Source organism: Pyxidicoccus caerfyrddinensis (assembly GCF_010894405.1).
GTDB lineage: Bacteria > Myxococcota > Myxococcia > Myxococcales > Myxococcaceae > Myxococcus > Myxococcus caerfyrddinensis.
Genome location: NZ_JAAIYA010000006.1, coordinates 171,251 through 228,921 on the forward strand (window position 1 = coordinate 171,251; position 57,671 = coordinate 228,921).

Here is a 57,671-nt window from a genome sequence, read left to right on the forward strand (position 1 = left end):
CACCGCCGTCATCAGGTCGTTCGGCAGGCCCGCCACATCCAGCACCGGCGCTGGGGCCATCTCCACGCCCGGGTCCACCTGCTTCATCGTCATCGCCTTGCTCCTCCGTCGCGCTGCGATCCTAACCGCTCCCCCGGCACCCGTGCACGCGGTGATTCCGCGCACATTGTCCTCTCACGTGAGGAGACTGCCTTCCCCAAGTGTGAGGAGCCGGACCTCGCCAAACCTTCCATGCGCCCGGCCCATTCCTCGAATGAGCCCCGCTTCCACGCCCGGAACCCGACCGGCCTTCCGCGCCGGGCCGCTTCCCACTATAAAAACGGGCGTCGTGTGCCAGAGGTCTACCTCCTCACACGAAACGGTCAGCCCGAGCTCCCCCCTTGCAACTCAATCACGCCCAGCGAGAGCTGACGCTCAAGATCGTCTACTACGGGCCCGGGCTGAGCGGGAAGACGACGAACCTGCGCCATCTGCATGCCCGGGCGTCCGCGGAAGTGCGAGGTCGCCTGCTCACCGTGGAGACCCACGACGACCGCACGCTCTTCTTCGACCTGCTGCCCGTCTTCTTCTCCACCTCCTCCGGCTTCAAGGTGAAGGTGAAGCTCTTCACGGTGCCCGGCCAGGTCATCCACAACGCGACGCGCCGCATCGTGCTCCAGGGCGCCGACGCGGTCGCCTTCATCGCCGACAGCCGGCGCAGCGCCACCGCGGACAACAATGCCTACTGGCGCAACCTGCAGGAAAACATGAAGGAGAACGGCCTGGACGTGGACCAGGTGCCGGTGGTCATCCAGTTCAACAAGAGGGACCTGCCGGACGCCCGGTCGGAAGCGGAGATGGACGTGGCGCGCAAGCGGGGCCGCGAGGCGGTGGTGGGGGCCGTGGCGCTCAAGGGCGAAGGCGTGCTGGAGACCTTCCACGCGGTGGCCCAGGCGGCCTACCGGCGGCTGGACGCGCGCGCCCACCTGGCGCGCAACCTGGCGCTGACGGAGGAGGAATTCCTGGGGCAGATCTTCCGGAGGATGGACGTCACGGGCACGGAGCTGGAGGCCCGCTATGGGCAGCCGACCGGCGGTGAGCGCAGCGGCAGCGGGGGCGCGCGATGAGCGCCACGAGCGGGCCGCCCGAGGGCTCCCAGCGCCGCGAGTCGGTGCTCCAGCGGCGGCTGTCGCTGGCGGACATGCTGGATTTGCCCTCCTTCACCGAGGTGGTGAAGAGCTTCAGCGAGCTGTACCGCGTGGGCATCAAGGTGCTGGACACGCGGGGCACCAAGCTGGCGGACGTGAAGGTGGGGCACGGGGACTTCTGCTCCTACGTCTTCACCTTCCCGGACGGGCGCGCGCGCTGCACGGCCACGGTGGCCCGGGTGAAGGACGGCCCGGTGGCGCCGGTGCACGGGGCCCGGCCCGCGGTGGGCGAGGGCGTGGAGGAGGCGGGCATCGTCGCGCTGCCGTGCTTCACCGGCCTGCGCTACCTGGTGATGCCGGTGCGCTGGGAGGGAGACCCGCTGGGCCGGGTCATCCTGGGGCCCTTCTCGCCGGAGGAGCTGCGCGACTTCCCGCCCACGCTCACGGACATCGCCGGGGTGGACCTGGCGCGGGCGCACGAGCTGGTGGGCAAGGTGCGCCGGGCGCCCGAGCGCACGGCGGCGCAGGTGCTGACGCACTTCGGACAGGTGCTGGGCGCCCTGGTGGCCAGCGGGCAGCGGGCCTACCTGACGACGCAGCTGCACATCGAAGCGATGCTGGACACGCACCGCGAGCTGGAGGCGCACAACGCGCGGCTCGCGCAGGCCAACACGCGGCTGAAGGAGCTGGACCGGCTGAAGTCCACCTTCCTGGGCACGGTGAGCCACGAGCTGCGCACGCCGCTGGCGTCCATCATCGGCTACTCGGAGATGCTGGCCGAGGGGCTGGCCGGGGTGCTCAACCCGGAGCAGCTCTTGTACGTGCGGACGATTGTGGAGAAGGGCGAGTCGCTGCTCAACCTCATCTCGTCCATCCTGGACCTGAGCCAGATCGAGGCGGGCAAGCTGCGGCTGGCGATTGCTCCGGTGGACCTGACCGGCGTCATCCAGACGGCGGTGTCGAGCGTGGCGCCGCAGGCGCAGCGCAAGGGCGTGGAGCTGGAGGTGCGGCTGCCGCACTCGGCGCAGCCCCGGCTGGCGGCGGACGCGGACAAGCTGCGGCAGGTGGTGGTGAACCTGTTGGCCAACGCGGTGAAGTTCACCTCGTCCGGGGGCCGGGTGTCGGTGGTGCTGTCCGAGGCGGGCGCGCAGGCGGAGCTGGGCGCGCAGGGCTACCGCATCTGCGTGGAGGACACGGGCGTGGGCATCCGTCCGGACCAGTTCGAGAACATCTTCCAGAGCTTCTACCAGGTGGACGGCAGCTCCACGCGCGAGCACGGCGGCGCGGGGCTGGGGCTGGCCATCGTGAAGAGCCTGGTGGAGGGACACGGCGGGCGCGTGTCCGTGGAGAGCGAGTTCGGCCGGGGCTCGCGCTTCACGGTGGTGCTGCCCCTGCACCCGCCGATGCCCGAGCACGGCGTGCTGTCCGCCGTGGCGCCGCTTCCCGAAGTGCCGTCCGGGCAGGACCGGTTCTGACGGTGCGGGTGCCGGAAGGAACGTTCCTTCCGGCCCGCTCCACTGGCCTCAGGCCCGGCGACGGCGCCCCATCCACGCGCTGAACACCAGCATCAGCCACGGTGGGCCCACGCTCGTCGCACCGCAGCCGCAGCCACTCTCCGATGCGTCGGGGTCCGGGGGCGGCGTGCCCGCGTCGGTGGCTCCGGCGTCGGCCGTGCCCGCGTCGTCGGTCGTGCCCGCGTCAGCCATCGAACCCGCATCATCGGCGACTCCGGCGTCGTCGGTCGTGCCCGCATCAACCGCCGTACCCGCATCGGCCTCGGTGCCGTCAGGCCCCGGGGCCATCAGCGCGGAGACCGGCACCTTCCACAGCTCGAAGCCGAGGGTCCCGTTGTCGGCCCCGAAATACACGTGGTCTCCCAGTCGCGAGAAGCCGTGGGGCGTGGAGCCCGGCGTGCCCGGGTACAGGTCCTGAATGGGCCGGGTGCCTTCGGGCGTGCCGTCGGACACCCAGGGCTCCACGCCGGACGCGTCCGCCGCCGCGAAGATGAGCCGTCCCTCGGGCTCCACGGCCAGCATCTCCGACAGGGACGAGCCCTCGAGCCACCAGATGCGCGGCAGCTCCTTCACCCGCCACGTCCCCGCCTCCGTGCCATCCGTGCGCCACAGGGCCTGGGTGTCCAGGGGCTCTTCCTCGAAGAAGTACAGCACGCCCCCCATCGCCGTGGGTTGCTCCACCCGCAGCGTGGAGTGCACCTGCAACGTGCCCTCGGGCGTGCCATCCGTCTTCCAGAGGTAGCCCGACGCAGGGACTCCGTACGTCACGGAGCCCCCCACGAGGAAGTAGAGCGTGGAGCCCACCACCACCGGCTTCATCGCCGTGCCCCGGCCGACGTCCTTCACGACGAGGGTGCCCGCGGGTGTGCCGTCCGACTTCCACAGCCGGCTCCCGTCGAAGAGGTAGAGCGTGTCCCCCACGGTGGCCAGGGGCCACGCGCCGCTCGACGCGGTCCCCGGTGCCAGGTCGCCCAGCATGCGCGTCCCCTCGGGCGTTCCATCCGTGAGCCACGGCTCCTGGCCCGCGTCCGCGGTGGTGGCCTGGAAGTACACCGTGTTCCCCACCGCCAGCGCGGGAGGCCACGCCGCGCCCAAGCCCCCGGGCAGGAGCGTCCGCACCGGCCACGTGTTCTCGGGGGTGCCGTCCGTGCGCCACAGCTCGCCCACGTTGGCCCCCTTCTCCTTGGCCCCGAAGTAGAGCGCGCCCCCCGTGAAGGCGAGCGGCTCCGGCCATGAGCTCCCCACGCCCGGCACGATGTCCTTCACCAGCCGCGTCCCCCCGGCCGTCCCGTCGGTGACCCATAGCTCCTGGCCCACGGTGGCATCCAGTGGCCGGAAGAACACCCGTCCCTGCGTGCCACCGAAGACGGGCAGCGGGACGAAGCGGGAGACCTCGGGATGCAGCGCCACGGTTCCCTCGGCCGTGCCGTCCGTGGTCCACACCCCGTACTTCGTCCCCGGCCCGAGCCCGAGAAAGTAGAGGCGCGAGCCGATGACGGCGAGGTTCCTCGGCGCCGAGCTGTTCGTTCCGTGCGCATCCACGAGCGGCAGGGTGCCTTCCTCCGTGCCGTCACTCCGCCAGGGTCCGAAGCGGTCCTCGGCGTCCCTGCCCCGGAAGACGAGCGTCCCATTCACCTCTGTGACGCTCGGCAGGTAGGGGCCCGTCTCGAAGTCGTCGCCGAAATCCAGGCGTCGCACCAACCGGGTGCCCTCGACCGTGCCATCCGTCCGCCAGAGCTCCTGCTCGAGGCTGGACGTCAGGTGCTGGAAGAAGAACACGCCGCCGACCACCTGGCCGCCCTGGGGCGTTGGCGTCGCCTTCACGAACACGGTGCCGGTGGCGGTGCCGTCCGTGCGCCAGACGCCGAAGCCCTCGGGCGAGCCCGCCCAGAAGAGCGTGCTCTCTCCGAGCCGCACGAAGCCGGAGGGACTCGAGCTGGCCGTGCCGGGGACGAGGTCCTTCACGAACACGGTGCCCTCGGCCGTGCCGTCCGACTTCCACAGCTCCACGCCCGTCTCCGGGGTGTGGTGCGGCATCCAGAGCGTGCCGCCCACGGGGAACAGCCCGCAGGCACAGGTGGCCTGCCCGGCGAGCTGTTTCACCCGGACGGTGCCGCCGGGTGTGCCATCCGTGCGCCAGAGGCTGGCGCGGTCCTCGGCCGCATCGCCGCCCCGGAAGTACTGCGTCCCCTGGAAGGACGTCAGCGAGTGGGCTCCGCTCGACAGCCCCGGCAGCAGCTCCACGAAGAAGCGGGACGTGCCCTCGGGAGTGCCGTCCGTCCGCCAGCCCTCGTGCGACAGGCCCACGTCGAAGTATGCCACCCCGTCCAACACGCTGAACGGGGAGCTGAAGCTGTCGGTCAGCTGTTCCCAGGCGCCCGGGATGCGCACCAGCTCCTGGGGCGTCTGTCTCGCGCAGAGAAGCGCGTCCGCGCCTCCGAAGCCATGTGACACCAGCGACAGGCACGGCCCGTTGTGCGTGGGGAAGACGGAGTCCACGAACCTCGTCACCCCCTGGCCTTCGGGAATGATGACCGCGTGCGGGAGCGTGCCAGCGGCCGTGCCGTCACTGACGTAGAGCGTGATGCCACCCCACGGTAGGGAGACCACGAAGTACAGCCTGTCCCTCCACACCGTGAGCAGGGACGGGTTGGAGCTCCAGGGCCCCGGGAGGATGTCGCGCACGAGGGTGGTGCCCTCGGGGGTGCCATCCGTGCGCCACAGCTCCTGGCCCACGCCCACCCCCGTCGCAGAGAAATAGACGGCGTCCCCCATGCGGACGAACGGGGCCGCGAGGGAGAGCTGGCGTCCCAGCGGCGCCGGGTTCAGGTCTGTCACGAGGGTCACCGGGCCGGTGGCGGGCGCCATACCCGCCGCCCGCGAGTGGGTGGGGCCAGCGGCTGACGGAGCGGATCCGCAGCCGTGGAGCGCGAGCAGGGTGAGTGCGGCCAGGGTGACGAGGAATGACAATCGAACGGACAAGAGCGGACTTCCTCCGGACTTCCGGCGTCAGGGAATGACGGAGATGAAGGCCCGGCTGTCCGGCCGGAGCATCATGGTTGGGTCATGATTGGAGCATCATTTCCTTGCGGCCGAGGCCGCGGGTGACGAGCCCCTTGCGCCAGGTGCGGCCCGAGTGACCAGCGCGCGCTGGTATTGCCACGAGGTGCTCCCCGGCCTCGCCCACGCCGCCCGCCTGGTCGAGCAGGGCAACCTGGACCTGAGTCTGCCCCAGTTCCGTGGACACCCGAGATGTGATGAAGGGGGCCCTTTCGAGCGCAGGAACAGACCAGGGAGCGCAGGTCCGTACCGTGTTTTCGAACTGCCAGGGTTGGGCGAACGCCTGGGTCAGGCGGTGAGCCCGGACGCCCTGACCGCGCCGAGACTGCGCTTCGCCGACGACCGCCTCTGGACGCTGATGCGCCTGCTCGCCGGAGCGGGTCTGGCTATCGTTGGCGCATGAACCGTGCGTCCTGGGACGCGGAGCTTCCAGGTCGCGCGCCAGAGCGGTCGTCTTGCTCGTCCGACATCCCGCCGGTCCCGGGGCGCAGCAAGCAGGAGATTGAGCGTGACGAAGAGAGCACTCGTTCACCAGCGAAGGCCGCCGCGACCAGGTGCGCAACACCACGACGAGCGTGAGCACGCAACGGGTGGGCGGCCGCAACCGCACCACGGTCACGAAGACGACCACGACCTCCACGGTGGACGCCGATCGCAATCAGCTGCGCAGCGACCTCGATGGCGAGATCGAGGCCGCGGTCGTGAAGCTCGCTCCGACGGGAAAGTGGCTCGACTGACCCAAGGTGGCCCGTGGACTGGTAGCGGGCCTGGAGCGTGATGGTGAAGCCGGCGCGGTGGGGGAGTTGAAGCCTCGTGCCGTCGGCGCAGGTTGGGTGGATTCAAGGGGTCATCGGCAACGTCCTCGGTGCCGCTCAGGACGCGCGGGCGCCGGTGCGCTGGCGCCGGCGAAGGGGCAACCCGGCTACGAGGACCTGGGCGTGGCCACGGTATTTCCCGCGACCACGCCCTCCCAGCCGCGTGTCTGCCTTCGCACGGAGCTCCTGGGCCCTACCCCAGGTCGTCCCTCACTCGAAAGTGATGATGAACTGCTCCCAGGCATCCACGGAGGTGCGGTTGGCGTTCACCGGGCCGCCGCCGCCGTCCTCGGCCACCACGTAGCGGGGGTTGCCGAAATCGAGCGTCGCCAGGGCCACGGTGTCTCCGGTGCCGATGGTGAGGAGGCCCGTGCCGGCCATCTTCCAGATGCGGAAGGTTTCATGGTCGCCAGGCGCCGTAGGGGAGGCTGTCACCCCCGAGCCGCCACTGGAGATGATTTTATTTCTCATATCTTGCTCGGCCAAGCCCGACTGCACGACCCACACGGTCGCGCTCGTACTGCAGTGAGGAGTTGAGCCACGCTCCATTTCCGGAACACGGTTGGGTCCTCCGCCGTGTTGCACGCACAGCGACGCCGGCTCGCTTGGCAGGCGGAACGATGGAGTGCACACTCCGGATCGACACGCACGGAGTGCGCTCTCAGGCAGACCCACGTCGGCATCGACAATGACCAAGCCAGACAAGCTCACCGAGGTTTTCGAGAAGCTGCACGAGCCCTCTGGGCTGGAGTCGCGGCTCCAAGAACGCGACGAGACGCCTCTGATCTGGGCCGTGAGCGAGGGGTATCACGACATCGCGCTGACCTTGATCGAGGCCGGTGCCGACCTGAACGCGCGGAACACCGATGGCAACACGGCGTTGCTCCGGGCCGCCTGCGAGAATCGCGCGGAGCTCGCCAGCGTCTTGATCAAGGTGGGCGCGAAGCTCGACGTCCAGAACAACGACGGGTACTCCGCGCTCATCCTCGCGCGGCGCCGGGGCAACAGGGAGATCGTCGACAGCTTGCAGGCGGCAGGAGCGGATCCGAGCCTGGTCACGCGACTCGGGACGACCTTCGGCAACCCGGGCGACTCGCGGAAGACTTCGCTCGAGGGCCGCCGCGATGCGGTTCTGGAGAAGAAGATCATCGACGCCATCTCGAAGTGCCGCGACGGCAGGATGGCGGGCAGGGAACTCGAAAAGTACGTCAACCTGAATCCCGAGGACCGGTTCATACCGACCTCCGTCCTTCGCCGCGCCTACGTCCGCTACGACGGGTCCCACAATCCCTCGGCGCCCAATCATGTGCTCCTCGACGATGACATGGAGCTCGGCATCGTCTCGAGCGCCGTTCCCGAAATCGCGCGCGCAGTCTCCTCGCTGCTCAGCCGCTCACTCGAGGACGCGCGCAACGACCGCGAAGGCCAATTGCCCGCGGCGGTCGTCAGGCGCGTGCAACTCGAGATCATCTCGCCATACGGCGTCGCGCATATCTGGGGCGTCACGGGCCATCGGTTCGTGCTGTCGCGGCGCGTGAGTCACGATCGAAGCGAGCTCCTCGCGACCATCCTCGTCGGACGGAGCAAGGACACGGTGTTCTTCTTCACCGGCCGTTACAACAATCTGAGGCACTCGACGATCCGCGAAACCGTCGACTTCGACCAGCCCGATGGCGACGATCCCGCGCACAGGTGGTTCGAAAGGTTCGCCTTCCCCGAGATCCGTCGCTTCAAACCGAAGGGCTACCACCACATCGCGAACTTCGTCGTCTGCAAGGAGGAGCGCGGGCGCAAGCTCGCCCAGTTCCTGCTCGACAAGATCGTGGAGAAGTACGCTCGCGACCACCTCGACAAGCACCAGCGTGCCGTCGAGCACTCGCAGCACCTGCTGTGCGGTAGGGGCTTCTGGCAGATCGGCGACCCGCCCTGGCTCCCGCGCATGGAGAAGCTCGGCTTCCGCCTGCGGTGGGGCGCTGAGAGCTTCTTCATCGAGCACGACTGGACCCGCTTGCCCGCGATCTTCGACCGGAAGACCGGCGAGCCGATCTCCAACGTGGCCTACAACACGTTCTACGGGCTCCCGCAGCGATATCTGAGCTCGAAGCCGACGGGAGACACCTCCGAGTATCTTCTCGAGCGGGTGCCCGAGGTGATCCGGCTGTCGCAGGACCCCAAGGCCAAACTGCAATACTTCCAAGCCATGTTCGACTTCGTATGAACCTCAAACACCTTCGACAAGAACACACTCTCGACTCGCAGCAGATCGCCCCGTTCACCGGCGAAGGCGCCTACCACGGGTCGACCCGCAAACGAGCGGCCCGAGCCGCGAGCGCACCGCAGCCGGTCGTCGTCGAGGAGATGCGACCCACCACGCTCGACGCGTATCCGCTCGACGGGTCGCGCCCGATCGCAGAGTTCGAAGCCACCTTCCCGAACCTCTACACCGTCGAGCGCGTCCTGCCGGTCCCGACGCAGGACGAGGTCCGCGGCGATGGTGTCACGCTCTGCTGGTGTCCCCTCGAGGAGGCCCTCGAGGTGGCGGGACCGCTGACCCGGCGCGTGCTCGAAGCGATGAAGGAACTGCTCATCGGCGACAAGCGCTTCGTCTACGTCGACTCGAAGATCCAATATTTCGAGCCGGGTGACGTGCCTGTCGACAGCCAGCACTGGCACGTGGATGGGAGCATCGTGGCCCGAGGTCCCGCGGTCGAAGCGCTCGGCCACAACCTTCTGCACGACATGAAGGCGAGGCTCGCGAGCGGCGTGGTCCCGCCTCGGTATCTCGCCTATCAATCCTCCGAGCACTGCGCGACCCTCTTCGCGACCTCGCCCGTCACGATGACGCTGCCCGAGCTCATTCCCAACTTCGACGGCCTGGACGCTCACATTCGCGCGCTCTCGCCGCCCATCGTGGCGCAACCGGCGTCCTCGATCGTGCGCACCGACGGGCTCTCTCTGCATCGCGCGCAGGCCGCCTCGGGCGCAGGCTGGAGACTCTGGGTTCGTTGCGTCGAGACGGACCGCGAGGTCCTGCTCGATTCGTCGATCATCGGGTGTTACGGCACGGTGTTCAGGCCGAGTGCCGTCACGAGATGACCCTTGTGAGCCGACCCGGTGCGCTCGCTCGGCAAGATACCCAGACTCGTTTCATGACAGCGCTCCAGGCTGTGGACGGCCCCGCGAAGCCACCGACCAGAGCGGAGACTATTGCGACTGACGGCGAAGGCCGCGCCCCGTGTCAGGGAAGATGTCGCCTCAGCTGATGGGCTGAGCTGATAGCGCCCTTCGCGGCGACGCACCTGTCAGCTCGGCACGTGGAGTGGACGGGTGGCCTCCTTCGGAGCGGGGAGGCTTCGCAGTCCGCGCAACGGGGTAGGCAGCAGCCCGAGCGCGCACAGCCCGGTGCGCGGGCGCGCGAGGGCTTCATTCCTGCCAGACGCGCTGCTTGCAAAGCCGGGAACAATGGAGCTCGCGAGTGACGCTGCCCTCGCAGCACCGCGCCGTTTCGCCCTCGGGGAGGAAGCAGCCAAGGGTATTCGAGCTACAAATGTCTAGACAACCCCCGGAGCCGTGGGAACTCACGCCGCGCGAGCGCAGACCGGTGAGGGGCTCAGTAGCAAAGCCACCGCGCCGCGGAGGACGGGCTGGTGCGTGCGCAGATGAGGTCGCTGGTGGTGCCGTTGCTGGCGCAGCAATGCGTCGTCGCGCCCACGGGCGAGCAGAACGTGTTCGCAATCGAACTGCACGCCTTGTAGCCGATACAGGCCTCGAACTGGGAGACCGTTGAGGCGCCTGCTGGCGCTGCGGAGGTGAGGAGGAAGCAGCGCGCAGCGCGGTTGGATTCAGGCGACACTGGTGAAGCGCAGTTTCGACTTCGACGTCTTCACCTGTCGTGGCTGCGGCGGGCGCCGGAGGGTAGTGGCGGTGCTCAAAGGCCCCGGCGTCAAGGAGGTGTTGAGGCACCTGGGGTTGCCCACCGTCCCCTTGCCCCTGGCCTGTGCACGAGGCCCGCCCCAAGGGGTTGGCGAAGGGTGAGAAGCAGAGCCGCGGCGTGCAGATCTGGGACGATGCATCCCGGGTTCGTTTGTATCTGGGATTGAGCGCAACCGGCGAGCCGTCGCTGTTGCTGCGCGGATCGGAGCTGGTGGCTGATGCGTTCCTCAAGGTCACCGACGAGGACGTGCCGATGCTCGGACTCACCCGCGGTCGAGGACAGCCGGCGGTCTCGGTGAAGAACTCCGCGCAATGGGCTGGCATCATGGCCATGGGGAAGGACGGCAAGTCCGAAGCGGATCTCTACGTGTTGTCGGACGGAACGCCGCTGGTGAACCTGAAGACGCCGCGCGGAAGCACCAGGGAGGTTCGGGCCCAGGGAGAATGAGGGGCCGCCCCACGACTGGCTCAACCGTCGCCCGCTCCCCCCCCGGTGCTGGCGCGCGTTCAAGTGCGAGGTGCAGCGCGTCCAGGTACCGAGAACCTCAACCGGGAACTTCTCTCGAGCCCTTTCAAGTACCGCCCGATCCAACTGAGGGCACATAGGGGGACGGAGGAAAAAGAAAAGCCCAGCAACCCCTGAGGATTGCTGGGCTCTCAATGGCGAGGAGTACGGGACTTGAACCCGTACTCCCGCGACCGACGGTGTCTGTCTACGACACGGCGGAACGGGTCGATGGGCAGCGCGCCCACCACCGGACGCCCGTTGATGAAGAAGGTGGGCGTGGCGGAGGCCCCGATGCGCGCACCCTCACCCTGTTGCGGGCGGTGGGCGGTGGGTGGGGGCGGGCTCACGCCGCGGTGTCCGCGCCGGGGGCGAGCTCCTTCATCTGTTCGACAAAGCTCTTCCAGTCGTCGTCCCCGATCAGCCCGCTCGCCAGGGCGACCATCCGGTGGTCGATGAAGATGTAGAAGGGCGTGGATTGCCGGGGGTTGAGCCCGTCGCGCACGGCGGGCTCCAGGACGAGCACATGCTCCAGCAACGCCGAGCCCTCCAGCAGCTCCGAGATGTCGTGCCGGGAGTCCGCGGGGATAATCCACAGGCCAACGCCGGCGCCGCGGATCGCCGGGAGCATCCGCAGGAGCTCGGGGATGGTTCCACGGCATTTCGGGCATCCGCTGGACAGGAACAGCAGGACGGCGGCCTGTCCCGCGAGCTCCGAGGAGGTGATGCGTCGGCCGTCCGCCCGCGCCCGTCCCTCGAACGCCGGGATGACCTGCCCGAGCGGGAGGGTGAAGGGCGGCTCCGCGGCCCCCGCGCGTCGCACCAGGCGCAGCAGGGGCGCGAGCCAGTGCAGGTTCGTGGAGAGCAGGAAGGCCAGTACGGCTGCGCCAAGCACAAGAAGCCATTCGCCCGGGGCCAGGGCGACCACCGCCGGCCCCATGAGGAGCCAGGTCGAGCAGGCGGCAATCAGCAGCAGATTGCGGACGAGGTCCCAGGCGGAGATCCAATGGTTGCCAGCGCCAAAGCAGTTGCAGTTCACCGCCCGCCGCTGGATGAGAGCGACGAGCAGCACGGCGGTGAACGCCAGGAACAGCCCCAGGGCCGCGGCCATGCCGAGATGGGCGGCTGCTCCGCCGACGACGAGCGCCAGCGCGACGAGGAGCTCCGAAGTCGCGATGGCGGCGGCGGCGCTTCGGCTCCAGCGGGCGGGGAGGTGGACCAGCGCCTCGAGAGTCTCGGCGAAGCTGCCAATCGCGCGGGCCTTTCCGGCTGCCGCGGCGACGAGCACGACGAGGATGTAGAGGCGACAGGCCTCGGAGAGCCAGGTGGCCGTCATTCGAGCTCGCCGGCCTCCCATTTCGGCTCCAGCCCGCCCTGGCCGCGCCGCCGCCGCCGCACCCCCTCACGGGTGGCGAAGATGGCGTCGACCCAGTCGTCCTCCACGCTGCGCCGCACGCCGCCACCGAGGGTGCCGCGCACGCCACGGGTCAGCTCCCAGGCGAGGTCCTCGGTCGGCGCGTCGCGGCGGATGGGCAGCCCGAGGGCCGCCATGTTGTCGCGGGTGAGGGCGTAGGTGTGGGAGTGGTGGCCGAAGAGGAGCTGGTCGGCGATGTGGGTCCTCTGCGCCTCCGGCGCATCGGCCAGGTGCAGGGAGAGCAGCTCCGCGCAGATGGCCCGGGCCTCCAGGATGGAGCGGTAGAACGACGTCAGGGTCGTCGGGAAGATGTTCTCGAACAGCACCGACATGGCCTGCTTCTTCGCCTCGCCTTCCTCGAGGCCAAACCATTCCCTGGCCATCTGACTGAACAGCCGCACGTCCTGCGAGGAGATGGCGAGCGGCCCCTCTCCCTGGGAGGACGGGGCGGTCTGCAGCAAGGGGTCGATGGGCGAGAAGACCGCGACGGGCCCGGCGACGATTTCCCGCGCGGCCAGCGCGGTGATGGTCCCTGCGGACTCGCAGCGGTGCGGCACGATGAAGGCGAGGTGGTCGGTGAACTCGTGCAGCAGCAGGGCAATGCGCCGGGCCGCGTTCACCACGCCGCCCCTGCAGTAGAACACCACGTCCAGGCGCGCCGGGCGCCCGAGGCCGCGCAGGGCGTCGTAGAGCTCGGGCAGCAGCTCGAGCTCGAGGTGGGAGGCCGCGAGGACCAGCACCCTGCTGTCCCTTCGCGCTTCGAGCTCTTCGATATGGCGGCGGATGTTCACGTGGCGCGCTCCCTCGCCCGCGCCCCTTGCACCAGGCACGCCGCCAGGGCGCCCGTCATGTCCAGCTCCGGCACCAGCTCCTCGATGAACAGGAACTGCCCGCCCGGATTGTTCTCCAGGAAGACGTACTCGCCCCCCGGGGTGACGATGAGGTCGATGGCGCCGTAGTTCAGGCCGTAGCTGTGCACCAGCTCCAGGCAGCGGCGCTCGACTTCCGGCGGCAGGCGCTCGGCCGCGTAGCGGATCTCCGCCGAGAAGTCGCGGTAGTCGGTCTCGGTGCGCGGGTCCTCCTGGGAGTCGATGCGCGCGGCGAACACCCGGTCGCCGATGACGGTCACCCGCAGCTCGTGGCGCTTGGGCACGTGCTGCTGGAAGAAGCAGGGCAGCTCCACGACTGCATCGAGCGCCGCCGCGTGCTCGTCCGTGATGCGGGTGGTGGGAAGGCTTCCAGCGCTGCGGTCCTCGAGGGCGACCTCCGAGGCGGCCAGTGTGGGCGAGGAGAGCGCCTTGAAGATGATGTCTCCGTCCAGCTTCGCGCGGAAGGCGTCGACGTCGCCGCGGCGGTTGGTGACCAGGGACGGCGGCACGCAGAAGCCCAGGCGGGCGGCGCGCAGCAGTTGCTCTCCCTTCCAGCTTGCCCCGCGCAGGGCGACCGGGTGGCTCATCCAGTAGCAGTCGAGGGAGTAGAGCATGCTGAACAGCATGTGCTCCATCTCGCCCTCGGCGTAGGCCTGCTCCTGCGGCGAGAGGTCCGCCGAGAGGAAGCTGAAGCTCGCCTTCTTGCGCATCCAGACGGCGCCGATGTCGGAGACAGACAGGGCCTCGCCGGTGGGGAGGTGGGTGAGCTCACCCTCCCAGCGCCCGCGGGCGAACTCCAGCGTCAGGGCGAAGTGCTTGGGAAATTCGTCGAGATTCAGCCGGAAGGGATTGCCGCCAGCGGTCGCGATCTTCGTCGAGACGATGTCGGCATGCAGGTCGGCCCGTTTCGTGACGATCAGAACGCGTTTGGGCATTCGGTGGGGCAGGTCATCCGTCAGGGGAGGGGTGGCGTGTTCGAGTCCGGCTCAGGGCTGCCATGAGCGACATCGCCACGGCCCCCGAGAGACTCGGAGGCCGTGGCAAAGGGCGTCGGCTAGCACCAATAGCCTTGGTCGGCGCCCCACCAATCGTCGTCCACACGGGCGTCGGGGCCCGAGCACCCGGCCACCGAGACCCCCTCGCGGGCCTTCCACTTAGTGGTCTTTGCCTCCTCCTTCTTCTCCTTCTTCTCGGCCAGCTTGAAAGCAAAGACCTTCTTGTCGCTGTTCATGACCGGATCCTCTTGAGCCGAAATGGCGCGGCGCGGCAGCCAGCACGTCGCGGCGTTGTGTGGCAACGCTGCTGCAAACGCTGGCATTGGTCATGAACAAAATCAAGCTGGCATGAGCTTGCCTCCAGTTTGGGAGGCATTCTCGTTACAGAGCTCGGAGCAAGTCTCATACGCCAGCCAACGCCTTCATGGCTTCTCCTTTGGAGGTGCTTCCCGAGCCTGTCGTGGACTGCTTGTGAATATCGCGGCGGTCGACCCCGCGGGGAGCGCCGACACGCCGGAGTACGAGTGGAACGTGTTTGTGTTCCCTGGGCCCTACCCGAGCGGCGGCGGGTCTGGCTATAGTTGGCGCATGAACCGTGCGTCCTGGGACGCGGAGCTTCCAGGTCGCGCGCCAGAGCGGTCGTCTTGCTCGTCCGACATCCCGCCGGTCCCGGGGCGCAGCAAGCAGGAGATTGAGCGTGACGAAGAAAGCACTCTTGTTGGCGGCGGTCCTGGCCGCGGGTTGCGGCGGTGAGGCCAAGAAGGCAATCGAGCAGCGACGCATGGCCGTGGCCCAAAAGCTCGCCAAGGTGACGTCGATCGCGGACCAGGCTCGGGCGCTGCCGCCGGTGAATGAGGGCTCGCTCACGCTCGGCGCGGCGCCCCTCGTCATGGCCTTCCTCACGACCACGCCGCTGCGCACCGGCACCGTGGTCTATGCCGAGGACCTCGACGACCTCTCGGTTTTCAAGGACGAGCCTCCGCACTACACGATGCGCGTAAGGCAGGCCGAGCTGGTTCAGTCCTGCGGCCAGCTGCTCGACAAGGGCACCTACGGCCTGCAGACCGCCGCCAACGTGCACGCCAACGTCGCCATCGAGTACCTCGATGCCTGCGCCAACCTCGCCTACGTCTTCGTGCTGCGCACCCGCGAGGTGAAGGGGCGCTCCTTCGAGGGCGACGTCGTCGCCTTCGACCTTGCCGACGGAAAGCCCATCGGTGGCTTCCCCATCTCGTTCACCAGCGAAGGCCGCCGCGACCAGGTGCGCAACACCACGACGAGCGTGAGCACGCAACGGGTGGGCGGCCGCAACCGCACCACGGTCACGAAGACGACCACGACCTCCACGGTGGACGCCGATCGCGATCAGCTGCGCAGCGACCTCGATGGCGAGATCGAGGCCGCTATCGTGAAGCTCGCTCCGGCGGGAAAGTGGCTCGACTGAACCAAGGTGGCCCGTGGACTGGTAGCGGGCCTGGAGCGTGATGGTGAAGCCGAGGCGGTGGGGGAGTTGAAGCCTCGTGCCGTCGGCGCAGGTTGGGTGGATTCCCCCCGTGGCCAAGGGCACGCTTTCAGGGGCGCAGAGGAAGCGAGAACAACAACAAGCACTCCAGCGTCGTCACCAAGCGGCCTGGCACGACCTGCGGCACACCTACGGCAGCCACCTCGCCATGAGGGGCGTCCCGCTCAAGGTCATCCAGGAGCTGATGGGCCACGCCACCATCGAAATGACCATGCGTTACGCCCACCTCGCGCCGGAGGCCCGGGAGAGCGCGGTGCAGCAGCTCGACCGGCCGGAGCATCAGGGTCGGGTCATGATTGGAGCATCTCTGATGCATCATTTCGGGGGGGAGAGGTGGCGCCGGAGAAGACGGGGCCACCGTGGACACCGGGCAGGCTTTCGAGCCTGGGACTTCACTGAGTCTCCCCGGACACCGAAGTGCCGCATATCCTGCCGGCCATGCTGACCGGACGTCCCCCCGCTGCTTCCTACGTACTCATCGACGCCGAGAACATCGACTGGGCCGTGTCCAACGTGGTGGGCCGCAAGCCCGAGCCCCAGGACCGCGTGCAGTTCGACCGGCTGGTGTCCTTCTGTGAAACCAACTTCCCGGCGCCGGTGCGCTGCGTGGTGGTGCTCAACGCGCGCGGCGAGCAACTGCCGGATGTGATGATTGGCTTCGTGCGGGCGCTGAAGTCCGCCGGGTGCGAGGTGGCGCTGCTGTACGGGCGGCCGGACCAGAAGGTGGTGGACCTGGGCATCCTCAAGCTGCTGGAGAACATCCGCACGCAGCGGCCGGGCGCGGCGGTGGTGCTCGCCAGCCATGATGGGGCGGACTTCGCGGAGGCCCTCAAGCCGATGCTGGCGGAGAAGCGACAGGTGGCGGTGCTGGGCCTGCGCGAGTACGTGAGCCAGAAGTTCCGGGAGCTCGTCCCCTCCGGGTTGAAGATCCTGGACCTGGAGATGAACGCCCGCGTGTTCCAGCGGCCCCTGCCGCGCATGCTCCCCGTCAACGTGGACGAGTTCGACGCGACGATCTTCCTGTAGGCCGGGGCTTCGGGCCGCCTGCCTGGAAGGAGGGCTCCAGCTCCAGGAAGTGTGCGCGAGGGAACAGCCCCGCGCCCGGTGCCAGCCGGGACGGGGGTGTTCCTGGTAGGGAGGCCTCCTGCGTCTCCCTCCCCGCAAGGCGCGCTCTTCATGACAGGTGTACACCAGTATCCCGAGTGCGGATGGCACGTCCGCACGGTGCGTGCAGTCCAGGGCCCCAGCTCCCGCGATGAGTGGGGGCGGCCATGAGTCCGGCCACGCAGGAGGCAGCGGCTTCGCGCGCCTCCCGGTTCGGTCCGCCGCTGCCTCCGGCGACCTTCGCGGGCTTCGTGGTGGCGGCGCTGGCGGTGCTGCTCATCGCTGTCCTGTCCTACAACTCGCTCCAGACGAACGCCGAGACGGGGGCCCTGGTCCGCCACACCCTGGAGGTGGCCGAGCGGCTGGAGGCGCTGCTGTCCACGCTGAAGGACGCGGAGACGGGCCAGCGCGGCTACCTGCTGACGGGCGAGGACTCCTACCTGGGGCCCTACGCCGATGCCAGCCGCGGGCTCGAGGAGCACTTCACCCGGCTGCGGGCGCTGCTGGACGACAACCCGAATCAGGTCCAGCGGCTGGGGGAGCTGAAGGCGCTCGTCACCGACAAGATGACGGAGCTGCGGCGGACCATCGACCTGCGGCAGGGCGGACAGACCGAGGCCGCGCTCACCGTGGTCCGCACCGACCAGGGCATGGTGCTGATGAACCGCATCCGGGCCCTCATCCAGCAGATGCAGGGCGAGGAGCGGCGGCTCCTGGAGACGCGCAGCGGCGACTTCCAGCGCTCGGCCACCATGTCCCTGGCCGTCACCTGGCTGGGCTCCGCGCTGCTGCTCGTGCTCATCACCATCTCCGGGTACATGACCTCGCGCGACTTCCGGGCGCGCTCCCTCCACGCGTGGCTCCAGCAGGGCCAGACGCTGCTGTCCCTGCGGATGCAGGGCGACCAGCGCCTGGAGCAGCTCGGCGACAACGTGCTGCGCTTCCTCACGGAGTACCTGGATGCGCAGGTGGGCGCCATCTACCTGGTGGACGGCGCGCAGCGCTTCCGCCGCTTCGCTGGCTACGCGCTGCCCGCCGCCTTCCTCCAGCAGCAGGCCGCCCCGCGCCCGGGGGAGGGGCTCGTCGGCCAGGCCCTCCAGTAGAACCGGACCTTCCACCTGCGCGACGTCCCGGAAGGATACCTGCCCGTCAGCTCCGGCCTGGGACAGGGCACCCCGCGCCACCTGCTCGTCGTCCCGGCGCAGGCGGACGGGAAGGTGAACGCCGTGGTGGAGCTGGGCTTCCTCCACCCCGTCCACCCGTCGGACCTGGAGCTGCTCCAGCGGGCGGCGGAGTCCATCGGCATCGCCGTGCGCTCGTCCAATGACCGCACGCGCCTGGAGGAGCTGCTGGAGGAGACCCAGCGGCAGGCCGAGGAGCTGCAGACCCAGCAGGAGGAGCTGCGCGTCTCCAACGAGGAGATGGAGGAGCAGAGCCGCATCCTGAAGGAGTCCCAGCGCCGCCTGGAGCAACAGCAGGCGGAGCTGGAGCAGAGCAACTCCCAGCTGGAGGAGCAGACCCTGCTGCTGGAGAAGCAGAAGGACGTGCTCACCCAGGCGCAGGTGTCCCTGACGGAGAAGGCCACCGAGCTGGAGCGGACCAGCCGCTACAAGTCCGAGTTCCTGGCCAACATGAGCCACGAGCTGCGCACGCCGCTCAACAGCTCGCTCATCCTCGCGAAGCTGCTGGCCGACAACAAGGACGGCAACCTCACCGCGGAGCAGGTGAAGTTCGCGCAGACCATCTCCTCCGCGGGCAATGACTTGCTCGCGCTCATCAACGACATCCTGGACCTGTCGCGCATCGAGGCGGGGAAGGTGGAAATCCAGCCCGAGGTCGTCAGCCTGCCCCGCTTCGTGGAGAACCTCTCCCGGACCTTCCAGGCGCAGGCCCAGGACAAGCGCATCGGCTTCTCCGCGCGGGTGGAGCCGGGCGCCGCGGAGTCGCTGGAGACGGACCCCCAGCGGCTGGGCCAGGTGCTGAGGAACCTGCTCGCCAACGCCTTCAAGTTCACCGAGAAGGGCGAGGTGGACCTGCGCGTCTTCACCCCGTCCCCGGGACGGGTGGCGTTCGCCGTGCGCGACACCGGCATCGGCATTCCCGCGCAGCTCCACGGCGTCATCTTCGAGGCGTTCCGCCAGGCCGACGGCAGCACCCACCGCAAGTACGGAGGCTCGGGGCTGGGGCTGTCGATTTCCCGCGACCTGGCGCGGCTGCTCGGCGGTGACGTGTCCGTGGACAGCACGCCGGGACGCGGCAGCACCTTCACCCTCACGCTGCCCGTGGCCCTGGCGGCGTCCGCGTCCGGCCCCCTGCCCGGCGAGGCGTCCGGAGCCTCCCGGACCGGCGAGGTGTCCGGAGCCTCCCGTCTCGCTCCGGGCCCGACCGCCCCGCCTCCGCCCATGGAGTTCCCCACCCTCCGCGCCGAGGCTTCCGGTGCGCCCATGCGCGCGCCCGTGGAGGACGACCGGGAGCGGCTCACCCCGGGGGCGCGGATCATCCTCGTCGTGGAGGACGACTCGCGCTTCTCGGAAATCCTCCGGGACCTGGCGCGCGAGCTGGGCTTCCAGTGCATCGTCACGGACACCGGCGCGGACGCGTACCAGGCCGCGGACACCTACCGGCCGAGCGCCATCCTCCTGGACATGAACCTGCCGGACCACTCGGGCCTGGCGGTGCTGGACCAGCTCAAGCGCAACGCGAAGACGCGGCACATCCCCGTCCACGTCATCTCCGTGGCGGACTACTCGCGCGAGGCGCTGGAGTTGGGCGCGGTGGGCTACGCGCTCAAGCCGGTGAAGCGCGAGCAGCTGGTGGAGGCCGTGCGCAAGCTGGAGGTGAAGTTCTCCCCGGGCGAGCGGCACGTGCTGGTCGTCGAGGACGACGCCCGGCAGCGCGACAGCATCCAGCGGCTGCTGGAGAGCGAGGACGTGCACATCCACGGCGTGGCCACGGCGGGCGAGGCGCTGGAGCGGCTGCGGGAGCGGACCTTCGACTGCATGGTGATGGACTTGAGCCTGCCGGACCTCAGCGGCTACGAGCTGCTGGAGCAGATGGCGGAGCTGGAGAACGTCTCCTTCCCGCCCGTCATCGTCTACACGGGCCGCTCGCTGACGCGCGACGAGGAGCAGCGGCTGCGGCGCTTCTCCAAGTCCATCATCATCAAGGGCGCCCGCTCGCCGGAGCGCCTGGTGGACGAGGTCACCCTCTTCCTCCACCAGGTGGAGTCCAAGCTCCTGCCGGAGCGGCAGCGGATGCTGCGGGTGGCGCGCGACAGGGAGGCCGCCCTGGACGGCCGGCGCATCCTCGTGGTGGAGGACGACGTGCGGAACATCTTCGCGCTCTCCAGCGTGCTGGAGCCCCGGGGCGCGAAGGTGGACATCGCCCGCAATGGCCGGGAGGCGCTGGAGCGGCTGGCCCACAGCCTCGCCCAGCCCGCGCAGGGGGTGGACCTGGTCCTGATGGACATCATGATGCCGGAGATGGACGGGCTGACGGCCATGCGCGAAATCCGCAAGCGCGCGGAGTGGAAGCGGCTGCCCATCATCGCGCTGACGGCGAAGGCCATGCGCGACGACCAGGAGAAGTGCCTGGCGGCCGGGGCCAACGACTACATCGCGAAGCCGCTGGACGTGGAGAAGCTGCTGTCGCTCATCCGCGTCTGGATGCCGAAGGCCTAGGGACGGGTTGACGGCATGTCCATCAAGGATGCGGACATCGAGCTGCGGCTCCTGCTCGATGCCATCTACCTGAAGTACCACTACGACTTCCGCGGCTACGCCATGGCGTCGCTCAAGCGGCGCATGACGCTGGCCGCGAGCCACTTCGACTGCCGCACCCTGTCGCAGCTCCAGGACCGGCTGCTGCACGAGCCGCCCCTCTTCCCGGCGCTGCTGGACTACCTCACCGTGCAGGTGAGCGAGATGTTCAGGGACCCGTCGTACTTCCGCGCGCTGCGCACGAGCGTCGTCCCCTTCCTGGGGACGTACCCGTCCCTGAAGGTCTGGGTGGCGGGGTGCAGCACCGGCGAGGAGGTGTACTCGCTGGCCATCCTCCTGCGCGAGGAGGGACTGCTGGAGCGCACGCTCATCTACGCGACGGACATCAACACCAACGCGCTGCAGAAGGCGGAGGCCGGCGTCTACCCGGTGGACCGCATCGCCACCTTCACGCAGAACCACGCCGCGTCCGGCGCACCCACGTCGCTGTCCGACTACTACACGGCGGCCTATGGCAACGCCGTCTTCGACAGGTCCTTGAAGAAGCACATCGTCTTCTCGGACCACAGCCTCGCCACCGACAGCGTATTCGCGGAGGTGCAGCTGCTGTCCTGCCGCAACGTGCTCATCTACTTCAACAGCGAGCTGCAGGAGCGCGCGCTGGGGCTGTTCACCGAGTCGCTGTGCCGCAAGGGGTTCCTGGGCCTGGGTTCCCGCGAGTCCCTGCGCTTCTCCCAACATGCCTCGTCCTTCACGGCGGTCGCCCGCGAGGACCGCATCTTCCAGAAGGGGTAGGCCGTCGTGGAATCCGACAACGCCTCCGGCCTCCGCCCCGAGTCGCTCCGCGGCCGCATCGACGCCGTGGTGGTGGGCACGTCCGCGGGAGGCGTGGAGGCCCTGGGCGTCCTGCTGCCCGCGCTGCCCCGCGGCTTCCGGCCCGCCGTCTTCGTCGTCGTCCACCAGCCCCGCGAGCGGCGCAGCCTGCTGGCCGACATCTTCGCGCCCCGGTGCGCGCTGCCGGTGTTCGAGGCGCAGGACAAGGAGCCGGTGCGGCCCGGCACCCTCTACTTCGCGCCGCCGGACTACCACCTGCTGGTGGACCGGGGGCCGAGCCTCGCGCTGTCGGCGGACGAGCCGGTGCACTTCTCCCGGCCCTCCATCGACGTGCTCTTCGAGTCGGCCGCGGACTTCTACGGCGAGCGCCTGGCGGGCGTCGTGCTCACGGGCGCCAACTCGGACGGGGCGCAGGGGCTGGTCGCGGTGCGCGAGGCGGGCGGCGTCACGCTGGTGCAGGCGCCCGCCACCGCCCAGGTCCCCACCATGCCGCTGGCGGCGCTGGCGCGCGGCCCGGCTGATTTCGTTCTCTCACTGGAACAACTGGCACGCGTGCTCGCGGCCATGGGGGGCGCGCATGTCGGCTGACGCGAGCGTCCCCGGGAAGGAATCCGTGTCCATGACTCCACGGGTGAAGTGCCTGCTCGTCGATGACCTCGACGAGAACCTCATCGCGCTCGGGGCGCTGCTGCGCCGGGACGACGTGGAGGTGCTCCAGGCGCGCTCGGGCGCCGCCGCGCTCGAGCTGCTGCTGGGGCATGACGACGTCGCGCTGGCGTTCCTGGACGTGCAGATGCCGGAGATGGATGGCTTCGAGCTGGCGGAGCTGATGCGGGGCATGGCGCGCACCCGTCACATCCCCATCATCTTCGTCACCGCGGGCGCCAGCGACCAGCGGCGGCTCTTCAAGGGGTACGACGCGGGCGCGGTGGACTTCCTCTACAAGCCGCTGGAGCCGCACGTGCTGCGCAACAAGGCGGAGGTCTTCTTCCAGCTCCACCGGCAGAAGCAGCAGCTGGCGCACCAGCTCCGGGAGCTGACCGAGACGCTGCGGCTCAACGAGATGTTCACCGCGGTGCTCGGGCACGACTTGCGCAACCCGCTGAGCGCCATCCTCACCGCGGCGGACCTGCTGCAGCGCCGCTCCGAGGACGAGGCCGTCCGCCGGAGCGCGGGCCGGATGCTGGCCAGCGGCAAGCGGATGGGGCGGATGATTGAGGACGTGCTCGACCTGGCGCGGGCGCGGCTGGCGGGTGGCATCCCCCTGCGGCGCGGGGAGACGGACTTCGGGCAGCTCGTCCTGCGCATGGTGCAGGAGCACCAGACCTCCTTCCCGCAGCACCCCATCGACGTGCGGCAGGAGGGCAACCTGATGGGCGACTGGGACGCGGACCGGCTGGCGCAGGTGGCGTCGAACCTCATCGGCAATGCGCTCCAGCACGGCGACGCCAGCGCGCCCGTCCAGCTGCGGCTGGACGGGACGGACGCGGAGTCGGTGACGTTCACCGTCGCCAACAAGGGCGTCATCCCGAGTGAGCTGCAGCCCTACCTCTTCGACCCGTTCCGGGGCGGTGCGCAGCAGCGGGGGCGCACGGGAGGGCTGGGGCTGGGGCTCTACATCGTCCAGCAAATCATCCAGGCCCACCACGGCAGCGTGGACGTGGAGTCGGGGGCGGGGCCGCACACGGTGTTCCGCGTGGTGCTACCCCGCCGGGGCAGCGAGGTCGTCAGGCTCTGAGGCGCGCGGCTCATCGGACGGGCGGGGGAAGCTGGAGGGGCGCGTTCCTGCCCACCGCGATGAACGGTGCCCAGTAGTAGGGGTGGGAGTACTTCTTGCGCACCTCGCGCATGGCGAGGTGCAGCCCCACCGTGCGTCCCTCGCCGGCCCGCAGGTGGCGGTAGTAGGCCTCCATGAGCAGGCGGGTGCTGGTGTCGTTCACCTTCCACAGGCTCATCACCACGGTCTCCGCGCCCGCGATGAAGAAGGCGCGGCGCAGGCCGTAGACGCCCTGGCCGGGCTTCACGTCGCCACGGCCGCTTTCACACGTGGACATGACGACGAGCTGGGTTCCCGAGAGGTCGAGGCCCGCCACCTCGAGGGCCGTGACGCGTGTGCTGTCGCCCTTGTCGCCGGAGAGGATGAGGCTGGAGCGGAGCATCGGGTCGGCGGGGGGCAGGCGCGGAGCACCCCCATGGAGGCCACCGAAGTGGCCCAGGGCCCGCGTGCCGAGCGCCGCGACTTCGTCTCCCTCGAAGGTGCCATGGCTGGCGATGTGGAGGACGGCGGGCCCGTGGAGCTGGAGGAGGTGTTGCTTCGTGGCTTCAGGGCCGAGGTAGAGCCGGGCCCCGGGGAGCTGGCGCTGGATGGCCAGGGCCTCCTCGCGGGTGCCGGGCAGGGACGCCAGGGTCTTCTCGCCAGCGTTCCGCGTGGCGTCGAAGCTGGGGGCGAAGACGGCCACGGAGCTCGATGGGGGAGCGCTCTGGGGGCGTGGCAGCAGATACCTGCCGGAGGGGACATAGGTGAGCTCGAAGCGGTCCATGAGGAAGCGCTGGCCGTCGTGAAGCGCCTCGAAGGACACCTGGCCGAGCTCGCCGTCCGGTGCGAGGACGATGCGCCGGACCTGTCCCAGGTGCGGCAGCAGCGGCTCGAAGGCCAGCGAGTAGAGGGCGCGCGTCGGGCGCCGGTAGTCGCTGTCGCGCCAGACCATGGCTTCGCGCAGCTTCATGACGGCGCTGTCGATGCGGTCCGCGGGGCCGAGGTCGACGGCGCCGATGCTCGCGTCCGGGAAGAGCACCAGGGCGAGATACCGGAGCTGACCGCGAGCCTGGGATGGAGCGCCGCCCGTCACGCGCGGCGAGTCCAGGTACGTCACCCATTCCACGAGCGCGCTGTTGGAGGGGAGCGCGGCGGCGACGTGGTCGACGAGGTCCGCCGGGGGCAGCCGTGTGGTGAGTGCGCGCAGAGGCGCGGAGCGCTTCGCGAGCTCCGCTTCGAGCGCGTCTCCCTGGTCCGCGAGGTCCGTCAGTCGCCGCTGGTACTCGGCGGGTGACAGCTTGCAGGGTCCTTTGAACGAAAGCCCGGCCCGCTGGCTCCGGAGCTCACGCAGTCGCTCGAAGGCGTCGCGGTCCCCGGGGTCGAGGCTGTCGTGGATGGCGCGAGAGCGGGCGGCGAGCTCCTCGGCGGAGCGGCCTTTTCGCAGCAGCACGGAGGTGAAGACCAGGCGCTGCACGCTGGCGTCCGAGGGGTGCTCACGCAGCAGGGCGTGGAGGCGCTCCTCGCTCTCACGGAGGCGCTGGAGGTAGGGGGCGAGGCGCGACTCGGAGAGGAACGGCGCCTCGCGGCGCAGGAACTCCTCGGAGAGCTCCAGCGCGCGCATGAGCAGCGGCACGGCCTCGGTGAGCCGGTGCTGGGAAATGAGGACCCAGGCGAGGTTGCCGAGCGTTTGCGCCACATCCGGGTGATTCCTCCCCAGCGCCGTCTCCTGGAGGGCGAGTGCACGGGTGAGCAGCGGCTCCGCCAGGGCGTGGAGCCCCAGCTTTGAATAGGCGATGGCGAGGTTGGTGAGTGTGCATGCAAGGTCGGGATGCTCCTTGCCGAGCGCGTTCTCCAGGATGGTGAGCGCGCGCAGGTACAGGGGCCTGGCACGGGCGTACTGCTCCTGGCGTGAATGGATGTTGGCCAGGTTGATGAGCGACCACGCGACGTAGGGATGGTTCTCTCCGAGCACCAGGGTCCGGATGCGGAGCGCTCGCAGGTGCAGCGGCTCGGCTCGCGCATCCTGACCCTGGCTGGAATAGAGCCGGGCGAGGTTGGAGAGCGTGTCCGCCAGGTCCGAGGGATTCCCACCGCGCGCCGCCTCCTGGAGCTGGAGCGCGCGCGCGTACAGCGACTCGGCGCGCGTGTTCATCCCCTGGTTCGCATGGTGACGGCCCAGCTTGTTGAGCATTCGCGCCACTTCGGGGTGGTTCTTTCCGTAGGCGGTCTCCTGAAGCTGGAGGGCGCGCTCATACAGAGGCTCGGCCCGCGAATGGAATCCCTGGCCGGAGTAGACGAGGGCGAGGTTGACGAGCGCGCGCGCCACGTCCGGGTGGTTCGGTCCCAGCGCGGCTTCGAGGATGGGAAGCGCGCGCTGCTGGAGCGGCTCGGCCAGGGCATACCTGCGCTGGTCGATGTAGAAGACCGCGAGGTTGTCGAGGGCCCTGGCGACCTCGATGGAGCTCGCGCCCTGTGTCGCCTCGAGGATGGAGAGGGCCCGCGCGAACAGCGGCTCTGCCTGCTCCGCATTCCCCCGGTCATTGTGGAGGATGGCGAGGTGGGTGAGCGTCTGGGCGACCGAGGGATGGTTCTTCCCCAGCGTGGCTTCCTGGATGGCGAGTGCGCGCTGGAGGTAGGGGCCGGCGCGCTCGGTGTCTCCCATTCTCACGAGCAGGTGGCCCAGTTGGTCCAGGCTGATGGCCACCTCCGGATGCGCGCCGCCGAGCACCGCCTCTCGCAGCGCGAGCGCGTGCTCACTGCCTGGAATGGCCTCCGCGTACCCTCCCGCCTCCTCGAGATGCGTGGCCTCGTCGAAGACCGCGCGGGCTTCGAGCAACCTCGCATCCGGCCGTGCCACGACAGTCGCCAGTCCCGCCAGACAGCACAGGATGACGACCACCGCCCCTCCGAGCACTCGCCACATGTTTCACCACTCCGTGAGCCCATGGCGGCGCAATGCGCCGCGGGTCATCGCGGGGGCTGGCTGGCGGTGACCCTGAGGCTGTCTTAAGCCTCGCAGGACGGGGGCGCTGTTACGGAGTTCACACCCCTTTGACAGAGGGCTCAGAGCTGTTCGTACGAGCGGTTGCGCAGCATCACCGTGCCGGCGCTCACGCCGTTGCGCCGCGCGATGCAGGAGTCCCCATCTCCCAGGTCCACCGCGCGGTCCACGTGGAAGCGTCCGGGGCACTCGGCGAGGATGGTGTTCAGCGAGCGCCCATCCCGCGTGCGTGAAAAGCAGGACGCCCCGTCCGGAGCCCAGGCGGCTTCGAACGAGGCGCGAGCGAGGTCCCAGGCGGAAGAGGACTCGGTGGTCCGCGAGAGCACGCCGAGCGCGTCATACATGTCGATGGTGGTGTACTCCTGCGTATGGCTTCGCCCATCGCCGCAGTAGTCCGCGCGGGCCATGCGCGTGCAGGCCTGGTGGAGGTCCGCCAGCGACTTGCCGTTGCGCTGCTCCCACGGCTTGTATCCCCAGGCGACGCACTTGCTGATGGCGCCCGTCTCGCATGCCAGCGTCAGCTTTCCGGGCACAGCCTTGCGGTCTCCGTTGGCATCCCAGACGCCCTGCACCGCCATGGCCCGAGGGTCTGGGATGCGCCCGTCAGGGACGCAGGGGTTCTCCCACTGCTGGGCCACCGGGTTCCAGGCCTCGATGCGGTACCACATCACCTCGGGGGATTCGTGCGCGGGCTCAGCGCCGCAGATGGCGACCTCCACGGGCCTGCCATCACTGGCGGAACCTTCGAGCACGGTACCCACGAGACCTCGGGTTGAATCCGGTGAGGCGACGAGGCGACCTCGGAGCAGACGTACGGCCTTCACGAGGGCTTTCTCCAGGCGGAGACGTTCGCTGTTGATGGAGACGAGGACACTGCGCCGCTCGTCCGTCTTCTGCCCGCCGTCCCAGGAGCGCCGGGTCCCCCACAGGAGCGTGCCGGCGGGGGCGACACTGCGCTCGGAAGTCAGGCCCTGACACCTTCGCTCGTATCGCTCCGAGGCTGCCTTCGAGCTCCCGGAGGCGGAGGCGGAGGCGGCGAAGGCGGAGGGGGTGAGCAGCAGGCAGACCAGAGTGGGCAGTGACAGCTTCAGCGCATTCATTGAGAAACCTCTCGTGGGTGGGGCGGCCGACATGTGGGCCGGCGCCTTCTCAGTTGAGGAGCGGCTGAGACTGTGAGTTATGCAGGAATTCCTACCGGCCCCGTGGCACGGCGGAACTGTTCGGGAATGCCCCACCGCGGGCCCTATGGGGCCGGTGTGGCCAGATACAAAATGAACGTGGACCCGCGGGTTGCCTCGCGGGTCCACGCAATGCGCTCTCAGTGGTTGTGATTCAGAGAGGTCCGTACGAGCGGTTGCGCAGCAGCGCCGTCGTGGGGCTCACGTCCCCGCGATGCACCGTGCAGCGGTCGTCGTCACCGGGGGCCGCCGTCGCGCTCGTGCTGAAGCGGCCGGGGCACTCCGTCATGATGCTCTCCAGCGACTGTCCATACCGGGTGCGCGCCAGGCAGGTCGCACCATCGGGCGCCCAGGCGGCCTCGAACGACGCGAGCGACGGGTCCCAGCTCTCCGAGGACTTCTGCGTCAGCTTGAGCATCCCGAAGCTGTCGTACATGTCGATGGACGTGCCGTCCCATGTGTGGCTCTGGCCGTTGCCGCAGTAGTCCGCGCGCGCCATGCGAGTGCAGGCCTGGTGCAGGTCGGCCAGCGACTTCCCGTCGCGCTCGGCCCACGGCTTGTACCCCCAGTCGACGCACTTGCTGATGGCGCCGGTCTCGCACGCCAGCGTCAGCTTTCCCGGCGCAGCATGGTGCGCTCCCGTGGCATCCCAGAGACCACTCACCGCCAGCGCTCGAGGCGACGGCTTGCTGGTGTTGCCCTGGCACGGGTTCTCCCACTCCTGTGCCACCGGGTTCCAGGCCTGGATGCGGTACCAATCCACCGAAGGGTCGTCGGCGGGCTCAGTGCCGCAGATGGCGACCTCCACCGGATTGCCGTCGCTGTTCGTGCCCTGGAGCACCATGCCGACGATGCTCCGGGTGGCATCCGGCCAGGCCACCAGGCGCCCTTCCTGGAGCCGCACCGCCGTCACTCCGTCGGGGGCCTTCCGCAGGGTCTCCCCGTCGACGGAGGTGAGCACGCTGCGCCGCTCGTTCAGTTCCTGCTCGGAGTCCCAGGCGCGCTTCGCGCCCCACAGCGACACGCCCTGGACCCGGACGTCTCGCTGGGGCGCCTCGCTCTGGCACCGGAGCGCGTACCGCTCGGCGACCGCGCTCGCGGTGCTGGCGCGGGCTGGACGGGCCTTGGATGCGGGGCTGCGCGCCGGGGCAGCAGCGAACACCGGCGGCGTGAGCATCAGGCATACGGAGGTGAGCAGGGACTTCTTCAGGGCTTTCATCGGCGTACCTCTCCGCTGGGTAGAGGCGGCCGGCTCGTCACCGGCGCCTTCAATGGAAGGAGCCCGTGGGACGGAGAGCTATGCAGGAATTCGGATAGGGCCTACCGCGGCGGAAGCGAGGCGCAGAGGCGTGCCCCCGTCAGCGGGTCGCCCTGCTTTTCGTCGCCCGTGCTGCGGTTGGCCACACGCGCGGTGTCGGAGTCCTGGTACCAGGCGCCGCTCTTCAGGACGATGTGTCCCAGGTCCATCGTCACGGGCCGGGTGAGCTCGAAGACGTTGCCCGTCGTGTCCATGAGTCCGAAGGGGCTCGCTGACGCCGGATGCGCGCCCACCTCATCGGGGCCGAAGGCCGAGGGCACACGGCCATAGGTCAGGTCGAAGTTGGCGTCGTCGGGCTGCAGACTGTCGCCGTGGGGGTAGGTGCGGCCGTCGGCGCCGCGAGCGGCGTACTCCCACTCCTGGTCACTGCACAGGCGCGCGTCTGGAAGTCTTCCCGAGTCCGACAGCCAGAAGAAGAAGCCTGCGAGCTCCTTGGCGGAGACTCCGGCCAGGGGGAAGTTGCGCCAGTCCGCAGATTGTCGTTTCTCCCGCCCCGTGTACTGGATCAGCTCGCCCTCACGGGCGGAGTAGACATGCTCGCTCGAGAGGCGCAGGGAGAACGTCCAGCCCGTGGCGGGCTCGTACTTCAGCGAGACGGCCTTGCTGCCGCTGTTGGTGAGCGGAGCCGCGAGGAGGTGCCTCGCCCTGGCTTTGGGCTTGAGGGACTTCAGGTAGGCCAACCAGTCGCCGAACGTCACCTCGTTGCGCCCGATGAAGAATCCCTTCTCGAGGCAGCGCTGGTGGAGAGGCGATGCGCGCTGGAACGTCCGCATCGGTTCGACGTCGGCGCTACCCAGCAGGAAGCACCCCGGCGGCACATACACATAGCCCTCAGGCACGGAGGTCAGTAGCGGGAGTTGGACCTTCGCGTGTTCCTTGCGCCTGAGGAACACCGGCATGTCGACCGGAGCGTAGCCCTGCCGGGTGATGCGCAGGAGATATGAGCCCGCGGACAGACGCCCGGCGGAGATGGGAGTCGTGCCAAGCACCGGCTCGGGAGTGAGGCGGCGCGTGCCGTCGTCGTTCTTCACATAGCGTCGTACTTCAACGCGCGCGCCCGGAGGCTCGGTCTCCACATCGATTTCAGCCGAAGCGTTGAGGTTGTACATCCAGCTGCCCTGGTCCATCTCATCCAGCTCCGCCACCAGCCGCACAAGTTTCTCCCGCAGCTCGTCGGCTGGCTCTTCCAGGTGGAAGTCCTCGGCGAGCAGCATCCGCTCGTAGACGGCCTCCGCGAGGAGCTGGCGCGCGCCTTCGTGACTCCGCTGGCGCTCGAGCGCCTTCTCCATCTCGGTGTTGGCACTGGCGAAGGCCCGGTCGGCCTCCTTGCGAAGGTTGCGCGCACGTTCCCAGAGCCTGTCGGGACGATGCCAGAGCTCCTGGTCCTTCGTGCCAGGTTGAGTGCGTTGGCCATTGTAGAGCGGGAGCGCCTGCTCTCGGTGCTCCCGGGCCTTCTTCGCGAGGTCACGAGCGACCGAGAGTTGTTTGTTGGCCTTTGCGAGCTGGTCCTCGATGAACCGCGCATCCTCCAGCGCTTCATGCAGCCGAAGCCCGGCATACACAGCCACGAGCGCGAGCCCCACCCCGAGCGCGACGAAGGACCGCCACCACCGCTGCAGCCGCAACGCCCGCTGCGACGCGGAGAGGAACGCCCGCTCGCGGGTCCCCAGCGTGGTCGGATCCAACGGGCGCGCCTCGTCGATGTGCCGCTGCCCCCACAGTGCCTCCGGTGCACGCGACAGCCGCTCCCACTCGGCGCTGGCCGCCTCCACGCGCTCGCGCACCGCGCGCTGGCCGATGTCCCGGTCCCTCCAACTGCGCAGCGTGCCCCAGCTCTCAATCAGGGAGTCGTGCGCAATCACGTACCGCGCGACCCCGCCCACGGTATGCGCGTGCAGCAGCCGTCCTTCCGTGAGCGCTCGCAGCGCCGCGCGCGGCGCTTCATCCTGGGTCGTCAGCAGCTCCTCCTCGCCCAGCTCGATGCGCGTCCCTTCCTCCGTCACCAGGTGCAGCATCAGCCGGCGCGCCGCCTGCTTCTCCACAGGGGTCAACCACGCGAGCACCCCATCCGCGTGCCGCGAGAGCGCTCCGGCCACGCCGCCCATCTCCTCCAGCGCCTCCTGTGTAATCCGGCTGTGCGCCGGGTTGCGCTGCTCCCACAGCTCGGCGAGCGCGAACTGGAGGAGCGGCAGGCTGCCCTCTCCGTGCTCCATGGACTTCACGAGCGTCTGAACCAGCTCCTCGGACTCGAAGGCCACGCCCCGGCTGCGCGCCGGACCGACGATGGCCTCGCGCACGCCCGCGGGTGTCATCGGGCGAAGGATGTAGAGGGCGCGCTCGGCCTCTTCCCCCAGGCCCGGCAGCGTGCAGATGCCCGTCAGGAAGTCGCCTCGCACCGACATCAGCACGCGGACCCCGGGACAGGGCAGGGTCAGCTCTCCCAACAGCTGCGCGAAGCGCGAGGCCTGCAAGGGCTCGGACTGGGTGAGCAGCTCTTCGAGCTGGTCGATGAAGATGATGAGCCCGCGCCGCCCCTGGTGCGCCTTGCGCAAGGCCGGCCCCAGCCAGCCGTCCACCCCCGTGAGCGCGAGGACGACGTCCGCCTCCTTCATCTCCAGCCTTGGCGCCAGCGCCGCCGCCAGCGCCTGCAGCGGCCGGGGCCCCGGCCACAGCGTCACCGTGGCCATGTCCCGGTTCGCGTCCAGCTCCCCCGCCGCCGCCCGGGGCAGCACTCCCGCCCGGCACAGCGAGGACTTGCCCACCCCCGAATCCCCAGCGACGAGGACCATCGGCTGCAAGCGCAGCCGCTCGATGACGGCGCGGATGTCCGCGTCACGTCCGAAGAACAGCGCGCGGTGCTCCGCCTCGAAGGGCGCCAGGCCCCGGTACGGATTGCCCGCCGCGAGCGGCGTCGCCGCGTGCAGCTGCTCCAGCCGCTCCAGCGCCTCGCGGACGAGCTCGGCCGACGCGGGCCGCTCGGCGGCGTCGGGCGCGAGGCAGTGCTGGATGAGCGTGGCGAGCTCCGCGTCCATCTCCGGCGGGAGCGGTGGTGGCCCGCTCACCGTTTCCGTGACCACCGTGCCCTGGGGGCCGCTGGACAGCACTCGCGCGGAGGCTCCCGGCGGCACTCTGCCCGTGCACAGCTCGTACAGCGTGACGCCCAGCGAGTAGAGGTCGCTCTGCGGAGACGCGGGCTCGCCCCGGAACAACTCCGGCGCCATGTAGCGCGGCGTGCCCGCGTGCGCCTTCGAGCGCGTGGACGGCGCGAACGTATTCAGGTCGAAGTACTCGGCCAGCCCGAAGTCCAGCAGCTTCACCACACCGTCATCCGTGACGAGCGCGTTGGACGGCTTCAGGTCGCGGTGCAGCACCCCCTGCCGGTGCGCCGCCGCGAGCCCGCGCGCCAGGCCGAGCCCCAGCGTCAGCACGCGCCGCCACGGCAACGGCAGAGGCAGGTGCGCGAGGCTCCTGCCGAGGACGTACTCGGAGACGATGTACGGGTGTCCTCCCGCCGTGCCGACGCGGAACACCGTGACGACGTTGGGATGCTGCAGGCGGGCAATGGCCCGCGCCTCCGTCTCGAAGTGCGCGCGGACCCGGGGCCTGGGCTGCGAAGAGGCGATGAACTTCACCGCGACGCGCCGGTCCAGCGAAGTGTCCTTCGCCAGGTACACGACGCCCATGCCGCCGCGCCCCAGCATCGGCCCGAGCTGGAACTCGTCGAACTCCGCGGGCGGCGTCCAGGGGCCCGGAGGTGCCACCACGGCTTCGGGTTCGGGCTCGGGCTGCGGCGCCGGCACAACGCCGGGCAGTGTCTGGGTATGGTCCTCCGGGCGGACATGCGACACCTCGGGGGTCGCGGTAGCCGGGGCCACTCCGCCCCGGGCGAGGGCGACCATGAGCGTCCGGCAAGGGTCGCACCCGGCTGCGTGGTGATGGACGCGGGTCAGCATGTCCGCGGACAGCCGGCCCTCCATCAGTTCGACCAGGAGCTCGTCTGACAGACATGGGAGGACGGCCACCCCCGCTTCACTGGCCGCGTTTGACGAAGTCATGGTGATTGGTGCGAGAGTCTCGCAAATAGGCTGACGGAGTTTCAACACCCCCTCCTCCATGACTGGAGTGCGAGGGGATGGGGCTCACATGGCAGACGTGCCGGAACTGGTTGCAACACTTCTCACCCACGCCCGGGTGCGTTTGACACCACCCGGGGATGCCGCCGCGCTCGAAAGCCTTCTCAGCCGCGCGTGGGAGGCCGCGCGCTCGCAGTGGAATCCCGTGGAGCTTCCCGCCGGCCTCTTCGTGCGCCACCTCGCCGAGCGCCTGCCCGAGGCGAGTCCCGGCAGCTCCATCGAAGCGCTCCTCGAGCCGCTGTCCCTGTCAGAGCTCTACCTCACCTGCGCATGCGCGCGGGGCCTTCCCGCCGCGGCGGAGGTCTTCGAGCAGCATTACCTGGCGAAGCTGCCCGCGCTGCTCGCCTACCTGAAGCAGCCCGCGGCGTTGGTCGATGATGTCTGTCAATTGGCGCGGGTGAGGCTCCTGCTCCGCACGCCGGAGAGCGAGCCGCGAATCAATGACTATACGGGCCGGGGCGCGCTGCTGAGCTGGGTGCGCGTCACCGCCGTGCGCATCGCCCTCAAGCTCCAGGCCGCCGACAAGCCCGCGCCCGACGAGGACATGGCCGACGTGCTCGACGCGCTCCCCGCGCCGGGCGTCGACGCGGAACTGGACCTCATCAAGCAGCGCCACCAGTCGGAGCTGCGCCAGGCCCTCCGCGAGGCCTTCTCCACGCTGTCTCCCGACGAGCGGCACCTGCTCCGGCTCTACTTCGTCGACCGGCTGTCCACCACCGAGCTGGGCGCGCTGCTGCGAGTCAATCAGTCCACCATCTCCCGCTGGGTGAAGAGCGCGCGGCAGAGCATCTACGAGGAGACGCGGCGCCGCCTCCAGGCCCGGCTCAACCTCTCCGCGGGCGGCTTCCAGAGCTTCCTGTCCGTGCTCGACAGCCAGCTCGACGTGAGCCTCAGCCAGCTCTTCGGCGAGGAGGACCGGCGGCCCGGCGACTCCGTGATGAAACGATGATGGAGCGCTGAGCCCGCCGTGCGGTGGGGAAGAGGGCACCCGTGGAACAAGGACTCATTCCGATGACGGAGGTCCTCCCGGATGATGCCCTCGCTCCGAAACGCCCTGCTGTGTGTGCTCTTCCTGCTCGCCCCGTCCGCCCGGGCGGATGATGGCTTCGGCATCATCATGGGCACGGTGCTCTACGCGCAGGACGAGGGGACGCTCTCGGACGTCGTCGTCACCATCACCTCGCCGGCACTCATGGGCGAGCGGACCACCGTCACCGGGGACGATGGCCTCTACTGGTTCCCCCAGCTGCCGCCGGGCAGCTACATCCTCCGCTTCGAGCGCGAGGAGCTCCAGCCCTCCGTGCAGTACGTCGTGGTGCGGCTCAACCAGACGTACCGGATGAACGTGGTGCTGTTACCGGACGGCGTCTCGGAGTGCTTCATCATCCCCGCTGGCTCCACGAGCGTCCCCTGGGGCGCTCGTCCGAGCAGCATCAACCGCCGCACGGACCGCCTCGAGGCGGTGGCTCCCGTGCGGCGAGTCGAGTCGCGGCAAGAGGCTCCGCGCTAGATGTTCCCCAGGGCGGTGCGCAGGCCGTCCTGGATGAGGTACTTGAGGTCCTCGGCCGTCATGTCGGGCTTGTTCGCGAGCTGGGTCCTGGCGTACGCCTCCCACTCGCGAATCTCGCGGTCGGTCGGCTTCCGGGGATTGTTCGTGGGCTGGTTGCGGTACAGCTCGAACACCCACTGGTACGCTTCGGTGATGAAGCGCTTCAGGTCGGCCGACCCCGCCGGCCCGCCCACGCCGCGCGCTTCGTCTCGCACCGCGTCCTGGATGGCGTACTTGAGCTGCTCGGGCGTCATGTCCGGTTTCTCGGCCAGCTTCTGGTCGGCGAACGCACGCCAGCGGGCCAGCTCACCCGTCGTCGCATCGCGCGGGGCGCCCTGGTAGCACGTGGCCACCCAGCTCACCGCGTCGTTGATGAACTTGTCGATGTCCGGCTTGCCATTGGCGCCCACCTCCATGCCGGTGGCGCGCGCGCGCACCGCGTCCTGGATGGCGTACTTGAGCTGCTCCGGCGTCATGTCCGGCTTCTCGGCCAGCTTCTGCTCGGCGAACTGGCGCCAGTCATTGAGCTCGTTCGTCGTCGCGTCGCGCGGGGCGCCCTGGTAGCACTGGGCCACCCAGCTCACCGCGTCGTTGATGAACTTGTCGATGTCGGGCCGGCCATTGGCGCCCACCTCCATGCCGGTGGCGCGCGCGCGCACCGCGTCCTGGATGGCGTACTTGAGCTGCTCGGGCGTCATGTCCGGCTTCTCGGCCTGCTTCTGCGCGGCGAAGGCACGCCAGTGGGCCAGCTCGCCCTGCGTCGCGTCGCGTGGGCCGCCCTGGTAGCACTGGGCCACCCAGCTCACCGCGTCGTTGATGAACTTGTCGATGTTGGGGCCGCCGCCGGCCCCGGTCGTCATGCCGGTCATCTTCGCGCGGATGGCGTCCTGGATGGCGTACTTCAGCTTCTCCGGCGTGATGTCCGGTGTCTCCGCCAGCTTCTTCTGCGCGAAGGCCGACCACTCCGCGATTTCCGCGGGAGATGCGCCGCGCGGGGTGCCCTCGTAGCACTGGGACGTCCAGCTCACCCCGTCCTGGATGTACTTGATGATGCTGTCCGGGGTGATGGAGTCCAGCCCGTCGCGCTGCTTGCGCAGCTCGCTGGCGATGACGGACCGGAGCTTCTCGGCGGAAATCGTCGGGTCCTTGCCGCGCAGCTCAATGGCGAAGGCCATCCAGCTGTCGCGCTCCTGCCGGTTGGGGAGCTTGTCCCCCTCGAAGACCTGGATGAACGCCTGGTTGATGCAGTCGTACATCTTCGACTCGGGCAGCGGAGCCAGCAGGACGGGCAGCACCTCCTGCGGGGCCGCCATGGGCTGGGCCAGGGCCGCCGTCATCGCCGGGGAGGCGCTCACGGTGGAGACCTTGCTCGCCACGGGGGGCGTCGGCACCGCCGCGGACTTCAGCGCTCCGAACATGGAGTTGAGCTGCTGGGCCGAGACCTGCTTCACAGTCGTGGCCTTGGACTGTGAGGATTGCGGCTTCGGCGCGGAATTGACAGACGGACCCTGACCCACCTTCGACATGGATGCTTCCCCCGCGGGGTAGAAAAACCCCAACTCTCTGATTCTCATTAAATCGAGAAAGAAGTTGCGCCAACTGCAAGCGCATTGCCCAGGGACTCCGAGTGGTCTTTCCTCCACCGCGATGCCCGGTGAGTTCGACTTCATTCGCAGCTTCCTGCGTCATTTCCCCCGGGCCCGCGTCCCCGTGGGGCCGGGTGATGACTGCGCCGTGCTCGCGCCGCAGCGCGGTGCGTTGTGCGTCACCACCGATGCCGTGGTGGAGGACGTGCACTTCACCCGCGCCGCGTTTTCACCGGCGGATATCGGCCACAAGGCACTGGCGGTGAACCTCTCGGACCTCGCGTCCATGGGCGCCACGCCGCGCTGGTTCGTCTGCGCGCTCGCGCTGCCTAGGGGGTTTCCACCACGCGAGCTGGATGGGCTCGCGCGCGGCATGGCGGCGCTGGCGCGTGAGCACCGCATCGCGCTGGTCGGCGGCAACTTCACCTCTGCCCGTGAGCTGTCCGTCACGCTCACCGCCGCGGGAGAGCTGTCGCGCCCGCCGCTCACGCGCGCCGGCGCCCGGCCCGGAGACCTGCTCTACGTGTCCGGCACGCTCGGCGACGCGCGCCTGGGCCTGCAGCGGCTGCTCGCGGGCGTGAAGCGCGGCGCCGCCGTGCGCCGCCAGCGGCGTCCCGAGCCTCGCGTGGCGCTGGGGCGGCTCGCCGCGCGCTTCGCCTCCGCGGCGCTCGACGTGTCCGACGGGCTGGCGCAGGACCTGGGGCACCTGTGCGCCGCGTCCCGCGTCCACGCCACGGTGGAGCTGGAGCGCCTGCCGATGACGGCCGCGGTGCGCGCCGCGCTTGGTGCCGAGGGTGCGCTGGCCGGGGGCGAGGACTACGAGCTGCTCATGTCCGTTCCCCCGCCACGCAGCCGGGCATTCGAGCGCGCGTGCGCCAGGGCGGGCCATTCCGTGACGCGAATTGGCCTCATCTCCGAGGGAAGAGGGTGGGTTTGCCGGGACATGACAGGCCGCGTTCTCCCACCGCCGAGGGGGTTCGACCACTTCCGGTAGTCCTTCGCCGGATTGACCCTGCGGTACAGCAAGGCTAAACCCGTGACGCTTCTTATCCCCTGAAAGCAACCCGTGCGCCGTCCCCTTCGCGACGACACATCCCCCGGACTCACTCCCCGCCGCGAGCCCGTGCAGCGTCTGCTCCGGGCCGTGGACAGCCCCCGTGCCACGCGTGAGGTCTCCCTCCACCGGAAGATTCTCAACGGGTACGTGGTGCTTGGACTGCTCCTCACGGTGTGGATGTTCTCCTCGGACATCATCTTCCGGGAGCTGAGCCCCGAGCCCTCCATCTGGAAGGACCTGGTGCGCGGCGGTGTCTCCATCTTCATCACCGGCGCGGCCGCGGCGCTGCTGCCGTCGCTGCTCGCGCGCGTCACCCGCGTGAAGGTGCTCAGCCGCTCCGCGTACGAAATCTCCCAGGGAGATTTGTCCAAGCCGGTGGCCGCCGAGGGCGGCAGCACGCGCGACGAAATCGACGAGCTGACGGGCGCCATCACCCGCATGCAGGAGAACCTGCGCGAGCTGGTGGGCAAGATTCAGGAGACGGCCAAGAGCGTGGCCGACACCGCCATCGACCTGCAGCGCTCGGCGGAGAACGTCAACGGCTCCACCGAAGAGGTGGGCTCGTCGATGAACAAGATTGCCTCCGGCGCCGAGTCGCAGTCGCAGCTCGTCTCCAAGGCGTCCAAGGTCATCACCGAGATGGCCGGCAGCATCCAGCGCACCACCGCCAGCGCCGAGGACGCCGCGAAGACGGCGGCCGAGACGAGCGGCGCGGCCGAGGACGGCTCCAAGGCGGCGCGGCTGGCCGGCGACAAGGTGAAGAAGGTCTTCAACCGCATCGAGTCCGCCAGCCAGCAGGTGTTCGCCTTCGGCGAGAAGACGCAGGAAATCTCCAAGATCGTCGACGCGATTACGCAGGTGGCGCAGCAGACGAACCTGCTCGCGCTCAACGCCACCATCGAGGCGGCGCGCGCGGGTGAGTACGGCCGCGGCTTCGCGGTGGTGGCCGACGAGGTCCGCAAGCTGGCGGAGAGCGCCGGCCGGTCCGCGGAGCAGATTTCCAAGCTGGCGCGCGACATCTCCGGTCAGTCCACCTCCGTGGTCAGCGCCATGAAGGAGGGCATCGCGGAGCTGGCCGAGGGCCGCGAGGACCTGGGCAACATCGTCCGCTCCATGGGCGCCATCACCGACACCGTCCGCAAGGGCGCGGAGAAGGTGCACCTCATCTCCGAGAGCACCCGCGAGCAGCTCAAGGGCGGCGAGGAGATGGTGAAGGCCATCGAGGAAATCAAGCTGGTGGCGCGCAACAACGCGTCCTCCACCGAGGCCATCCAGGAAGTCATCCAGGAGCAGACGGCCGCCGTGTCGCGGATGACGTCGCTGGCCAGCGAGCTGACCAACCTCTCCGTCGAGCTGCAGAGCGTCGTGCGCAGCTTCCGCCTGAGCCCATGACCGCCCTTCCCGCCCCGAATGCGGACCCGAAGCTGAAGGCCGCCGAGGACCGCCTGCGCGAGGTGATGCTCGCGCTGCCCGAGGCCACGGAGGACTTTCCCTGGGGCCACCGCAGCGGCAAGGTGAAGGGGAAGATGTTCGCCATCCTCGTGCTCGAGGACAGCGGGCTCACCGTCACCACCAAGCTGCCGGACTCCAACCAGGCGGCGCTGATGCTCCCCTTCACCGCGCCCACCGGCTACGGCATGGGCAAGAGCGGCTGGGTGACGGCCACCTTCAAGTCCGGTGACGCCGTCCCCGTGGAGCTGCTCAGCCAGTGGATCCACGAGAGCTTCCGCGCCGTGGCGCCCCAGAAGGTGCTCAAGGCGATGGCCGCGGCTCCGGCGAAGGGCGCGGTGGTGAAGGCCAGCGCCCCGGCTCCGAAGAAGGCCGCGGCGAAGAAGGCCGTTGCGAAGGCCGGTGCCGTGAAGAAGGCGGCGGTGGCGAAGGCCGGTGCGGTGAAGAAGGCGGCGGTGGCGAAGGCTGGGGCCGTGAAGAAGGCGGCGAAGAAGGCCGTTGCGAAGGCGGCGGCGAAGAAGACGGCTTCCGGGAAGTCCCCCACGGCGCGGCGCGGCGCGGCTGCGTCGAAGCGTTAGCTCGAAGCACCGGCCGCTCCGGCCATTTCAAAGCTGATAGAACGTTACCTCTGTGCGGCACGTCATCTTCCGGGTGGAGAAGGAGCGCTACGGACTGCCGCTGTCGGCGGTGCGAGAGGTCGTCGTGCCTCCGGAGCGCTTCACCCGGGTCCCCCGCGCGCCTCCGGCGATTACCGGGGTGATGAACCTTCGCGGCAGGGTGGTGACGGTGGTGGAATTGCGGCAGCTCCTGAGCCTGCCAGAGGGGCCCACGCCCTCGGCACGGGTGGTGCTGCTGGACCGCGGGCGCCGCGATTTGGGCCTGCTGGTGACGGATGTAGACGGTATCGAGGCGGTGGAGAGGGTCAGCGCGGCGCCCGGGAAGTTGACGCCGGCCGTCCGGGGAGTCGCCCGGCTGGGTGGTCTGGGGGTAACCGTCCTGGACCCCGAGGGGCTGGATGCCGCGGTGGTTGCCTTGTTCACCCATTCCAAGTGAGTAGCCCCCTGGAAAGCGCGGGTGCTAGTGTCCGCGCTCCTCTAGGTGATTCGGAGGCGGAGTTCTTCACATGGCTAAGCGGGTCCTGGTCGTCGACGACGCCATCTTCATGCGCAACATGATCAAGGACATCTTTGCGTCTGGAGGTTTCGAGGTCGTCGGCGAGGCCGCCAACGGGCTGGAAGCTGTCGAGAAGTACAAGGAGCTCAAGCCCGACCTCACCACGATGGACATCGTGATGCCGTTCAAGAGCGGCATCGAGGCGACGCGGGAAATCATCAAGGCCGACAGCAGCGCCGTGGTCATCATGTGCTCGGCGCTCGGTCAGGAGAGCCTGGTGATGGAGGCCATCGAGGCGGGTGCGTCCGACTTCATCGTCAAGCCGTTCCGCGCCGAGGACGTGCTCGCGGTGGTGAAGAAGGTACTGGGAGAGACGTGAGCGGACTCGCCCCACGGCGGCCGTTCCCTTCGTCCTGACGAGGCCGGGCCATGACCATGGACATGTCCCGCTACCTCGGCCTCTTCATCTCCGAGGCCACCGACCACCTGGAAGCGCTGGGGCGCGACCTCGTGCAGTTGGAGCGCGAGAGCAGCGCCGGCGTGGTGGACTCCATGTTCCGCCATGCGCACTCGGTCAAGGGCATGGCGTCGTCCATGGGCTTCGAGTCCATCGCCATCCTCGCGCACCGCGTGGAGGACCTGGTGGACGCCGTCCGGCAGGACCGCGGCCGCCTGGACCGGGACGTGGTGGACCTGCTCCTCACCGCCGCGGACACCATGCTCGCGCAGGTGCGGGCCGTGGCGGAGAACACGCCGCCCGAGGATGCCTCGGCGCTGCTGACGCAGCTCGGCAATCGCGTCACCGCCATGACGGGCCAGGCCCTGGCCGCCACCCGCGTCGCCAGGGTCACCGCGCTGAAGCCGGCCGGGGGTTCTTCCGAGGACTCGGACGGCAGCGTCGTCTCGGTTCCGGCACGGACCGGTGGCGCGGCTCCCCCGGCTCCCCCGGCTCCCTCGACGGGTACGGACTCCTCCGGCGGTGTCGGAGGCGCGACGACCCAGGTTGGCGGTGCGAAGACCTCTGTCGAGGGCTCCCCGGAGGCTTCCGGCGCTTCGTCCGCCCCCCGTTCCGTGGTGGGAATGGCGGGCGCCTCCGTGGTGGTGGCGGGCCTGGACCTGCCGCCGGATCTGCTCGCGCCAGTGGTGCCTTCCCCGGACACGGCCGGTTCCACGGCTGGCGCGCCCGGGGTGGACGCCGCTTCGAGTGCGGTGGCCGCCGTCGCGGCGGCGATGGGGCTGGTGGCTCCGGCCACGACGGACCTGGGTGACGGGCTGAAGGCGTCCGCGGGCGCGCTGCCCGTGGCGACCCCGCCCGCCGTGCCGGACGCGCGCGTCGCGTCGCAGCGCTGGGCGGTGCGGTTGCGAATCGCCCCCACCTGCCAGGTGCCCGGCGTGCGCGCGTTCCTGGTGCACAAGCGGCTCACCAACCTGGGCTCGCTGGTGGACCTGCGGCCCGCGCTGGAGGAGCTGAAGGCCGGCCGCATTCCCGACGGCTACATCCAGCTGGAGCTGGAGACGGCGGCGGGCGATGCCGGCATCCACGCGTCGCTGAAGAACGTGGCCGAGGTGGAGGTCATCTCGGTGAAGCCGGCGGTGGCCGCGCCCGCCCCGGTGGTGACCCCGCTGCCGACGGCCGAGGGCAACCGCCCCGCCAATGACTCCTCGTCGCGCACGGTGCGCGTGCGCACGGAGCTGCTCGACTACTTCCTCGACACGGTGGGCGAGCTGATGCTCGCCACGGCCCGCCTGCGCGAGGTGAGCAAGGTGCTGCCGGAGAACACCCGCCCCGCGCTGGAGGAGGGCGTCTACCGGCTGCACACGCTGGTGAAGGACCTGCACGACAAGGTGATGACGGCGCGCATGACGCCGCTGTCGCTCATCACCGACCGGCTGCCCCGCGCCGCGCGCGACATCGCCCGCCGCAAGGAGCGCGAGGTCGACCTGGTCATCACCGGCGCGGAAATCGAGCTGGACCGGGCCATCCTCGACGAGCTCGCCGACCCGCTGATGCACCTGCTGCGCAACTGCATCGACCACGGGCTGGAGTCCCCCGAGGAGCGCATCGCCGCGAAGAAGGGGCCGCGCGGGCGCGTGCTGGTGGCGGTGAAGCGCGCCAGGGACCGGGTCATCATCGAGCTGGAGGACGACGGCCGCGGCATGGACCCGGCGAAGCTGAAGACCTCGGCGGTGGCCAAGGGGCTGCTCTCCGTGGAGAACGCGGCGCGCCTGACGGACCGCGAGGCCTTCCTGCTGTCGTGCCTGCCGGGCGTCTCCACCGCCAAGGACATCACCGACATCTCCGGCCGCGGCGTGGGCATGGACGCGGTGAAGCGCGTGGTGGAGAACGTCGGCGGCACGCTGGAAATCGACAGCGAGAAGGGCCGCGGCACCCGCTTCACGCTGCGCCTGCCGCTGACGGTGGCGGTGGTGCACCTGCTGCTGGTGGAGGTGGGTGAGGAGGTCTTCGGCCTGCCCATCGCCAAGGTGGTGGGGGCGACGGAGGCGGACGGCGACCTGCTCAGCCGCAGCCGCGAGACGGCGCTCCTGCCCCATGGCAACTCGCTCTTGCCCGTGCACTCGCTGGACACGCTGCTGGGCGTCCCCGCACCGGCGCGGCAGGGGGCGAGACCCTTCGTGGTGATGGACGCGGACTCCGGGCGCGTGGCGCTGGCGGTGGACCGGCTGCTGGGCCAGGAAGAGGTGGTGCTCAAGCCACTGTCCCGGCCGCTCGACTTGCTGCCCGGGCTGTCTGGCATCACCATCCTCGGAAGTGGCCGGCCGGTGTTCATCCTGGACGTGCCGAGGTTACTGTCCGCGTGAGCCTCCCCCTTCAAAACGACCCGCGGGTGGACACCCTGCGCGAGGTGGCCAACATCGGCTGCGGCCACGCGGCCAATGCGCTCTCCCGGCTGATGGGCGGGCGGAAGGTGGACCTCTCCATCCCCCGCGTGCTGCTGACGGGCGGCGCGATGGGTGCCGCGTCGCTGCTGGACGGAAACGCCCCGGTGGTGTCGGCGTCGCTCGGCATCCAGGGGGATGAGCTGAACGGGGATTTGCTGCTCGTGCTGCCCCGCGCGGACGCGAGCGCGCTGGAGTCGATGCTGCTGGGCGGGCATGACGCGGAGCCGGCCGAGCGCGACAGCGTGATGGCCGAGGTCGCCAACATCGCGGCGAGCGCCTGCCTTTCCGCCCTGGGACGGCTGACGGGCTGGAAGCTGATGCCCACGGTGCCGGAGCTGCACCGCTGCGGCGCGCGCGAGGCCCTGGAGGCGTTGGTGGCTCACAAGGTGGACGCCAGCGACATGGTGGTGCTGGAGGCCCGCTTCCAGGCGGCCTCGGTGGCGCCGGTGGGTGGACAGCTGTTGCTGCTGCTGGAGCGCCGGAGCGCCGACGACCTGCTGGCGCGTCTACTGGGCGAGTAGCCCGTTTCGCGGTAGACGGGCGCCATGGACGAGAAGGCGCTGAAGCAGCTCCTCGGGAGCGTCAAGTCGGGCCGCGTGTCGGTGGATGACGCCGTCGGCAAGCTGAAGGATTTGCCCTTCGCCGAGCTGGGCTACGCGACGCTCGACACGCACCGCAACCTGCGCTTCGGCTTCCCGGAGGTGGTGCTGGGCGAGCCGAAGACGGTGGAGCAGCTGCTGGGCATCGTCGGCGCGCTGGTGGAGCGCAAGCAGACGGTGCTGGTGACGCGGCTGCAGCCGGACAAGGCGGAGGCGCTGGTGGCCCGCTTCCCCAAGGGCGTGTACCACTCGGTGGCGCGCATCTTCCACCTCAAGCAGGGCAAGGTGCGCGCGGGGAAGGTGGCGGTGGTGACGGCCGGCACCAGCGACATCCCCGTGGCGGAGGAGGCGGCCATCACCGCCGAGGCCATGGGCGCGGAGGTGCGGCGCGTCTACGACGTGGGCGTGGCGGGCATCCACCGGCTGCTGCGGCGGCGGGAGGAAATCCAGGAGTGCCACGCCGCCGTCGTCGTGGCGGGCATGGAGGGCGCCCTGGGCAGCGCGCTGGGCGGGCTGGTGGGCATCCCCGTGGTGGCGGTGCCCACGTCCGTGGGCTACGGCGCCAACTTCGGGGGCGTGTCCGCGCTGCTGGCCATGGTGAACTCGTGCGCCGCCAACGTGGCCACTGTGAATATCGACAACGGCTTCGGCGGCGGCTTCTACGCGGCGCTGATTTCCCGCACGAAGGGACGGCGGTGACATGCGGCGCGTTCTCTACCTGGAGCCGGTGGGCGGCATCGCCGGGGACATGTTCCTCGCGGCCGGTGTGGACCTGGGGCTTGCTCCCGCCGACATCGAGCACGCGCTGAGCGGGCTGAGCGTGCCGGGGTGGAAGCTGGCGGTGCAGCGCGCGGTGCGCCACGCCATCAGCGGCACGCACCTGGACGTGGTGCTGGACGCGCGTGAGGCGCACCCGCACCGGGCCTATGCGGACATCCGCAAGCTGATTGAAGCCGCGCCCACGCTGCCGGCCCGCGCGAAGGAGCGCGCGCTGGCGGTGTTCCGCGCCATCGGCGAGGCCGAGGCGAAGGTGCACGGCGTGTCCATCGACGACATCCACTTCCACGAGGTGGGGGCGGTGGACTCCATCGTCGACATCTGCGGCGCGGCGGTGGTGCTGGAGCTCTTGGGCAACCCGGAGGTGTACGCGGCGCCGCCTCCGCTGGGCAGCGGCACCATCCGCGTGGCCCACGGCAACATGCCCATCCCCGTGCCCGCCACGCTGGAGCTGCTGCGCGACGTGCCCGTGCGCTTCGAGGGCGTGGGCGAATTGACGACGCCCACCGGCGCGGCGCTGCTCAAGGTGCTCGCGCACATCGGCCACCCTCCGGACTTCATCGTGGAGAAGGTGGGCTACGGCGTGGGGACGAAGGACTTCAAGGACAGGCCCAACGTGCTGCGCGCCTCGCTGGGGCGCATGGAGGAGGCGCGCACGGAGGGGCTGTGGGTGGTGGAGGCCAACCTGGACGACTCCACGCCGCAGCTCCTGGGCTACCTGGTGGAGAAGCTGCTCACGGTGGGCGCGCTGGACGCGTGGGTGGCGCCGGTGGTGATGAAGAAGAGCCGGCCCGGGCACCTGCTGAGCGCGGTGGTGGAGGGCGGCAGGCGCGAGGAGGTGGTGGACACCGTGCTGCGCGAGTCCACCACGCTGGGTGTGCGCTACCACCGCGTGGAGCGCCAGGCGCTGGAGCGCGACTGGGTGGAGGTGGAGACGCCGTGGGGGACGGTCCGCGTGAAGCGCGGGCTGCGCGGCGGCGCCGTGCTGAATGCGCACCCGGAGTTCGAGGACTGCCGCAAGGTGGCCGAGGCCGCGGGCGTGCCCGTGAAGCAGGTGATGGCCGCGGCGGTGGCGGCGCTCGGCCGCGCGGGCTGAAGGCTCAGCGCAGGCCGCGGGACTTGGGGGGAATGAAGAGCAGGAGCAGCAGCAGGGACAGGCCGCCCCCCACCCACTGCGCCCGTCCGTGCCCGTAGCGCCACAGCCCCACCGACAGGCCCACGGCTCCGGCGAAGGTCAGCCACCGGATGAGCGGGTGGGGGATGAGCGACAGCAGGGCGGTGCCCAAGGTCGAGTGCTGGGAGAAGGCGCGCACCCAGGGGTGCATCCCCTCCTCCGCGCGCAGTTGCGCCAGCTGGCGGGCGAGCTGCTCCGCGTCGTTCTGTCGCCGCTGGGCCTCGAACTGGCGCAGTGCCTCGGCTTCGTCCGCGCGCGTGCGCGTCAGCTCCTTGCGCCGCTCCTGCCAGAGCCGCTCGTTGAACTCGAGCTGCTGAGGCGTGCCCAGGTCCGCGCCGCACATGCGGCACGTCTTGGCGAAGCGGCCATTCTCGGACTCGCACAGCATGCAGCGGGGGAAGCGCCGTGCGTCCTCTTCGGGCGCGTCCGCGAGGGCGATGGGCTCCTGGGCCCTGAAGCGCTCCAGGTGTGCGTCGGGGACGCCGGCCTCCTGGTGCTCCTTGCGCTCCTCCATGGACTCGAAGCGGTTGCCGCTCTGGAGCTGGGAGGACGTCTCCGACTCGGGGCGCTCGACGCGCGCGCGCTCCAGGTGGAGGAAGCGGGAGAGCTTGGACGTCACTTCGGGCCCCCGGGCGGCGCGCTGCTCGAGGCCGGGCGGGTGCGGCCCCGGGCCCACTCGCGCAGCCGGCCAATCTCGTCACCCATCGTCACGGAGAGAGGAAAGGTGTCCTGGATGACGCGCACCAGGTGCGGCTGGGCGAGCTCCTTCCCCTCGGCGAAGGCCTCGTACAGGCCGGCGATGACCACCTGTTCTATCTCCGCGCCGCTGAAGCCGTCGGTGAGCGTGGCCAGCTCCTCCAGGCCGAACGCCGCGGGCTCGCGCTTCCTGCGGTGCAGGTGGATGCGGAAGATGTCCTGGCGCTCGGCCTGCTCCGGCAGGTCGATGAAGAAGATTTCGTCGAAGCGCCCCTTGCGGAGCACCTCCGGCGGCAGGCCGTCGATGCGGTTGGCGGTGGCCACCACGAAGACGGGCGCCGTCTTCTCCTGCAGCCAGGTGAGCAGCGTGCCGAACACGCGCGCCGACACGCCGCTGTCCCCCGTGCCGGAGGAGGCCACGCCCGACAGGCCCTTCTCGATTTCGTCCACCCACAGCACCACCGGCGCCACGCTCTCCGCCACGCGGATGGCCTTGCGCAGGTTCTCCTCGGACGAGCCAATCAGTCCGCTGAAGATGCGCCCCATGTCCAGCCGCAGCAACGGCAGGTTCCAGTGCGCGGAGACGGCCTTCGCGGTGAGGCTCTTGCCGCAGCCCTGCACGCCCAGCAGCAGCAGGCCCCGGGGCTCGGGCAGGCCGAACTGGCGGGCGCGCTCTCCGAAGGCGGCGGTGCGCTGGCTCAGCCAGGCCTTGAGGTTCGTCAGCCCGCCCACGTTCCCCAGGCTCTCCTCGGGCGGGTAGTACTCCAGCAGGCCGCTCTTGCGAATCACCTGCCGCTTCTCGTCCTGGATGCGCTTGATGTCCTCCGGGCCCAGCTTCCCGTCCGCGGCGATGGCCTTGGCGAAGGCGTTCTCCGCCTCCGACAGCGTCAGCCCGAGCGCGGCCTTGATGAGCTGGTCGGCATGCTCGCGCGACAGCTCGATGGTGGCCGTGTTGCTCCTGCGCACCAGCGCGACGATTTCCTTCAGCAGCCGCAGCAAATCGTTGTACCCGGGCAGGGGCACGTCGACGACGGAGACCTCCTTCTCCAGCTCGATGGGGATGTTGAGCGCGGGGGACAGGAGGATGACGGTGGTGAAGGTGCTCTTGAGGAAGTGGGCCAGCTCCCGCAGCGCCCGCACCACGCCCTTCTCCTCCAGGTAGGGGTGGAAGTCCTTGAGCACCACCAGCGCGGGCTCGCCCAGCTTCTCGATGGCGGCCAGCGCGTCCACGGGGTTGCGCGTGTCCTCGGGCAGGGGTGCGGTGCGTGAGGTGCCCACGCTGCGCAGACCCTTGGTGATGGACCAGGTGAAGAGCGCCTTGCCGTGCGCGCGCGCCAGCTCCGTGAGGATGGCGTCCACGCGGTGCTCTTCCCAGGACACGAGGTAGAGCAGCGGGTAGCGGGCCCGCACGAGGATGTCGAGCTCCTCGAGCCAGGGCTCGGCGAGACGGGCTGCGCGGGCAGGGTCGGAGGGGGTGGACGACAATGTCGGCTCGCGGTCGCGGTGCGCTACGTCAGGGGGCCATCACGCAACGAATGGGGGCGCGACGCAAGGTGCCCGCCCGTCCGCATAAGCAGGCGGGGGCGCGGGCGAAAGCGGCCGGGTGCAGGACAGGCGGGGAAGCCCGGGCCGGCGAGGCCACCCTGTGGCGCCCGCCGGCTCCTGGAGTCTGCCGAGGACTACATGTTCTGCGCGAGCGGCGACAGCTTGATGACGGTGAAGGCCGCGCCGGCCGGGTCCGTGACGGTCGCCATGCGGCCGTAGGGCGTGTCCATGGGCGGGACGTGCACCTTGCCGCCCATCTCCGTGACTTTCTTCACCGCCGCGTCCGTGTCCGTCACGGCGAAGTAGTTCATCCAGTGCGCGGGCACGCCCGAGGGCCACTTGCTGTCCATCTGGAACACGCCGCCCACGGTCTGCGGGCCCTTGTGCAGCGTCCAGTACTCCATGCCCTCCATCTTCTTCGGCTCCAGGCCGAAGACGGCGGCGTAGAAGTCACGCGCGCGGGCGGCGTCGCGCGTGTTCACCTCGTGCCACGCCATGCTGCCGGGCTCGCCCACCAGCTTCGCGCCCTGGTGCTTCTTCGACTGCCACATCCCGAAGTGCGCGCCCGTGGGGTCCGAGCAGAACGCGAGCCGCCCCTCCTCCATGACGTCCATGGGGCCCATGCCCACGTGGCCACCGTGCTTGCGCACGCGCGAGGCATACGCGTCGATGTCGTCCACCTCGAAGTAGAGGCTCCACGCGGGAGGGAAGGGCGCGTCCGCCGGACGCTGGCCCATGCCGGCGACGTTGCGGCCGTCGAGCTGGCACATCGTGTAGTAGCCCGTCTCCTTCGGGCCGATGAGGAACTTCCATCCGAAGAGCGCACCGTAGAAAGCGCGGGCCTTCTCCAGGTCCGTCGTCATCAGGTCCATCCAGGTGGGGGTTCCTACGTTGTGCTTGTCCACCACGGGCATTGTGCGCTCCTCGGGAAAGGGAAGGTGCCCGGCGACTTCGGGCGCGCGGAAACTACCAAGCCCCTTCTTCACGCGGTGCGCGATGCGTCTGTGTCGCGAGTGCTGGATGGTTGGCGGCGCTGGACGGCGTTCATGCCCCCGGGCGCGATTCCAGGTGGACTCGCCGACCTGTCTCCTCGGACACCATGGCCGCCGCGAGCACCTCCTGCACGGTGGCACCGTCCTCCAGCGTGGCCAGCCCATCCCGTGGCTCGCCTCGCAGCAGCGCGAGGAACCTTCGCGCGCCCTCCACGTGCGCCTGGGCCCACGGCTCCCGCTCGCCGGGACGCGGCTCCAGGCCCGGAGCGATGTCCCTCCACGTGCCGTGCTCGAAGCCGCGCACCGGAGACACGCACCAGCCTTCTCGCGAGGGGACGTAGCCGCCCGAGAAGCCGGCCTCCCAGCCTCGCCCGAGCAGCGTCCAGCCGCCATGAATGCCCGGCTCCGGACACGCGGCGTGGGTGAGCACCAGCACAGCACCGGAGGACAGCCCCACGTGCAGCGCGGCGGTGTGGACGGGACGACCGGACAGTGACGCCTGCACCCAGACAGGGACGGCGCCCGCGAGCCACAGCGCCGCGTCGATGACATGGGACATGCCGCCCCAGTCACCGGAAGCGCCGAGCAGGGGCCCGGTGCTGTCGCCTTCATCCACGGCGAAGCCGTTGCGCAGCGTGAGCGCGAGATGGCGCACCGGCCGCTCCGTGAGCCACGCCTTCAGTGCGCGCAGCGAGGGCAGCATGCGGTAGGGGAAGTTCACCGCGACGGGGCTCATGGCGGAGCGCGCATGGGCGAGCAGGGCACGTGCCTCCTCCGCGGTGCGGGTCAGCGGCTTCTCGCACAGGACGGGACGGCCCGCGCTCAGCGCCAGCTCCACGTGGGTGCGGTGGGCCGCGTCGGGAGAGGCCACCACCACCGCGTCCACGGCGGCGCACAAGTCGCGCACGTCCGTGGTGGCCAGGGGGATGCCCTCTCGCGCCGCCACCGCGCGCGTGTTGTCCGGACCCTGCCCGCAGAGGGCCGTCACCTCCGCGCCCGCCGCGCGGAAGGCGCCCACGTGCATGAGGCCCCACTTCGTTCCGATGACGCCGATGCGCACCATGAACGCGAGCCTGCCAGAGCAGGCGCCCGCGTCACATCCAGCGCAGCGAGAAGCGCCGGGTACCGCCGCGGGTCGTCACCTTGACCTCCGTGACAATCTTCCCGAAGCCCATGAGCAGGCCCCGGAAGGTGCCCACGAGGAGCGAGGTGGGCAGGCGCGACTGCGTCTCCAATTCCGCCGCCACGGGCGTGAAGGACACGGTGCGCGTGGAGTCCGCCGCCGGCAGGTCCCTCACCATGGCGTGCAGGAGCGCGTCGAAGTTGCCGAACACCTTCTCCACCGAGTCGAAGCCCAGGGAGCGCGCCAGCGGCAGCGTGCGCATCGCCGAGCGCTGCGCAATCGCCTCCACCGCCCTGTCCCCCAGCGCCGCCTGCAATTCGCCCGTCATCCGGACGTAGTCCTCCCACGCGTACCAGGTGTCGTCGCGCATGCTGTTGATGCGCTGCTGGTGCTGCGGGAAGCGCGAGGACGCAGCCGTCATCGAGCCGAGGATGGCCTTGAACCAGGCGCCCTGAATCTCACCGGACATGCGAGCCTCCTTCCGCGATGAAGCGGACGCCGCGACTCCACCAGTGTACACGCGGGCCCGCGCGACACAGGGGCGCGCGGGGAGTCCACGCCTCCAGCGCGCCGCGGACCATCCACCCCCGGGCCGTCCGTGAAGCGGGTGACGCTCCGGCCCCGCTGGCACGCCGCATCCGTCACCGGTTGGATGCCGCACCCGTGCGCCGGCTGACATCCGGACACCTCTCCCGGGTTTCCCTCTACACCGGGAGGCGCACCTGGACGCGGGTGCCGCCGGGCTCGGACAGGACGCGGAGGTCTCCGCCATGCCGCTCGATGACGCGGCGGCAGACGTCCAGGCCCAGGCCCGCCGCGTGCGGCTTCGTGCTGAAGAAGGGCTCGAAGATGCGCGGCATCAAGTCCTTCGGAATGCCCGGCCCGTCGTCCGACACCTCCACCACCGCGCGCCCACTCTCGGCCCATGTGCGCAGCCGCACGCGGCCGCCGCGCTCGCCCAGCGCCTGCAGCGCGTTGAGCACCAATTGCGTCCACACCTCCTCGAGCGCGCCGTCCTCCGCCTTCAGCCGCGGCAGGCTCCGCTCATACTGGCGCTCCACGGTGACGCGGCCGTCGGCCAGGCGGTGGCCCAGCACGGACAGCGTGCGCTCCAGGCCCTCGTGCAGGTCCACTTCCTGCGCCGGCATCGGGTCCAGGAAGCTGTAGGCCTTCATCGCCTCCACCAGCGTGGACACGCGCGCCGTGCCGCGCTCCACCTCGGCCAGCAGCACGTCGCACGTCACCGCGGCCACCAGCCACGCGAGCACGTCACCCAGCAGCCCCTCGCCCACGCGCCTCGACACCGACTCCAGCCACGCCACGTCCAGCCCGGAGGCCACCAGCACGGGCGCCGCCTCCCACGCCTCCGCCACGCCGCGCGCCTCCAGCCAGCTGCCCAGCGCCTCCTCGCGCTCCGCCCGCGCCACGGGCTCCAGCAGCGGGGACGTCCTGCCCCGCTCGGCCGCCTCGCGGGGCAGGGCGAGCAAGGCCCCGCGCTGCGCCGGGGACAGCCCGTGCTCGCCGAGCGCCATGGCCCGCGCCGACACGGCCTTCAGCGTCTCGCGCAGGCGCGCCGCGCTCCGCCGCGACGACGAAGCGGGGTTGTCCAGCTCTCCCGCCACCCCCGCCGCCAGCTGCCCGGCGGACAGCAGCTCCGACTGCTGCCGGGAGCCCGTCTCGTGGGGCTGCGAGCGCTGCGAGGCCAGCTCCATCAGCCCGCGCATGAGCACCGGCGCCACGCGCAGCAATTCCCAGAAGGTGGCGGGCTCCAGGCGGAACAGGCGCACGTCCGTCACCGCGCGGCCGGTGGTGGGGTGGGGCGAGTTCAGGAAGAGGATGAGCTCGCCGAAGAGGTCGCCCGCCTCCAGCGTCGCGGCGTGCACCTCCTGTGCGCCCACGCGGCGCGTCCACTCGGTGCTGCCCTCCAGGATGACGGACAGCCCGTCGGCCGGGTCTCCCTGCGCGGCGATGCGCGAGCCCGCCGCGAAGTGGAGCTGCCGGCCGTGGTCGGCAATCCACCGGAGTTGCTCGTCGGTGAGCCGGGAGAACAGCGACACCCGGCGCAGCGCTGTGACGATGTCCTCGCTTCCCATACGTCTCCGATGCTGCCTTTCCCTGAGAGGGTGTCCATCTTTCCTGACCACCGGCCGTGTCCGGACGGCGGGAGGAGCGCCCGGTCGCCCGGTGACTATCGCAGCGGTTGGCGCTCCAGCGCCCGTGCGAAGGCGTCCGTCCGCTGCCCCGCCACGCACACCGGCAGCCCCTCCAGCACGCCGCAGCGGGCACCCTGCTGGAGGAAGGCCCCGAGCGCCTCGGGCGCGACCACGTAGGCCGTGTCCGCGTCCACGCCCCCGGGGGGCAGCCGCGCCTGGCACTCCCGCGCCAGCTCCGGCGGCGTGCGTGACGCGTAGCCGCTGTTGAAGGTCAGTCCCAGTCGATAGGCCGTGTAGCCGAGCGCGTTCACCAGTGGCTCTTCATAGCGGCATACCCACTGGACGTGGGGCGGGAAGAGCGCGAGGTGCTGGTAGGCGCCGCGCAATTCCGCCCACTCGGGGGCCTGGAGGCGGCGGAAGCTGCCGGGCCGGTGCAGCGGGCTGCGCTCCGCGCGCCAGTCATACGCCTGCACCGCGACGGCCAGCACCAGCGCCGCCGTGCCCACCCAGGGCCGTGCCCGCCACAGCCGCAGCCACAGCAGCACCGCGCAGGCCACCAGCAGGTAGCTCAGCGGCCACACGAAGCGCCCCGACGAGCGGAACGCCGACGTCAGCCGCGAGAGCGGCGCGTACAGCGCGCCCAGGTCCGCCACCTGCCGCCCCGTCCACGTCACGCGCCAGGACAGCGCGTAGACGGCCATCAGCAGCACCGTCACCGCCACCGGCACGCCGCGGCGCCAGGGCACGCCGCGCAGCGCGGAGAAGCGGAACACGGTGGCGAGCAGGGACAGGGCGAGCAACAGCAGCGCGCCGGCCCCGAGGTAGCCGAAGCCCTCGCCCTGTCTCGGCGCCGCGTTCAGCGAGGGCAAGAGCTTCGACCAGCCCATGGGGTTGAACAGCGTGGCCAGGTCCGCGGAGAAGTCACCGAAGCCCTCCGCGCCCAGCCCGCTGCCGCCGAAGTAGCCGAAGAGGGCGAAGACGCCCACGTCCAGCACGAGGAAGCCCACCGCGGCCGCCACCGCCGCGCCCCACCCCAGCACCCGGCCGAGCGCGAGCCGCACCGCCAGCGCCACCGCGAGCGGCGCGAGCATGGCCACCAGGTACGGGTGCGTGCCCGCGCCCACGGCGTTGAACAGCGCGGCCAGGGCCAGGGCCTTCCTCGCGGCGTGGGCATCCGGCGTGTCGCGCAGGTGCAGCCACAGCATGGCCACCAGCAGCCAGTGCGCGCACAGCGTGGGGTGGCCGAAGCGCGCCGCCATGGGCGGGGCCAGGGCCAGCAGCGCGCCGCCCAGCACCTGGTGTACGGGGCGCGGCGACACCACCGCCACCAGCCGCGCGCCGAAGTACCCCATCAGCACGAAGCACAGCCCCAGCCACGCGCCGGTGTACTGGAAGTCCGCGGGCAGCAGGGCGCTGAAGGGCTTGAGCAGCACCGCCACCAGCGGGTTGCCGTCCGTGAGCGCCACGGAGGTGCCGTAGGGGTAGAGCTGGTTGGGCGAGGACGACAGCGGCAGGCCCCACGGGGCGTTGCGGTAGAAGAGCCAGCCGAAGATGTGGCCCGCCCAGTCCTCGCGCATCATCCAGTCGATGCGCGTGGGCGGCAGCACGTTGCCGCCGCCCAGCCACAGGAACCAGCCCAGCCCTGCGAGGGCGGCCACCCAGGGTGCCCAGCGGCTCGTGCGAGTGGGGACGGGTGAAGGCGGCGCGAGCGCCGGCGGGGAGGGCTCCATCAACGCCGGCGGACTCGGGTTCGGCATGGCGGCCTTGGCACGGACGGCACTGTAGGGCCGTGCTTCCGGCACGGGCAAGCGCCGTGCGGGCCTACGGGCCGCAGGCCGTGTCGGCGTTGCGCTCGATGGCGAACTCGGTGGCCGGGCCGGTGTAGACGCCCGTCGCGAGCGACGTGGCGAGGCACCCCGGGAGCTTCGGGTTGTCCGTGACGTTGAAGTGCCCGGACACCTGGACCAGCCCGTCCAGGTCCAGCCGGACGAGCTCGGGGTTCTCCTGTACGACCAGCCCATTCAGCTCGCGCAGGGCGCGCAGCTGCGTCAGGCTCGTCAGGGCGCCGTTGCGCACCACCCAGAGGTACCTCAGGCTCACCAGCTGGCTGAAGCCGGAGAGGTCCGTCAGCAGCGGGTTGTCGGCGAGGTTGAGCACGTTGCCCACGTTGCGGAGGCTGGGGGCGCCCGACACCTCCACCAGCTTCGGGTTGAAGGTGAGGGTGAGCATGGTGTCCACCGACTCCAGCAACGGCATCGGCCCCACCGTCTCCAGCCCGTAGTTCCCCTCCACGGACATGTAACCGGCGTGCTCGAGCCGGCTCAGCTCCAGCACGCGCAGGCTGCGGTTGCTGGCCACCTGGAGGCTGCCGACGACGCGCTCCAGCTTCGACAGCGCCGCAACGCTCTCCAGGGCGTCGTTGGCTTCGATGCGGAAGTGCCCACCGACGGTCTTCAGCTGCTCCAGCCCCGCGAGCGAGCTGAGCGTCCAGTTGTTGTAGATGCTCACATCGCCCTCCACCTTCTGGAGATTGCCGAAGGTCAGCAACGACTTCATGGCCGAGTTCTCCTGGAAGGTGAAGGAGCCGGACAGCTCCTGGACGTATGGCAGCGCCGGCCCGCCCGCGAGCCGCGTGTTCCGCGACACCTTGAGGTCCCGGCGCGGGGACACGGCCGACAGCCCGAACAGCGTCCCCAACTGGGCGTTGAGCTCCAGCTTCAGGTCGGTGCCAATCCGCAGCACGTGCTCCGGAATGGGACCGGGCGGGCCGAGGGTGAGCACGTCGAGACTGTCGTTGCTGGTGATGACAACGGCCTCGCTCACGGAGCGCAGGCCCATCAGCTCCACCCGGGTCAGTGCCGGGTTCCCGGAGATGCTCAGGGAACCCTCCACCGAGACGAGCCCGGGCAGCACCACCTGCGAGAGGTCCGTGCCGTTGATATCGAGCCCGCCCCGGATGTGGGAGATGGCCTGGAGCGCCGCGAGGTCCGCGGCGTCCCGCACCTGGTACGTCCCCTCGTAGGTGGCGGTGGGCTGGCACACGTACGCGGTGACGAGCACCTCGTTGGCAGACAGCTTCGCGTCCCCGGTCAGGTCCAGGCCGGCCCCCACCGAGGTGCCTCCCGTGGGGCACCGCGTGCCCGCGGGCTCGGGCCGCAGGAGCAGGAGCACCGCTTCGGGCGCCATGCACATGCGCACGGAGGTCCGCGCCTCCGCGTCGTCGAACACCCCATCCTCGTCCACGTCCACGCCCGCCTCGAGGAGCGCGCCGGTCTGCTCGCACCCGGGCGGGGGCTGCGCCAGCGCGAGTACCCGCGCGAGCACTGGCGCCGGCTCCATGCAGCCGTACACCTCGCGGGAAATCTCCACGTCGTCCAACAGCCCATTCCCGTCCACGTCTCGCCCGGCGTGGGAGACCTGGCCGCCATTCGGGCACTTCTCCCCGGGTGGCACCTGCCGCGTGCGCACCAGCACGTCCGGGATGGCCGTGGCGCAGACGTACTCGGTGGCCGTCACCTCGCCGTCGTCGAGCTGCCCGTCCGCGTCCGTGTCCGGACCGGTGCGCACCGCCCGCCCGCCGTGCTCGCAGTGGAGGCCTTCCGGCTCCTGCTGGCTGTACGCGAGCACCGTGGTGCAGGCGTACTCGGTGGCCGTCACCTCGCCGTCGTCGAGCACGCCGTCGTCGTCGAGGTCCAGGCCGGAGTGCACCGTCTGGCCGCCCTGCGGGCAGTGCGCGCCCGGAGGCTCCGGGGTGATGCGCGTGCGGGCCGCGTGCGAGGGGACGATTTCCCCCAGGTCGATGCCGTCACAGCCCGCCACCAGCGCGAGCACCACCAGCCATGTCGAGCGCATCGTCCAGGTCCTCCCCCAGGGCGCGCGGCCCTTCCCACCGTCAGTTGCCGCAGGTGGCCGTGTCGTCGTTGTGGGTGATGTGCCGCCGCGCCGGAGTGCCCGTGTAGACCCCTTCCGCGAGCGCGGTGACCAGGCACGTGGGCAGCTTCGCGTTGTCGGTGACGGTGAACTCCTGCGACACCGTCTGCAGCGCATCCAGGCCGAGCCGGGTCAGGTTCGCGTTCTCCGTCAGGTTCAGTTCCATCACCTCGCGCAGGTCCGCCAGGGCCCCCAGGCTCGTCAGCGCGGGGCTGCGCTGCACCGTCAGGACCTCCAGGCGCGTCGTCCGCGAGAGCGGCGACAGCTCGGTCAGCAGCGGGTTGTCGGCGAGCGTCAGCTGGGAGATGTACAGGAGGCCGCCCAGGTTGCGCAGGCCGAGCAGCTTCGGGTTCTCCCGGATGTCGAACTGGAAGTCGACGGACCGCAGGGCGGGCATGTCACCCACCCACTCCAGCTGGGGACTCAAGCGGACGACGAACCCCTGCATCTGTTTGAGCGCCCACATGCCCTCGGTGGTGCGCATCGAGTCGTTGGCGCCGAGGTTGAACCAGCCGGCGATGGTCTGCAGGGAGGACATCCCCGACAGGTCTTCGAGCAGGTCGTTGTCGATGACCGACAGGCCCGAGCCGATGAGGGCCAGGTTCGTCCCCGACAGGGACCGCAGGCCGCCATTGCCGCTGATATGCACGTTGCCGCCCACCTGCCGCAGGTTGGGGAAGGGAAGCGCGTGCAGCGAGGCGTTGTCCGAGACGACGAGGCCGCCCGGGAGCGACACGATGTTTTCGAAGCCCGGCTCCTGGAACTCGACGAAGTCCAGCGCGTCGTTGTCCTCCAGGGCCACCGCATGCGGGACCACGAAGTGCAGCCCGGCCATGCTCTTGAGCTGCGTGTTGGAGCGGAGGGTCAAGACCGTCTCCACCCACAGCCGCTCACCCCAGGCGCCGCCGAGTACCAGCGTCTCCAGCACCGGGTGCGAGGACACCTGCAGGTCGTAGTCCACGAAGCGCAGGCCCGGCAGCTCCAGGCGTGTCAGGAGGTTGTTGCCGTCGATGGTCACCCGCCCCTCCACCACCGACAGGCCCGGGAGGACCACCTCGGTCAGCGCGGTGCCCAGGATGGCGAGGTGGCCCTTGATGTGGGAGATGCCCTGGAGCGCCGCGAGGTCCGCCGCGGTTTTCACCGAGTAGTCCCCGAAGTACGTGTGCAGCGGCTGGCACACGAAGGTCTCCGAGGTGGCCTCCGCCTCGCCCAGCTCGCCGTCCTGATTCGCGTCCTCGCCCGCCTGCACCCGCGTGCCGCCGGCGGGGCACCGCGCGCCCACGGGCTCCGGGAGCAGCTTCACGACCACCCGGTCGACGTCCACGCAGAGGTCCACCCGGGCCCGGCTCTCCCCGTCGTCCAGCTCGCCATCCCGGTTCGAGTCCGGCCCAGCCTCCACCGACGTCATCGTGCCGACGCAGACGAAAGGCTGCGGCTCGAAGCCGCGCACGCGGGCGAGCACCGTCTCCGGCTGTGTGCAGCCGTACACCTCGCGCGTGACTTCGCCGTCCTCCAGCTCGCCGTTGCCGTTGGTGTCGTGCCCGGCGCGCGACAGCTGGCCGCCATGCGGGCACTTGTCCCCGGGCCGCACTTCCTGCGTGCGCACCAGTACGGCCGGGACGGCGGTGGCGCAGAGGTACTCGGTGGCCGTGACTTCGGCGTCGTCGAGCGCGCCGTCGGCGTCCACGTCCACGCCCGTCTGGACCGCCTGCCCGCCCAGAGGACAATGCGCCCCGGCAGGCTCCGCCGCCTGGCGCGTCAGCGCCGTGGCGCAGGCGTACTGGGTGCTCGTCACCTCGCCGAGGTCGAGCACGTCGTTGTCGTTCAGGTCCAGGCCGGACAGCACCGCGCTGCCGCCGTGCGCGCAGTGGACGCCGGGAGGCTCCGCGGCCACGCGGGTGCGCGCCGCGTGCTGCTTCACGACGTCGTCCAGCTGGATGCCGTTGCAGCCGGCCGCCAACGCGAGCACTGCCGTCCAGGTCCATCGCATCGGTGTTTCTCCTCGGCGCCCGGGGCAGCCGCTCAGTCGCAGGTGGCCGTGGAGTCGTTGCCGGCGATTTGCGGCGCGCCCCCGCCGCCCTTGTACGCAAGCGTCGCGAGCGCGGTGGCCAGGCACGTGGGCAGCTTCGGGTTGTCCACGATGGTGAAGAACATGTCCACGCGCTGCAGGCCGGTCAGGTCCAGCCGGGTGAGGTTGAGGTTGTCGACGAGCGTCAGCTGCTCCAGCGAG

General features: G+C 70.1%; 46 protein-coding genes and 1 pseudogene (2 of these 47 running past the window's edge). 25 read left to right on the plus strand and 22 right to left on the minus strand.

Features of this window, described 5'->3' with window-relative positions; all coding sequences use genetic code 11:
• On the minus strand, positions 1-93 hold the start of the coding sequence (locus G4D86_RS16095; protein ID WP_163994562.1) for a GNAT family N-acetyltransferase. 444 nt of this gene lie to the left of the window's left edge; the window shows 93 of its 537 coding nt (coding positions 1-93); the start codon lies at positions 91-93; its stop codon lies beyond the left edge, outside the window.
• A 287-nt stretch (positions 94-380) separates the two neighbouring features.
• On the opposite strand from G4D86_RS16095, the gene G4D86_RS16100 reads away from it, so the two are divergent.
• Positions 381-1,106, plus strand: a complete 726-nt coding sequence (locus tag G4D86_RS16100; protein WP_163994565.1) for a GTP-binding protein — start codon at positions 381-383, stop codon at positions 1,104-1,106.
• Complete coding sequence (locus tag G4D86_RS16105; RefSeq protein ID WP_163994568.1) at positions 1,103-2,602, plus strand: sensor histidine kinase; 1,500 nt, start codon at positions 1,103-1,105, stop codon at positions 2,600-2,602. Before G4D86_RS16100 ends, G4D86_RS16105 begins: the two co-directional genes overlap by 4 nt.
• A 48-nt stretch (positions 2,603-2,650) precedes the next feature.
• On the opposite strand, the gene G4D86_RS16110 is transcribed toward G4D86_RS16105, so the two are convergent.
• Complete coding sequence (locus G4D86_RS16110; protein ID WP_205519591.1) at positions 2,651-5,509, minus strand: hypothetical protein; 2,859 nt, start codon at positions 5,507-5,509, stop codon at positions 2,651-2,653.
• A gap of 746 nt (positions 5,510-6,255) precedes the next feature.
• On the opposite strand from G4D86_RS16110, the gene G4D86_RS16115 reads away from it, so the two are divergent.
• Positions 6,256-6,438, plus strand: a complete 183-nt coding sequence (locus G4D86_RS16115) for a hypothetical protein (protein ID WP_163994573.1) — start codon at positions 6,256-6,258, stop codon at positions 6,436-6,438.
• Positions 6,439-6,726: 288 nt separating this feature from the next.
• On the opposite strand, the gene G4D86_RS16120 is transcribed toward G4D86_RS16115, so the two are convergent.
• Positions 6,727-6,987: a fascin domain-containing protein gene (locus G4D86_RS16120; protein ID WP_163994575.1), complete on the minus strand. Its 261-nt coding sequence runs from the start codon at positions 6,985-6,987 to the stop codon at positions 6,727-6,729.
• A 217-nt stretch (positions 6,988-7,204) separates the two neighbouring features.
• Between G4D86_RS16120 and G4D86_RS16125 the strand changes: the two genes are divergently transcribed.
• The 3 genes from G4D86_RS16125 to G4D86_RS16135 all read left to right on the plus strand — a co-directional run bounded on the left by G4D86_RS16125 (position 7,205) and on the right by G4D86_RS16135 (position 10,897).
• A complete protein-coding gene (locus tag G4D86_RS16125; protein WP_163994578.1) occupies positions 7,205-8,734 on the plus strand; it encodes an ankyrin repeat domain-containing protein in 1,530 nt (509 codons plus the stop codon).
• Positions 8,731-9,612, plus strand: coding sequence for a hypothetical protein (locus tag G4D86_RS16130; RefSeq protein WP_163994580.1), 882 nt, complete (start codon positions 8,731-8,733; stop codon positions 9,610-9,612). The genes G4D86_RS16125 and G4D86_RS16130 overlap by 4 nt, the downstream gene beginning before the upstream one ends.
• Positions 9,613-10,567: 955 nt before the next feature.
• A complete protein-coding gene (locus tag G4D86_RS16135; protein ID WP_163994583.1) occupies positions 10,568-10,897 on the plus strand; it encodes a hypothetical protein in 330 nt (109 codons plus the stop codon).
• A gap of 403 nt (positions 10,898-11,300) precedes the next feature.
• On the opposite strand, the gene G4D86_RS16140 is transcribed toward G4D86_RS16135, so the two are convergent.
• The 4 genes from G4D86_RS16140 to G4D86_RS52120 form a co-directional block, all read right to left on the minus strand.
• Positions 11,301-12,290: a peroxiredoxin family protein gene (locus tag G4D86_RS16140; RefSeq protein WP_163994586.1), complete on the minus strand. Its 990-nt coding sequence runs from the start codon at positions 12,288-12,290 to the stop codon at positions 11,301-11,303.
• Entirely contained in the window at positions 12,287-13,159 is an 873-nt protein-coding gene (locus G4D86_RS16145; protein WP_163994588.1) for an SDH family Clp fold serine proteinase, read from the minus strand. Before G4D86_RS16145 ends, G4D86_RS16140 begins: the two co-directional genes overlap by 4 nt.
• A complete protein-coding gene (locus G4D86_RS16150; RefSeq protein ID WP_163994591.1) occupies positions 13,156-14,172 on the minus strand; it encodes an ATP-grasp domain-containing protein in 1,017 nt (338 codons plus the stop codon). The genes G4D86_RS16145 and G4D86_RS16150 overlap by 4 nt, the downstream gene beginning before the upstream one ends.
• Positions 14,173-14,291: 119 nt before the next feature.
• Entirely contained in the window at positions 14,292-14,468 is a 177-nt protein-coding gene (locus G4D86_RS52120) for a hypothetical protein (protein ID WP_205519592.1), read from the minus strand.
• A 461-nt stretch (positions 14,469-14,929) separates the two neighbouring features.
• On the opposite strand from G4D86_RS52120, the gene G4D86_RS16155 reads away from it, so the two are divergent.
• The 8 genes and pseudogenes from G4D86_RS16155 to G4D86_RS16185 all read left to right on the plus strand — a co-directional run bounded on the left by G4D86_RS16155 (position 14,930) and on the right by G4D86_RS16185 (position 23,149).
• Positions 14,930-15,676 carry a hypothetical protein gene (locus G4D86_RS16155; protein ID WP_163994593.1) on the plus strand — a complete coding sequence of 249 codons (747 nt, stop codon included), beginning with the start codon at positions 14,930-14,932 and terminating at the stop codon, positions 15,674-15,676.
• 109 nt (positions 15,677-15,785) lie between these two features.
• A pseudogene (locus G4D86_RS16160) lies at positions 15,786-16,028 on the plus strand (tyrosine-type recombinase/integrase); the annotation flags it as partial.
• 164 nt (positions 16,029-16,192) lie between these two features.
• The gene (locus G4D86_RS16165; RefSeq protein WP_163994596.1) at positions 16,193-16,780 is read left to right on the plus strand and encodes an NYN domain-containing protein; all 588 of its coding nucleotides are present in this window, start codon (positions 16,193-16,195) and stop codon (positions 16,778-16,780) included.
• A gap of 245 nt (positions 16,781-17,025) precedes the next feature.
• Complete coding sequence (locus G4D86_RS52905; RefSeq protein WP_240360278.1) at positions 17,026-17,961, plus strand: CHASE3 domain-containing protein; 936 nt, start codon at positions 17,026-17,028, stop codon at positions 17,959-17,961.
• Positions 17,962-18,075: 114 nt separating this feature from the next.
• The gene (locus G4D86_RS52910) at positions 18,076-20,538 is read left to right on the plus strand and encodes a response regulator (RefSeq protein ID WP_275899115.1); all 2,463 of its coding nucleotides are present in this window, start codon (positions 18,076-18,078) and stop codon (positions 20,536-20,538) included.
• A gap of 15 nt (positions 20,539-20,553) precedes the next feature.
• Positions 20,554-21,372, plus strand: a complete 819-nt coding sequence (locus G4D86_RS16175) for a CheR family methyltransferase (protein WP_163994599.1) — start codon at positions 20,554-20,556, stop codon at positions 21,370-21,372.
• A gap of 6 nt (positions 21,373-21,378) precedes the next feature.
• Positions 21,379-21,999: a chemotaxis protein CheB gene (locus G4D86_RS16180; protein ID WP_163994603.1), complete on the plus strand. Its 621-nt coding sequence runs from the start codon at positions 21,379-21,381 to the stop codon at positions 21,997-21,999.
• Between the two features lie 31 nt (positions 22,000-22,030).
• Positions 22,031-23,149, plus strand: a complete 1,119-nt coding sequence (locus G4D86_RS16185) for a hybrid sensor histidine kinase/response regulator (RefSeq protein WP_205519593.1) — start codon at positions 22,031-22,033, stop codon at positions 23,147-23,149.
• Positions 23,150-23,159: 10 nt separating this feature from the next.
• Here the strand turns inward: G4D86_RS16185 and G4D86_RS16190 are convergent, their stop codons facing one another.
• The 4 genes from G4D86_RS16190 to G4D86_RS16205 form a co-directional block, all read right to left on the minus strand.
• Complete coding sequence (locus G4D86_RS16190) at positions 23,160-26,090, minus strand: CHAT domain-containing tetratricopeptide repeat protein (protein ID WP_163994609.1); 2,931 nt, start codon at positions 26,088-26,090, stop codon at positions 23,160-23,162.
• 140 nt (positions 26,091-26,230) lie between these two features.
• Positions 26,231-27,268 carry an ADYC domain-containing protein gene (locus G4D86_RS16195; protein ID WP_163994611.1) on the minus strand — a complete coding sequence of 346 codons (1,038 nt, stop codon included), beginning with the start codon at positions 27,266-27,268 and terminating at the stop codon, positions 26,231-26,233.
• A 232-nt stretch (positions 27,269-27,500) separates the two neighbouring features.
• Positions 27,501-28,565 (minus strand): ADYC domain-containing protein, encoded by a 1,065-nt coding sequence (locus G4D86_RS16200; RefSeq protein ID WP_163994614.1) that lies wholly within the window; start codon positions 28,563-28,565, stop codon positions 27,501-27,503.
• A gap of 101 nt (positions 28,566-28,666) precedes the next feature.
• Positions 28,667-32,563 carry a bifunctional serine/threonine-protein kinase/formylglycine-generating enzyme family protein gene (locus G4D86_RS16205; protein WP_240360279.1) on the minus strand — a complete coding sequence of 1,299 codons (3,897 nt, stop codon included), beginning with the start codon at positions 32,561-32,563 and terminating at the stop codon, positions 28,667-28,669.
• A 244-nt stretch (positions 32,564-32,807) separates the two neighbouring features.
• Here G4D86_RS16205 and G4D86_RS16210 point away from each other — a divergent pair, with 244 nt between their 5' ends.
• The gene (locus tag G4D86_RS16210) at positions 32,808-33,746 is read left to right on the plus strand and encodes a sigma-70 family RNA polymerase sigma factor (protein WP_163994623.1); all 939 of its coding nucleotides are present in this window, start codon (positions 32,808-32,810) and stop codon (positions 33,744-33,746) included.
• Positions 33,747-33,827: 81 nt separating this feature from the next.
• Positions 33,828-34,307 (plus strand): carboxypeptidase-like regulatory domain-containing protein, encoded by a 480-nt coding sequence (locus G4D86_RS16215; protein ID WP_163994625.1) that lies wholly within the window; start codon positions 33,828-33,830, stop codon positions 34,305-34,307.
• Here G4D86_RS16215 and G4D86_RS16220 read toward each other — a convergent pair.
• Positions 34,304-35,797 carry a hypothetical protein gene (locus G4D86_RS16220; RefSeq protein WP_240360280.1) on the minus strand — a complete coding sequence of 498 codons (1,494 nt, stop codon included), beginning with the start codon at positions 35,795-35,797 and terminating at the stop codon, positions 34,304-34,306. The genes G4D86_RS16215 and G4D86_RS16220 overlap by 4 nt on opposite strands.
• Positions 35,798-35,993: 196 nt before the next feature.
• Between G4D86_RS16220 and thiL the strand changes: the two genes are divergently transcribed.
• The 9 genes from thiL to larC all read left to right on the plus strand — a co-directional run bounded on the left by thiL (position 35,994) and on the right by larC (position 44,924).
• Positions 35,994-36,926, plus strand: coding sequence for a thiamine-phosphate kinase (thiL, locus tag G4D86_RS16225; protein ID WP_163994631.1), 933 nt, complete (start codon positions 35,994-35,996; stop codon positions 36,924-36,926).
• A gap of 72 nt (positions 36,927-36,998) precedes the next feature.
• Positions 36,999-38,381: a methyl-accepting chemotaxis protein gene (locus G4D86_RS16230; protein WP_205519594.1), complete on the plus strand. Its 1,383-nt coding sequence runs from the start codon at positions 36,999-37,001 to the stop codon at positions 38,379-38,381.
• Complete coding sequence (locus tag G4D86_RS16235) at positions 38,378-39,016, plus strand: MmcQ/YjbR family DNA-binding protein (protein ID WP_163994633.1); 639 nt, start codon at positions 38,378-38,380, stop codon at positions 39,014-39,016. The genes G4D86_RS16230 and G4D86_RS16235 overlap by 4 nt, the downstream gene beginning before the upstream one ends.
• A gap of 52 nt (positions 39,017-39,068) precedes the next feature.
• On the plus strand, positions 39,069-39,491 hold the full coding sequence (locus tag G4D86_RS16240; protein WP_163994636.1) for a chemotaxis protein CheW: 423 nt from the start codon (positions 39,069-39,071) through the stop codon (positions 39,489-39,491).
• Between the two features lie 70 nt (positions 39,492-39,561).
• Positions 39,562-39,930, plus strand: coding sequence for a response regulator (locus G4D86_RS16245; RefSeq protein WP_011556618.1), 369 nt, complete (start codon positions 39,562-39,564; stop codon positions 39,928-39,930).
• A 50-nt stretch (positions 39,931-39,980) separates the two neighbouring features.
• Complete coding sequence (locus tag G4D86_RS16250; protein ID WP_163994639.1) at positions 39,981-42,371, plus strand: chemotaxis protein CheA; 2,391 nt, start codon at positions 39,981-39,983, stop codon at positions 42,369-42,371.
• Positions 42,368-42,973: a chemotaxis protein CheC gene (locus tag G4D86_RS16255; protein ID WP_163994641.1), complete on the plus strand. Its 606-nt coding sequence runs from the start codon at positions 42,368-42,370 to the stop codon at positions 42,971-42,973. The genes G4D86_RS16250 and G4D86_RS16255 overlap by 4 nt, the downstream gene beginning before the upstream one ends.
• 24 nt (positions 42,974-42,997) lie before the next feature.
• Positions 42,998-43,750 carry a nickel pincer cofactor biosynthesis protein LarB gene (gene larB / locus G4D86_RS16260; protein ID WP_163994644.1) on the plus strand — a complete coding sequence of 251 codons (753 nt, stop codon included), beginning with the start codon at positions 42,998-43,000 and terminating at the stop codon, positions 43,748-43,750.
• 1 nt (position 43,751) lies between these two features.
• Positions 43,752-44,924, plus strand: a complete 1,173-nt coding sequence (gene larC, locus G4D86_RS16265; RefSeq protein WP_163994646.1) for a nickel pincer cofactor biosynthesis protein LarC — start codon at positions 43,752-43,754, stop codon at positions 44,922-44,924.
• Between the two features lie 4 nt (positions 44,925-44,928).
• Here larC and G4D86_RS16270 read toward each other — a convergent pair whose 3' ends face one another.
• The 10 genes from G4D86_RS16270 to G4D86_RS16315 form a co-directional block, all read right to left on the minus strand.
• The gene (locus tag G4D86_RS16270; protein ID WP_163994648.1) at positions 44,929-45,621 is read right to left on the minus strand and encodes a hypothetical protein; all 693 of its coding nucleotides are present in this window, start codon (positions 45,619-45,621) and stop codon (positions 44,929-44,931) included.
• On the minus strand, positions 45,618-47,183 hold the full coding sequence (locus tag G4D86_RS16275; protein WP_163994650.1) for an AAA family ATPase: 1,566 nt from the start codon (positions 47,181-47,183) through the stop codon (positions 45,618-45,620). The genes G4D86_RS16270 and G4D86_RS16275 overlap by 4 nt, the downstream gene beginning before the upstream one ends.
• Positions 47,184-47,377: 194 nt before the next feature.
• Complete coding sequence (locus tag G4D86_RS16280) at positions 47,378-48,157, minus strand: VOC family protein (protein WP_240360281.1); 780 nt, start codon at positions 48,155-48,157, stop codon at positions 47,378-47,380.
• Between the two features lie 130 nt (positions 48,158-48,287).
• A complete protein-coding gene (locus tag G4D86_RS16285; protein ID WP_240360282.1) occupies positions 48,288-49,298 on the minus strand; it encodes a Gfo/Idh/MocA family protein in 1,011 nt (336 codons plus the stop codon).
• A 31-nt stretch (positions 49,299-49,329) separates the two neighbouring features.
• Positions 49,330-49,827 carry a hypothetical protein gene (locus G4D86_RS16290; protein ID WP_163994652.1) on the minus strand — a complete coding sequence of 166 codons (498 nt, stop codon included), beginning with the start codon at positions 49,825-49,827 and terminating at the stop codon, positions 49,330-49,332.
• Positions 49,828-50,062: 235 nt separating this feature from the next.
• Complete coding sequence (locus G4D86_RS16295) at positions 50,063-51,451, minus strand: ATP-binding protein (RefSeq protein ID WP_163994653.1); 1,389 nt, start codon at positions 51,449-51,451, stop codon at positions 50,063-50,065.
• 95 nt (positions 51,452-51,546) lie between these two features.
• Entirely contained in the window at positions 51,547-53,169 is a 1,623-nt protein-coding gene (locus G4D86_RS16300; protein ID WP_240360283.1) for a DUF6311 domain-containing protein, read from the minus strand.
• 163 nt (positions 53,170-53,332) lie between these two features.
• Positions 53,333-55,363, minus strand: a complete 2,031-nt coding sequence (locus G4D86_RS16305) for a DUF7151 family protein (protein WP_163994660.1) — start codon at positions 55,361-55,363, stop codon at positions 53,333-53,335.
• 40 nt (positions 55,364-55,403) lie between these two features.
• Positions 55,404-57,431 carry a DUF7151 family protein gene (locus G4D86_RS16310; protein ID WP_163994663.1) on the minus strand — a complete coding sequence of 676 codons (2,028 nt, stop codon included), beginning with the start codon at positions 57,429-57,431 and terminating at the stop codon, positions 55,404-55,406.
• A 32-nt stretch (positions 57,432-57,463) separates the two neighbouring features.
• Positions 57,464-57,671, minus strand: the 3' portion of a protein-coding gene (locus tag G4D86_RS16315) for a leucine-rich repeat domain-containing protein (protein WP_163994666.1). Its footprint extends 1,820 nt past the window's final position; 208 of the gene's 2,028 nt are visible here — the last part of the coding sequence; its start codon lies off the right edge, out of view; the stop codon is at positions 57,464-57,466.

Excerpts from the sequence above, each read along its gene's own strand:
- G4D86_RS16130 (WP_163994580.1), top strand. The coding sequence starts at position 8,731 with ATGAACCTCAAACACCTTCGACAAGAACACACTCTCGACTCGCAGCAG.
- G4D86_RS16235 (WP_163994633.1), top strand. The coding sequence starts at position 38,378 with ATGACCGCCCTTCCCGCCCCGAATGCGGACCCGAAGCTGAAGGCCGCC.
- G4D86_RS16280 (WP_240360281.1), bottom strand. The coding sequence starts at position 48,157 with ATGCCCGTGGTGGACAAGCACAACGTAGGAACCCCCACCTGGATGGAC.
- G4D86_RS52120 (WP_205519592.1), bottom strand. The coding sequence starts at position 14,468 with ATGAACAGCGACAAGAAGGTCTTTGCTTTCAAGCTGGCCGAGAAGAAG.
- thiL (WP_163994631.1), top strand. The coding sequence starts at position 35,994 with ATGCCCGGTGAGTTCGACTTCATTCGCAGCTTCCTGCGTCATTTCCCC.
- G4D86_RS16210 (WP_163994623.1), top strand. The coding sequence starts at position 32,808 with ATGGCAGACGTGCCGGAACTGGTTGCAACACTTCTCACCCACGCCCGG.
- larC (WP_163994646.1), top strand. The coding sequence starts at position 43,752 with ATGCGGCGCGTTCTCTACCTGGAGCCGGTGGGCGGCATCGCCGGGGAC.
- G4D86_RS16250 (WP_163994639.1), top strand. The coding sequence starts at position 39,981 with ATGACCATGGACATGTCCCGCTACCTCGGCCTCTTCATCTCCGAGGCC.
- G4D86_RS16175 (WP_163994599.1), top strand. The coding sequence starts at position 20,554 with ATGTCCATCAAGGATGCGGACATCGAGCTGCGGCTCCTGCTCGATGCC.
- G4D86_RS16120 (WP_163994575.1), bottom strand. The coding sequence starts at position 6,987 with ATGAGAAATAAAATCATCTCCAGTGGCGGCTCGGGGGTGACAGCCTCC.
- G4D86_RS16110 (WP_205519591.1), bottom strand. The coding sequence starts at position 5,509 with ATGGCGCCCGCCACCGGCCCGGTGACCCTCGTGACAGACCTGAACCCG.
- G4D86_RS16185 (WP_205519593.1), top strand. The coding sequence starts at position 22,031 with ATGACTCCACGGGTGAAGTGCCTGCTCGTCGATGACCTCGACGAGAAC.
- G4D86_RS16290 (WP_163994652.1), bottom strand. The coding sequence starts at position 49,827 with ATGTCCGGTGAGATTCAGGGCGCCTGGTTCAAGGCCATCCTCGGCTCG.
- G4D86_RS16295 (WP_163994653.1), bottom strand. The coding sequence starts at position 51,451 with ATGGGAAGCGAGGACATCGTCACAGCGCTGCGCCGGGTGTCGCTGTTC.
- G4D86_RS16205 (WP_240360279.1), bottom strand. The coding sequence starts at position 32,563 with ATGGTCGCCCTCGCCCGGGGCGGAGTGGCCCCGGCTACCGCGACCCCC.
- G4D86_RS16305 (WP_163994660.1), bottom strand. The coding sequence starts at position 55,363 with ATGCGCTCGACATGGCTGGTGGTGCTCGCGCTGGTGGCGGGCTGTGAC.
- G4D86_RS16190 (WP_163994609.1), bottom strand. The coding sequence starts at position 26,090 with ATGTGGCGAGTGCTCGGAGGGGCGGTGGTCGTCATCCTGTGCTGTCTG.
- G4D86_RS16195 (WP_163994611.1), bottom strand. The coding sequence starts at position 27,268 with ATGAATGCGCTGAAGCTGTCACTGCCCACTCTGGTCTGCCTGCTGCTC.
- G4D86_RS16125 (WP_163994578.1), top strand. The coding sequence starts at position 7,205 with ATGACCAAGCCAGACAAGCTCACCGAGGTTTTCGAGAAGCTGCACGAG.
- G4D86_RS16285 (WP_240360282.1), bottom strand. The coding sequence starts at position 49,298 with ATGGTGCGCATCGGCGTCATCGGAACGAAGTGGGGCCTCATGCACGTG.
- G4D86_RS16140 (WP_163994586.1), bottom strand. The coding sequence starts at position 12,290 with ATGACGGCCACCTGGCTCTCCGAGGCCTGTCGCCTCTACATCCTCGTC.
- G4D86_RS16105 (WP_163994568.1), top strand. The coding sequence starts at position 1,103 with ATGAGCGCCACGAGCGGGCCGCCCGAGGGCTCCCAGCGCCGCGAGTCG.
- G4D86_RS16150 (WP_163994591.1), bottom strand. The coding sequence starts at position 14,172 with ATGCCCAAACGCGTTCTGATCGTCACGAAACGGGCCGACCTGCATGCC.
- G4D86_RS16215 (WP_163994625.1), top strand. The coding sequence starts at position 33,828 with ATGATGCCCTCGCTCCGAAACGCCCTGCTGTGTGTGCTCTTCCTGCTC.
- G4D86_RS16200 (WP_163994614.1), bottom strand. The coding sequence starts at position 28,565 with ATGAAAGCCCTGAAGAAGTCCCTGCTCACCTCCGTATGCCTGATGCTC.
- G4D86_RS52905 (WP_240360278.1), top strand. The coding sequence starts at position 17,026 with ATGAGTCCGGCCACGCAGGAGGCAGCGGCTTCGCGCGCCTCCCGGTTC.
- G4D86_RS16310 (WP_163994663.1), bottom strand. The coding sequence starts at position 57,431 with ATGCGATGGACCTGGACGGCAGTGCTCGCGTTGGCGGCCGGCTGCAAC.
- G4D86_RS16165 (WP_163994596.1), top strand. The coding sequence starts at position 16,193 with ATGCTGACCGGACGTCCCCCCGCTGCTTCCTACGTACTCATCGACGCC.
- larB (WP_163994644.1), top strand. The coding sequence starts at position 42,998 with ATGGACGAGAAGGCGCTGAAGCAGCTCCTCGGGAGCGTCAAGTCGGGC.
- G4D86_RS16245 (WP_011556618.1), top strand. The coding sequence starts at position 39,562 with ATGGCTAAGCGGGTCCTGGTCGTCGACGACGCCATCTTCATGCGCAAC.